Genomic DNA, 57,671 nt, shown 5'->3' with positions numbered 1-57,671 from the left:
TGATCGGATCGGCAACCAGGCCTTTCCAGCCCGATAAATCCTGAGCGTTAAATACCTTTACAAAACCTTCACCTGCCTTCATTTCTGAAATGTATTTACGCATGCCTTCCTTTTGATAACCCGCATCGCCACCAGTAATTACAGCGATGGTTTTGTTCAGCAGGTTTTTCACAATATCGCCATTGTAGGTACCAGCCATGGTGATATTCATTACCGCATTTGCCGCAGCCTGTTGTAAAGCTGTATTGTCTAAATACTGACCACCGAATACAATTGCGTTAAAACATTTGGCCTGTTCAGTATCTTTAAGAATCTGCTGCTGCTGCGCCGGGGTTTTAGCCACGACCATTGCAGCACGCAATAACAATAAGCGCTGCTCTGCGGGATAGCTGTTTTTTCTTATCAGACTAAGGTAACCTGTAATGGCCTGGTTTAAAAAATCTGCATTGGTTGTGGTGCGTGCAATGGTGATTAATGCATCGGTTGAGCCTGCATCAGACCATGATGAAAGTGCTTCTATTGCCGCTTTCTTTGTCGCGTCATCACCTGAGGCATAAGCTTCGGAAACCGCTTTTAATGATTTCTGTCCGCCTAAACTAGCTAATACTTTATAAAACAATAATTTCTTATCGGCAGCTGTATTGCCCATTTGTGCTAAGATGGCATCCGTTTGTGTAGCGTTATCTGTACTTCCTTTTACCGAAGCAATGATGGCATCCTGAACGGCAACCAGTTCGGCCTGATCAGTTGTTTTATTCAAAAGGTCAAATAATTGCGCCTTGTTTTCTGCCGTAGAAACTTGTTTTAAAGATAGAAATGCTGCTTTCCTTACTTCAGGATTTTTACTGTTTAACGAAGTATAAATAACAGAGGTTTGATTTGTTGCTGCACGGGCGGCTAAGATATTGATCAAGGCTACCTGAACTTCTGGTTTGGCTTTAGGAACATAAGCAGCCACTTTTGTAGCTACGGTTTCTCCTTTAATCCTCAAAATTCCATTCGAAATAGCAGTAATATCTGCAGCGTCGCCTTTACCCATTAATTTTAGCAAATCATCTAACACCGCCTCCTGACCAAGTTTTACGGCTGCGTTAATGGCTGCCAGTTTTACCTGTTGATTTTCACTTTTAACCAGTTTTAATACATCAGGCAGTACAGATTTTGCCTTACTATTGGCCAGCATATCCAAAATAGCCACCTGCGTTGGTGCATCAACCTTTTTCAGTTGACTCATCCAGGCGGCGCTATTGCTATAATTTACACCAGCAGCAGCAAATTTAACTGCAGCTGCTCGGTACTCAAATTGCTGATCGGCCATGGCCGATAACAGAACCTGTTGATCAGTTTGTGTATCAGCAAGTAATTTTAAGGCTGCAATACGCTCATTTACCTGATCAGCAGCCGTTGCTTTTTGTAAAATCGTTTTGGCTATACTTTCAACCTCAACTTTGTTATTCGTTACATTTTTTTGAGCATAAACCAATAATGCGGCTACAGCATTGGTTTGATCGTATTTATAACCTGCCTGTTCAGCAGCTTTTATTAAAATTTCTTTAGATGAAGCATCGCCGATGTTGGCCAGCGCATATAAACCCACTTTAGTTAATTCTTTGTCGGTACCCGCAGCCAAAGGTGCAATGGCGGTAGCGGCAGCTTTGGTATTGCTGTGCCCTAAAGCTTCTACAATGGCCATTTTTGCTTTGCCGCTTGCTTTATTTAGGCCATTAATTAATGCTGTTGTAGCTGAGGCAGTACCAATTTTAGATAAAGCCCTGGATGCCTCATCGGCCAACAGCTCATCGGTAAGGTAACTTTCTAAACAGCTTACGGCAGCATCATTCCCTACGAGGTCGAACTGACTAATGATAAAAGCTTTATTTTGTTTATCGGTTAATTTAGGCAAAGCTTTACAATAAGCTTTAACAGCCATATCTCTTGCCGCCTGCTGATCTTTTTTAGTTGCAAAAGCAGTAAAACCGCCAACAGCATATTCGATTAAAACATTATTTCCCTTTCCAGAGGAAGTTAAACCGCTGATTAAGGTTACATATCCATCTTCGCCCAAATCGGCAACTTCTTTCATATTGCGTGTTAACTGAGCGGCATCCCGGGCAGGCAACTGCGCCAGCAGATCGGCAATACGTGTGGTTGTAGTCCTTTCGTCTTTTTTATCCTGGGCAAAAACAGTTGAGGTAAATAATGCATTCGAAAGCATTACAATGGCCAACAGCGCCAATATTATTTTTTTATTCATGATGATTGGTATGAAGGAAGGTTTTAAATGGAAAATGGTGCACGCATTACGGGATTAATCAACCTGTTTGCGGCCTCATCATCAATAAACTCTTGCTTAACCGGATCGAATTTTAACGATCTACCCAGTCGCAAGGCAGCCAAACCGATATTTACAATATTACACGAACGGTGCCCGTTCTCTTCATTCAGGGCAAACTTCTTCCTTGTTCTTACCGATTCCGAAAATTCTACAATTTCAGGATCCGGATCAGGAAATTGAGCCAGTTTGCGTTCCAGATCAGGAATATCAGATTTGAAGCCCGGATACAATTTGCCCTTTGGTCCTTCTATATAAGGTACATTGGCATCTTTACCCTCGCCATCCAATATAATCTGACAGCCATCGGCATAGGTATAAGTAATGCGGCGCCATATACCCACAGCATCGGTATGTTGCTGTGGCGCATCTACTTCAACCGAAATCGGGTTGGTATCATCTTTCCCCAGGAAGTATTGTATAGGATCGATGTAATGCTGACCCATATCGCTTAATCCGCCACCATCATAATCCCAATAACCTCTAAAAGTTTGGTGCACACGGTGAGCATTATATGGCTTATAAGGTGCAGGACCTAACCATGCATTATAATCCAGCTCTGGTGGCACAGGCTGAGGCTCTAAATGATCTTTACCCACCCAATAAAATTTCCAATCGTAACCCGTGTGTTTACTTACGGTTACTTTTAAAGGCCAGCCCAACATACCACTATCAACCAGTTTTTTAATCGGTTTTACGGTAGTGCCCATCCCATAAAAAGTATCTTTAAACCTGAACCAGGTATTTAACCTGAACATCCTGCCGTGTTGTTTTACGGCTTCTACCACCCTTTTACCTTCACCAATGGTATGGGTCATCGGTTTTTCGCACCAGATATCCTTACCTGCATTTGCAGCATCAACTGCCATAATACCATGCCAGTGCGGCGGTGTGGCAATATGTACAATATCTACTTCGGGTAACTGGATCAGTTCTCTATAATCACTAAATGTTTTTACCCCTTTATCCAGCATGGCTGCTGCCTGTTTGAGATGGTTCTGGTCAACATCGCAAATGGCCACTACCTGTGTACCTTCATATTCGAAATGTCCTCTTCCCATCCCGCCAACGCCAATTACGGCTTTGGTCAGTTTATCGCTTGGGGCAAGATAACCTTGTCCGCCCATTACATAACGTGGAACAATGGTAAAAGTGGCCAGACCGATTGCCGATTTTTTGATAAAATCCCTTCTGGAGTTGGATTGTTTTTGTGGTTTTTCTTTAGTTTTCATTTTGGTTAGGGTGTTGTATACAATAAGCTGTAACGGGTGGTTATTCCGTGTGGTTTACAGTCTATTATTTAGTTTAATGTTAGCAAGAATTTATTGTATTGGCAAAACAACGATGATTTCTTTACGCATTAAAAAAACTTTAATAAAATTTTAATAGAAGTTATCTATATTTATCAAAATACTATCATTAACCTCATGAATCTTACCCTATTAAATCACTTAATATCAGAACGCAGCGATAAACAGGCCGTGCATAAACACCAGCTCATTAAACATCTTTTTAATTTGAGCGCGGCTTCAGTTTCTTCCTTATGCGAAGTGATGGATATGAGTACCCCCAGTATATTGAAACTATTAACCGCACTGATAGAGGAGGGATGGGTTGAGAAGAAGGGTTATGGTGTATCGATAGGCGGACGAAAACCAGACCTTTACCGTTTGAAAGACAAAAAAATCCTCATATTGTGCATCGATATTGAGTTATTTCATACTAAAATTGCCATTATCGACAACAATTATAACCTGGTGACAGAAGTCAAAACCTTCCTGCTCCCCATTTCAAAAAGCCGGACCGATTTTTTCCATATTTTAAACACAGAATTGCAGGGTTTCTTAAAATCTTCAGCAATTGATCACAAACAGTTAATTGGATGTAGCGTGGGCATGCCCGGCTTAATCGACGCAGAAAAGGGTGAGAATTACAGTTACTTTTTAAACGACGTAGAAAACACTTCTTTAACGGAGGCTTTTGAAAAGATATTAAATTTACCTGTGGTAATCCAGAACGACGTAAATGGTTCATCAATGGCCGAATTTACACATGGAATGGCTAAAGGCAAGAAAAATGTACTCGTACTATTAATGGATTGGGGCGTTGGTTTGGGCATTATCATGGACGGCAAGCTGAGGCGCGGCAACTGCGGTTTTTCAGGCGAACTCGGTCACATCCCTTTTGTTGAAAATGGGGTATTGTGCTATTGTGGCAAACATGGCTGTTTAGAAACCGTTGCTTCGGGAAATGCTTTATCGGAAATGGCTAAAGAAGGTATTTTATCAGGAAAAAACTCGATGCTTAACAAACTCACCAACGAGGAGCTAGAAAGAATTGAACCTGCCGTAATCATCAAAGCGGCCAACAAAGGCGATCAGTACGCCATCCAGTTATTATCGAATGTGGGTACCTATATGGGCAAAGGGATCTCGATGCTGATCCAGTTGTTTAACCCGGAACTGATTGTTTTAAGCGGCAAAATTGCCGAAGCAAAGCAGTATATTACTTTACCCATGCAACAGGCCATCAATATGTATTGCATGACGCAGATTCGGGAAAAAACCACCATTGCCTCTTCGGAGCTTGGCGAAAACTCAAGGTTGTTGGGTTATACTGCATCGGGTATTGATCAATTTCTGGAAGCCTGCATCAAAAAAGCCAAAAAGTTAAAGAAATAAGGCTTTAAAATGGCGCAATAACCCCTAAACTTGTCTGTTATGGGTGCCTTATTTTCAGCCATCTTACTTAGCTTTGTTTAGTAACATTCAAATTTTCTAAACCAATGGAAACTTATCATAAAGCCGGACATGAGCAGGTAAATGGCATTAACATGTATTATGAAGTTTATGGCGAAGGAGAAATCCCTCTCGTATTAATCCATGGCGGCGGCTCCACCATTCAATCAACATTCGGCAGGTTTATTCCTTATTTGGCCAAATGCGGCAAGGTAATAGCAGTTGAACTTCAGGCCCATGGACGAACCAGCGACCGCGACCAGCCAGAATCTTTTGCCCAGGATGCAAAAGATGTGACCACTTTATTAAATCAACTCAAAATAGCAAAGGCTAATTTTTTGGGTTTTAGTAATGGAGGAACAACTGCGCTACACATTGCTGCCCATTATCCCGATGTAGTAAATAAAATCATTGTGATATCTGCTAATTACCAACGGGAAGGTTTAATTGAAGGTTTTTATAATGGCTTTGGAGATGCTACTATCGACCACATGCCTGAACCACTGAAAGCAGCTTTCTTAGCTGTAAATCCAGATCAAATGGCATTGCAAACCATGTTTGAGAAAGACAAACAGCGGATGCTCGATTTTGTTGACCTTCGTGATGACGATATTAGGGGAATCAAATCCCAGGCCTTATTAATGGTAGCAGACCGTGATGTAATCAGAGCTGAACATGTGGTAAAAATGTCGAAATTGATTTCAAATGCACAGTTGGTTATATTGCCTGGCGTGCATGGTGCCATGATTGGCGAAAACCTGAACCCGGATGTAAGCGATAAAACGATCGGGATTACGGCGCACTTTGTACAGACTTTTTTGAATCAATAATACCACAGAGATAATCTATACGGTTAAAATTTACCCTCGCGTGATTTAGCTTTTAATATCTTTGCCGGATGGAATACGTATTGGATAATCCCATTTATCATGCCTTAAATTCTGGCCATGCTCACCTGGCAAAAGGTGTTGATACGGTAAAATATTATATCGAAGATATTACGGCCTTTGCCGGGTTAAAAGATAATTCGCAGGAGGATTTAGATACGCTTTATCAGATCAGTCCTCCTGAAAGCCTTTTTGTTTTTTTCGCAAAAACACCAGTCAAAATTCCTGAACAGTGGAAATTATTGACGCATATTGATATGTTCCAGTTTATTTTTCGGGGCACAAAAGTTCCCGATACAGATGGAGCCGAACTCACAGATCTTGATTTTGAACATGTTGCCGAAATGATTGATCTTGTGGAATTGACTAAACCAGGGCCTTTCCTTGCTAAAACGATCGAATTGAACAATTATACCGGCGTATTTGTTAACGGTAAACTCGCATCTATGGCTGGTCACCGCTTTTTCCCCAGCCCCTACCGCGAGGTAAGCGCGGTTTGTACCCATCCCGATCATTTGGGGAAAGGCTATTCCTTTAAGATCCTGCAGGAACAGATTAAGCGCATATTGCTCCGCAACGAAATCCCTTTTCTGCATGTAAGGAACGATAATGAGGCTGCCATCAAACTCTATCAGAAACTGGGTTTCGAAATCAGGACCGATATGATTGCTTATGTGATCAAAAAAGAGGCTTTATAGATTCAAGGGAGAATGTTTCTAAATAGAAATCAGCAAAAAAATTGCGGTTTTTATGGCTTAGTTTTGCTGAACAAATAACAAAACATGTCTAAAACAAAACTTACCATTAACAATAACGGCTCTGTTAAAATTGAGGGCGATTTCGAAATTGTAGATAGAAACGGAAACGTTTATGGCTTACAGGGCAGAGAAGTACTTTCTATCTGCCGTTGCGGTTTATCTAAAAACAAACCTTTTTGCGATGGTGCACACAATGGCCATTTCGAACATGAGGCAATCGCATTCGATCTTCCTCCTAAAAAAGTTTAAAATCGATCGTCATCTCGACTGAAGCGCAGCGAAATGGAGAGATCTATCAAAGTAGATTTAACTTCGCTGAACCCCGGGTCTCGACCTTGTTGCACTTCGCTCGAAATGATGGTAATTCGATTGAACTATAAGTAAAAATTAATTGAAAATAAGATATTCATTCTTTTTTGGAAGTGAGAAGTCTAATTCCCTGAAGTGGCCTGCAGCCCCGCTTTCCCTCCTGCCGTTTTTAAACCCTAGAAAAAGAAAATATTCCGATAAAACGGCATCTGTACAATCGGGCTTAGGTTCGAAAGGTCTGTTTTTTGCACCGGCCTTGCTCAAATAAACCTGATCCGATAGCTATCGGATGGATGAAAGATGATGCAGTTTCTTTGAATAAGCAAGCCACTAAAGTTGTAAGGAAAGCAGGACTGATTTAACCGATGAGCAGTGATTCTGCTTTCCTAAAAACACTTTCTTTTTTTTGGAAGTGAAAAGTCCGGTTCCCTGTGGCGGCCTGCAGCCCCGCTTTCCCTCCTGCCGTTTTTAAACCTTAGAAAAAGAAAATATTCCGATAAAACGGCATCCGTACAATCGGGCTTAGGTTCGAAAGGTTTGTTTGCACCGCCCTTACCCAAATAAACCTGATCCGATAGCTATCGGATGGATGAAAGCTGATGCAGTTTCTTTGAATGAGCAATGCCATTGAAGCTGTAAGGAAAGCAGGACTGATGTAACCGATGAGCAGTGATTCTGCTTTCCCCAAAAAAACACCATTTATCTTTTACTTACATGGTGGTCTGTAATCCACTATCCCTCCAGTAAACTTCATTTATAGAAAAAACTGAACAAACGTTTGTCTTTTTAACCATACAGCCAAACTTCCTCTCTTTTTCAGAGCAATGACCAAGCTTTAGCGGAAAAACGGTCTTAAAAAGCAACTTTTTTATATTAAATAAGCTGTTTTTCACACTTTAAAGTCTGATTTTCAAAAAAAATCATCAAACGTTTGCGTTGAGTTTCTTTCGCTGCCAGTTACCAATTGTGTTTATCTTGATTTAAACAATAAACAAATCTAACACAATCACTTATGATTTCAATTCTACTAAAAAAGCATTGTCATTCTCCTCTTCAGTATCTATTCCTTTGTTATTTCCCCCTTTTCCCCCAACACTGAAATCTAAAATCCCATTTATACCTAACCAATATTAAACAACCTAAACCTCTAAAAAACTATGAAAAAAATTGCCTTTTATGCCTGCATATTGCTTGCAGCGCTTAGCACGGCCTGTCGGAAAAACCAGATCGCAGAAAATCAGGAAATTTCGCCGACGTTAAAGAACAAATCCTCATTGGTAAACCCTAATCTGATTACACAAACACACAACCTTAACCTGATCTATTTTGTGCCTAACGACCTGGATACACTGGCAGGTTTCAGAAAAAGATTAGGTGATTTAATGATCTGGGGCCAAAATTGGTACAAAAGTGAAATGCAGCGCAATGGATATGGTGCCAAATCTTTTGGTTTATTGCCTGATACCAGTAACGGTTTAGTGAAAATTATCCTGATAAGGGGGAGCCTGCCAAAAAGCAGTTATCCTTATTCGGGCGGAAGCGGTGCAGTAGCCAGCGAGATCAACGCTTATTTTGCTGCCCACCCTACTGAAAAAACCAGCGAACATACTTTAGTTATCATTCCAAGATACAGTTTCCAGGCCGATGGCACACCAAGCGGCGGTCCTTTTTATGGAACAGGCAGATGGTGTTATGCACTCGATTATGAAGGTATGGACATTAAGAACCTTGGAAAAACGGATACAGAAGGTAACCGTTTTAGCGTATGGTTTGGTGGCATGATGCACGAACTGGGGCATGGTTTAAACTTACCACACAATTGCCAAAAAGTATCAGAAAATTCAACACTCGGTATGGCTTTAATGTGGGCAGGTAACGGAACGCTTGGTAAATCTCCAACCTTTTTAACCGCTACCGATGCTGCAATTTTAAATGTGAACCAGATTTTCAATAATGATAATAAAACCTACTATGGTGCAGTTACTGCATCTGTTGATAAAATACATGCGAGTTATTCATCAACCAAAGGTGCCATAGTTGTTTCAGGAAAATATTCTGCCAGTGTAAAGGTAAACAGCATTGTATACTATAACGATCCGAACGTAAATAATGAAGGTACCGGCGTAAATCACGATTATAATGCTACTACCTGGGAATCTAAATCAATAGGTTTGGATAGCTTTTATGTCGAAATGCCTATTTCTGATCTGCAATACAAATCTGACGGCATTCCTTACGAATTAAAGGTAAAACTGGTGCACGAAAATGGAACAGTAACCGAAACCGTATATAATTATACTTTCGCCAGCGGAATACCTGTTTTAACTTTTAGCACCCAGAACGAATTAAGCAAAACCGGCTGGTCTATTGCCTCTTTCAGCTCTGAAGAAACCAGTGGCGAGGGCACGGTAAACGGAAGGGCGAGTAAATTAATTGATGGCAGCTCTGCAACCTACTGGCATTCGAGGTGGAGCAGTTCTGCAACCAGCTATCCACATACCATTGTGGTGGATCTCGGCTCACTTAAAACAGCAAATGGGTTAAGTTTAACCCAGCGCAGTGGCTTATCAAGGGCAGTTAAAAATTTCCAGGTATTAACCAGTACCGATGGTATTAATTTTACTTCGGTAAACAATTATGTAGCCGCCAATACGAATGGCGCGCAATATTTTAGCTTTGGTACGCCAAAATCGTTAAGATATTTTAAAATCATTGCTAATTCAGCTTACGATGGACTGCAGTTTGCAGCGCTTGCTGAGCTGGGATTATATTAAAAATACAGATTGGATTTTAGATCTAAAAGAATCCCGGTTAACCGGGATTCTTTTTTAAATGCCCACCCGCGATGGCGCCATTCCAAAGGCTTTTTTAAAAGCAAATGAAAAATGAGAAAGGTCTTTAAAACCCACTTCCAGATATACATCCGACGATTTCCAGCCTTTTTCTGTAATCAGGTAATAAGCATCGTTCAACCGCTTTTTCTGTAACCAGCGGTTAGGTGAAAGGTTAAAAGTTTTCTCAAAATCTCTTTTAAATGTAGCTAAACTTCTCCCCGTTAAATAAGCAAAACGGTTAATATCTACGTTGAATTTGTAATTGGCATTCATGTATGCTTCCAGATCAATTTTTCCGGGTTCCGAGAAATCGAAAAGCACATCTTTTAGTATGGGGTTGGTCTGCAACAGGATCATTACAGCCTCTTTAATTTTTAAATCAACCAAAGCCTGGTTGGATGCATTATTTCCGTCGAGATAAGGCCATATCGAATCGATGTAGTTTTTTAATAAACTGTTACTTTCGAGTGCCAAACCTTTAAGGTTATGGTTGGGCTTTTCCATTTGCAGGTTATATTCGCTGCTGATGCTGTGCAGAATCTCCTGATCAATGGTGATACTGATGGATTTAAACTCCCCACCTGCTGGCGGATATTTGGTATATCTTGCTAACTGGTTACGCCTGAAAAACCTGAAATCGCCATCCGAAAATGTAAATTTCTCTCCGCCTATAAATATCTCCGAAGTACCCGCAATCACCAATCCTAACGAATGGCTGGGGATAAACTGTTCACCTTCGCTGCTTTTTTGGGCATAACAGGAAAACATGATATCTGGACGTTTGACTTGATTTGGCATGCTGATCAAATTTAAGGTTTTTAAGGAGATTTGGTGTACTTTTTAACCACGGTTACCCCACTTGCCTGGCTTACTATTTTTTACCACAGGTGCAAACAGATAAACACAGATCTTAGTCATGCAATACGTCATCTGTGTTCATCCTTTTTATCTGTGGGTAATATTATTTATAATTGCCACGGAGGCACGGAAAACACAGATCTTAATATTACTATGTGTTACCCCACTTGCCTGGCTTACTATTTTTACCACAGGTGCACACAGATAAACACAGATCTTAGTCATGCAATACGTCATCTGAGTTCATTCTTTTTATCTGTGGTTAATATTATTTATAATTGCCACGGAGGCACGGAAAACACAGAGAAATTTATCTCCGTGCAAATCTGAGCCTCCGTGGCGACATAATTGTCTGATCTTAACTGGAGCAAGGATCCTTCGACTCCGCTCAGGATGACAAAACGAGCGAAAGAACTATTCTATAAATCCTCCGTGCAAATCTGGGCCTCCGTGGCTGAAACTTACTTCTTTATAAAAGATTTTCCCAGATCAGTGGCTAAAAAATTCTCTGCTTCATCATGATCGGTTGATAAACTCACTTCCATCCATTTTTCCATTTCGGCAGTTCTTGCAGCATCGGCTTGTTTCAGTAAGCCAATGGCCTCGCTTCCCAATACCAAATGTACGGGTGGCTCAGGGCTTTCTACCAGATCAATCATAACTTTTGCAGCCTTTTCCGGATCGCCCATTGGCACAAAATTGCCGCTTTTAAAGAAATCAGAACGTTTTTCGACCGAATTTTCATAACCTTCCACCGCAGGTGCATAAGTCATTGAATCGCCAGCCCAATCGGTACGGAAACCACCTGGCTCTACACTGGTAACATAAATACCTAAATCTACCACCTCTTTTGCCAAAGCTTCGGTAAAGCCACCTAAACCAAATTTTGCGGCCTGATACATGCTCAATCCTGCATTGCCCACACGGCCACCTACCGAACTGATCTGCAAAATCCTGCCCGAAAGTTGTTTGCGCATAAATGGCAATACAGCACGGGTAATCTCAATCGGCGCATATAAATTAGTCTCCAATTGACTGCGCACCTGTTTTTCAGTAAAAGCTTCGGCAGCACCTATAATTCCAAAACCCGCATTATTTACCAATACATCTATTTTACCAAAATGTTCTATGGCAGCCTCTACCGCTAAATTAACCTGATTGTAATCGGTAACATCTAAAGTGATTGGCAAAACCTGATCACGATATTTTTCTACCAAATCTTTTAAGGCTTCGGTATTTCTTGCTGTTGCAGCAACCATATCTCCTTTTGCCAATACCTGTGCGGTTAGGCTACGTCCCAATCCACGGGAGCTACCTGTTATAAACCAAACTTTTTTCATTTTTTCTATCATTTAGTAAATCAAAGGTAGGTTGAACTGCATGGCAAAGCTTTGTTAAAAGGCTCAATTTACTTTGTTAAAAAGCTCATAAAATTTTATCGGAACCTTTTTAGATGAAGTGATGTTAAATAATGGTAATCAGTTAAATATATTATGACGAAGGCAAAGAAAAAAAGCAAGAAAAAAAAGGACAAAAAGAAAGGCAAGAAAAACAAACTAGGCGTTAAAAATTCGCTGGTGAATAACATCAATGCCAGAAAGAAAAAAGGTAAATCTCGATCGAAAAAGAAATCTAAGATCAGCAAAAAGGCTTATAAGAAAATGCAGAAGGGCTGGAAAAAGTAGTCCATTTGTAAATGCTCTGTCTATTTTTTTAATAACATAGTTTCTTAAAAAAAAATAGCTTTATATTTGTAAGGTAAACTTATAAGTTTTACTTACAATAATGAGTACGAAAAATAGTCATAATATCGCTGCACAACTTCGCCCTGTTTTAACCAGGCTGGTGCGAAAGATGCGAAAACTTTCGCCCATCGATACCCCGTTATCGCAAACCGAAAGAGCAGTGTTGGTCTCCTTAGAAAACCAAAGCCTTTTATCGGCAGAGCTTGCTGTGATCGAAAAAATAACGCCGCAATCAATGGGACAGGTGATTACACATTTAAATTCACTTGGCCTGATTGAAAAAACCCCATCAGCAACCGATAAACGTAAGGTGTATCTTTCCATTTCAACATTAGGAAAGGAAATGATCCAGCAGGTGCGGAATGAGCGCGATGAATGGCTAAGCAAGGCTATTTCTGAGGTTTGCACTGCCCAGGAACAGGAAATTTTAAAAGCAGCAATTGGTCCGATGGCTAAACTTGTTGAATTTTAAGAAAATGAAAATCAGCACATTTAATGCCTTTAAAAGCCGGAACTACAGGTTATATTTCGGCGGCCAGTCTATTTCGCTAATCGGCACCTGGATGCAGAAAACTGCCGTAAGCTGGGTAATTTATTCCGAAACGCATTCTAAATTTATGTTGGGCTTAACGCTTTTTGCCAGCCTGTTCCCTTCATTTATCTTTTCTTTTTTGGGCGGCGTGGCTTCCGACCGTTATAATCGCTACAAATTATTGTTGATCACGCAAATCGCCTCAATGATACAGGCGGTATTGTTAACCTTGTTGATTTTTTTCAGGCACTACTCCGTATGGGAAATTATTGCTTTAAGTGCTTTATTAGGGCTGATCAATGCTTTTGACGTTCCGGCAAGGCAATCGCTGGTTTACGAAATGGTTGATGATAAAGCCGATCTGCCCAATGCCCTGGCACTAAACTCATCGATGGTAAATTTATCAAGGTTAATTGGCCCGGGTTTAGCAGGACTAGCGTTAGAAAAATTTGGCGACGACATCTGTTTTGGGTTAAATGCGGTAAGTTTTATCGCAGTTATCGGTTCGTTATTAATGATGAAACTGCCAAAATACATGGCCAAGCCGGGCACTAAAAATGTAGTGGAAGAACTGAAAGAAGGTTTTGCCTATATCAAAAAAACACCTTCCATCAGCATTATTTTGATGATGCTGGCGCTGATCAGTTTAACCGTTTTACCCTTCAGTACGTTAATTCCGGTTTATGCAAAAGATATATTTAAAGGCACCGCTTCCACTTTCGGCGTAATTGACAGTGTAATCGGTTTAGGTGCCTTTTCGGGTGCAATTTTTCTGGCTTCGCTAAAACCAGGAAGAAATCTTCGAAAAATACTGGCCATCAATACGCTGATTTTCGGTTTGAGCCTTATTTTATTTTCACACACCACCTACTACCCCATCGCATTGGTTTTTGCGACCATTTCTGGCTTCGGCATGATGTCGCAGATTACCATTAGCAATACCCTGATCCAAACGACTGTTGATCCATCAATGCGTGGCCGGGTAATCAGTTTTTATGCCATGGCCTTTTTTGGTATGCAACCACTGGGCGGATTGCTCGTTGGCGGCATCTCACAATGGATCGGCACACCTGATACCGTTTTATTGGAAGGTGCAATTGCCCTCATCATTGGCGCATTTTTATACCGGAGACTCCGGAAAGAAGAAATCAAAAACACGTCCATCAAACCAGAAATTAACCAGCTCGAATTAGAAAAAGTTTAATTTAAATCAATACAAAAATGATTACTTCAATAGATAAAAAACAGCTTTAGTGCTCATCGATCTTCAGAAAGGGATTTTACAGTTTCCAGTCGCAAAACCTGTTAACGAAATTTTGGAAAAGGCCGCAGCATTAGTTTCGGCATTTCGCAAGGCAAATCTGCCTGTTGTAGTGGTAAATGTTGATCCTACAAAATCTCTGCTCAATAATTTACGCACTGATGCCAATGCAAAATTCACCAGTTTTCCATCGGAATGGTTCGAAATTGCTCCAGAAATTAAAACCATTGAAGGTGATATTTTCATCACCAAAAATGCATGGAACGCTTTTACAAACCCCAATCTGGATATTGAATTAAAAAAAAGAGGCATTACAGGAATTGTTTTGGCCGGTATTTCTACCAGTGTGGGTGTTGAAGGAACCGCAAGGGCAGCCAGTGAGCATGGATATAACATTACTTTCGCCGAGGACGCCATAGCAGATACCAATATCGATGCGCACGAACATAGCGTAAAACGTATTTTCCCGAGGTTGGGAGAAGTTGGTGAAACGGATAAGATTATTGAAGTATTGGCGGCCCACGTGTAAAATGGCCATGCAGGCAGCTGCGGTAGGTCGTCATTCCCAACTTGATTGGGAATCTTAATGCAAAATGATTGTTATTTCATAAGCATTAAGATTTCCGCAAACGCGAGAATGACGACAAATCTAAATATAATTAATTCTTTCCATCCGTGTCTCACCGACCGAAACCTTATCGCTTCGGCAGCACGTGGTTTTCCTTCGCCAAGGCCTGCCATTTTGCAGTCAGCTCTTTTACCTTATCAGGATGTTGGGCGGCTACATCATTCAGCTCCGTTCTATCACTTTTAATATTGTAAAGATGCCAGGTAGAATCATCAGATAAATTCACCATTTTCCAATCTCCGGCACGTACGAAACTTGCATTAAAATGCTCATTAAATAAAATTTCGTGGCCATTTGAAACTTTTCCTTTTAAGGCAGGCACCAGGCTCAGGCCTTGCATCGGTTTAATACTGTTGCCCTTATACTTCTCTGGATATTTGGCATTGGCTAATTCGACAAAAGTAGTCATGAAATCCATTACATGTCCTACCTGATCTGTATAACTTCCTCTTTTTGCAGTTATTCCTTTTGGCCAGAAAGCAATCATTGGTGTATGTACACCACCTTCATAAGATTGCGCTTTTGCCAGTTGATAAGGAGTATTGGCTACATTTGCCCAGATCGGTCCGATGGAAGTATAACTCGTCTGCGGACCCGGCATTACCTTTTTATATATCGGATAGACTATTTTATCGCCTGCCCTGGTTTCACTAGGGCGATCAAAACCTGGCCCGTACCGCATGGCATCTTCGGGGCTTGCACCATTGTCACTTAAAAAGATGATCAGTGTATTATCCAGTTGATTGGTTTCTTTCAAGGTTTTAATGATCCGGCCAACGCCCTGGTCCATACGATCGATCATGGCTGCATGTACGGCCATCGCCATTTCATCAAAAGCTTTTGTTGGGTTATCTTCCCATTTCATGGTTGATTTCCGTAGAGATAATGGAGCTGTTTTAGGGTCAATCAATCCCATCGATACCATCTTTTTGTATCTCGCTTCCCGGATGGCATCCCAGCCCACTTTGTAAGTATCTTTATATTTAGCAATGTCTTCGGGTTTTGCCTGTAATGGCCAATGAGGGGCGTTTTCGGCAACATAAAGGAAAAAAGGTTTATTACCTTTACTAAATTCGCGGATGTAGGTGGCAGCCGTATCATTAATCGCATCGGTATGGTAATAATCTTTGGGCACGTCTTTAATGGGGGTGGTACCACTTACCAGACTAAAAGGATCAAAAAAATCGACTACACCCCAGAGTGTGCCGAAGAATTTTTCAAAACCCCTGCTGGTTGGATATTGATCTATCGGAGAAAATAACGGGAAAGAAGTTTTATGATTCAGCCAATCCAACTGTGCCTGTGGTGTGGGCTGCTCGATGGTATTGGAAACATGCCATTTGCCCGACATTGCTGTTCTGTAGCCAGCATCTTTTAACACCTCGGCCAACGTTACCGTATTTTTGGTGATGGCGCCGCGATATCCTTCTATATTCCGGTCGGTTGTCATTTCGCCGATGCCGGCATTATGGTTGTAAAGCCCTGTTAATAATGCGGCACGGGTAGGGCAACAGCGAGAGGTATTGTAAAAGTTTTTAAACCGTACCCCTTCGCTGGCGAGGTAATCAATATTGGGTGTTTTAATTTCTCCTCCATAACAACCGATATCAGAAAAACCCAGATCGTCGGCCAGGATTACAATGATATTTGGCCTTTTATCCACCACTTTTTTAGGTTTAGGTGTATTGGTAAAAGCGGTTAAAATGCCAATCGAAACGATTAAAAACAGGGCTGAATATTTGGTAAATGTGCGCATCATAACCCAAATTAAGATAAAATTCGGAAAGAGCGTATTTCATCAATTAATTTGTTGCAAATACAGCTAAATCGTTTTATACATTATCATTTTGAAGGCAGTGAAGAACCGCGAAGTAATCACGGATATGATTAAAACATAGATGGAATAATATGAAGCTATGAGATAATAACTTTAAGTTTTCGGTTATTGCGGATATCCAATAATTATGTAATATTACTATCAAAAAGATACTAGTATCCAAAAGGATAGCAGTATCCTTTATGAAAGCATATACCTTTGTATTATGGGACCAGCAAAAGAACACCGTAGTAAAGAGGCTTGTACAGCCAGCTTAAATGCTGTAAAAGATGCACTTTATGTATTAAATGGTAAGTGGAAACTGCCTTTAATCATCTCTTTACAGGAAGGGCCGAAACGGTTTAATGAAATCCAGAAGTCGGTGGGAGAAATTACACCAAAAATTTTATCAAAAGAACTAAAGGATTTAGAATTGAATGAGTTTGTAGTGCGCAAGGTATTTTCTACTACACCAGTTACGGTAACTTATGAACTAACGCCTTACAGCGAATCGCTGGATAAGGTAATTAATGAGTTGAGGGAATGGGGCTTAAAACACCGCGAAAGATTGGTAAAAAACAGGAAAACTGAGCCCATTTTAGAGGCGATGAGTGCTTAATCAGTCCTGTAATTGCCAGAAAAAGCAAAAAACTGATAATGATAAAATTCGGCTATCTTTGTACAAAATAAAATCGATGGCGGTATTACATAAAAAAGAAGAAAAAATTCAGGCAGTGCTGGGTAGGTTACCTAAAAAATATACAGATGAACAGTTTGTAGAGATGTTCATCAGACTTTACTCTAAAGATTGGGGTAAAATTAAATCGGCTTATATTAAACAATCTCAGGATAAAGAGCCTGGAACAATCATTAATATGCCTAAACCAGAGGTGTATTTAAGGCAGATTTTAGCCAATTACCTGCAACAAGATCATGCTCCTAAAGCAGAAGAAGTGAAAGAAGAGGTTGTTGAAGCACCAGTTGTTGAGGCTAAAAAAGCAAAAGCACCGGCCAAGAAAAAAGAAGCAGTAGCGGAAGAAGTTCCTGCCGAGGTTAAAAAAGCTAAAGCGCCTGCAAAAAAGAAAGTTGAAGTAGCGGAAGAGCCTGTTGCAGAGGTAAAGAAAGCAAAAGCGCCAGCCAAGAAAAAAGCCGAAGCTACAGAAGAAACTCCGGCGGTTGAAAAGAAAGCAAAAACCGCAGCGAAAAAGCCTGCACCAAAAAAATAAAAAATATTTTATATCGAATATAATAAATCGCCTTTTTGGTTGTTTATATATATGAGAGCGTTAATTTAGATGACGGGGATAGGTCGGTATGATCGATCCCCGTTTTTTTGTGTGTCATTCTGAATGCAATGAAGAATCTCTAGCCAATAAAACACTGTTCTAATTCAAACCACCACAACTCCGCTCGGGATGACAAATTTTATAGAATTTTCCGTGTTTTCAGTGCCTCCGTGGCAAAAAAGATTTCAATCTGGTCTGTGGGAGACAGACCACGGAACAGCACAAAAAAAGCCGCTGAATCCTCAGCGACTTCACAATCAAACTAACGTATCTTATTTATCGATCATTTTGTAATAACGGACATAATCTACTTCCATTTTTTGTGGCCAGATCTTATCATCAATACCGTTTGCTCCGCCCCAATCGCCACCAACAGCAACATTTAACAACAGGTGGAAACGTTTATCAAAAGGCCAAACCTTGTAACCCGTTCCTTCATTGGTAAATTCAAATACCTTTACATCATCGTAATAACCCCGGATGGCAAAAGGTGTCCAATCTACACGGTACAAATGGAAAGCTGTACTTGCCCCATCAATTTTTTTTGTAATGGTTTTCTGGGTATTAATTTTGAAATAATAAGCTTCGCTATGGGTACTAAAATGTACCATATCCTGATCGTAGCCCACATGTTCCATAATGTCTATTTCTCCTGATTTAGGCCAATCGCCATAAGCACGGTCGGTTGGTAACATCCATATTGCAGGCCATGTACCTTTTCCTGTCGGAAGTTTCGCCTTAATTTCGAAACGTCCATATAAAGCATCAAGTTTATTACGGGTTACCATACGGGATGAGGTGTAGGCCATGCCGCCCATATTCTCTTTTTTAGCGGTAATGGTTAATATTCCGTTAGCCACATTGGCATTATTGGTGGTATTGGTGTAATACTCCAGCTCGTTATTTCCCCAGCCACCACCTCCGGTATCGTAATCCCAATTGCTCGAAAGCGGCGCACCGTTATTGGTAAATTCATCGGCCCATGTGGGGGTAGTTTCAAAAGCCCAGCCTTTATCAACAGGTGGTCCAACTACAGGCGGTACATAAACCAAGCCTTCATCTCCCCCTTTTTTCGAACAGGAACTCAATGCCATTGCACCAATTGCAAAAGCAAAAACCACACTTTTAAAATGCTTTACTGAATGTATCATGTTATAAATTTTTAAAACAGGCAGTTTGCTATTTACAAACTGCCTGTGAATCAGGCTTTACTTAAACTCAAAATCATCGATGTAAAATATGCCCGGAGCAGGATGACCTTCGCCACCCAACTGAACCACAATTTTATCATATAACGTTTGGGCAGCCGAGCCTGAATAATCGAACTCTAACTGTATCCACTTATTGTAATCGGCAGCAGCAATTGTTTTAACAATCTCGATCTGTGTCGTATAAGCGTTGCCACCCAACAGCGAGTTTTGCAGCTTAACCGAAACTTTTGGCTGTAATTTGGTAAAATCGTTACCCCCGGGAATGAAAACTTTTAAACGGACTTTGTTTTTTGCCGCAAGGTCAAAACGGTATGGTAAGGTTACATTGAGGTTTCCATACTGACCGTCATCGCCTGTTCTTTTTTCATAATAACCCACTTTTGCGGATGTATTAACAGGAAATTTGCCTGGATTATCGTAAGGACTTGTAAAATTGATGTTCTCCGCCGTCCAGGTGAAGTTCGATGTACCCTGGAAATCATCAGCAAGGTTTGCGGCCTGAATCGGCTTTTGCACAATTGGCCTTACATAACCTTTTCTAACCAGTTTTAAATACCAGGCATTGCCACTGTTGGCTTTATCCAAACAGCGCAGCCACATTTCGTTTTCATTTAACGATAAGATCTGATATTGCGAAACGCCAAGATAATAACCTATAAAACCTCCACCAGAAATGGTAATGTATTTCGCACCATTGGTTTCGGTAACCAGCCAGGTTAAATTGGTGGGTGGCGTATAATTTACCGTTGGATCATTTGAACCTGTTGGTCCACCAATACCCGGCGCGTTAGATGCATTGGCAAAGGTTGTGCCTTTATTGTCGTATGTATATTTTAAGGCATTCATGTTGAAAGTCATCTCATCATCGTAAAAGCCTAGTCCGACTTTCTCATCAGGACCAGCCTGATACCAGTCTGGCGTTTGAGAAGTTACAGGACCAACACCCAAATGTCCGGCAGATTTCTGATCGATCACCCAGGTAAAACCTGTAGCGTTTGACAAACCACCTGAAAGGGTGGTAAAAGCTGGGTCAGTTAACATGGCAGGGTTTGTAGCTGCAATAACCACCGATTTGGTACTCGAAACCGAACCACCATCAGTAACAATGGTTAATTTAACGGTATAGGTTCCTGCAAGTGGATAAGAAGCGGTAACCGTATTGCCATCAGCAGTTGCGCCGTTACCAAAATCCCATAGGGCCTTGAAACCTGGCGACTGATTAACCAAAGTAACAATATTGGCATTGGTGGCAGTAGGCGTTACGCTAAACTTAACCTGATCGGCCGTGGGTGCAGCACCCAAATCTTTATGTGTATTTCCTTTTTTGCAGGCACTAAAGCTCAGCAAAAGCAGCAAGGCCATAAACCCGGCTGTTTGTTTAATGATATAATTTAATTTCATGATATATTTAATTAATTATAGCCTGGATTTTGTTTAATTACCCCTTTTGTAAGATCGATTTCCTGCTGTGGGATCGGTATAAATTCACTTTTACCTGCTTTATAACCCACCGGACCTAAAACGGTAACGGCCCTGCCACTGCGAACAAGATCAAAGAAACGGTGCCCTTCAAAAGCAAGTTCTAACCTGCGCTCGTTGAAGATATTATCTAAAGTTGCAGGAACCGCAGGCAAGCCTACCCTTGCCCTTACAGCAGTAAGTAATGATAATGCACGAGTTGGATCGCTGTTTAACCTCACCAAAGCCTCAGCTTCCATTAAATAAGTATCGGCCAAACGCATTTCAATTTCATCAATCGGCCAGTTTAATTCGGCAGTACCACTGTTTGAACGGTATGCTTTTAATGGCGCATATTTTTTGATAAAATAATCGGTGTTCTGGTACCTTCCGTTATAAGTTGCGCCTGCAGCTTTTAATGCAGCACCATCTATGATAGAAGTGGCAAATCGTGGGTCAGTTTTCATGGCATTTACCAGGCTCAGCGTTACCGGACAGAAGCCCCAACCTGCAGAATATGTATCGCCATTGTAACTGTCCATACCCACAAACTGCGTACCTACGTTACCTTCTCCACCGTTAACCCAGCCCCAGTCGCCCCAGGCTGCCAAATTAGAATGTGGAATTTCGAGGATTACTTCAGCATTGAATTTATTATCCGGCCTAAAAATATCGGCATAATTTGGTAATAAGGAATATCCATAAGGATTTCCAACCTTGTTGATATCGTTAAACAATGTAGCCGCTTCCTGAAGTTTGGCATTATCATTTTGATATAACAATACCTTTGCCAGCAATGCTTTTGCAGCCCCCATCGAAATCCGGCCTTTTTCGTTCGTAGCAATGGTGGTAGGCAATGAAGGGTATGCTTCGCGGAGGTCTTTTTCTACCTGTGCATAAATTGCTGCCGGTGCAGATTGTGTTTGGGTATACAACTCTCCTGTAGGGATGGTAGCTGTAATTAACGGAACGTTTCCAAAAAACCTTACCAGGTCGAAATAGAAATACGCCCTTAAAAATTTAGCTTCTGCCGTAACCCTGGTTTTAAAACCCGCACTTAGCGTTGTTGCTTTTGCAATTTTCTCTAAAATAATATTGGCGCGGTTAACTCCCGTAAAGTTTTTACTCCATAAACCCACCTGTGGTCCTAACCTCGAATCCATATTGAAGTTATCGTAAGCCACCCAGCCCGGCTGATCGGAAGCATTACTGCCACCCGCAAAACAATCGTCGGAGGCGGCACTAAGCAGTGGCTGTTTCATGGTATAACCACCCGTTGTACCCCATTGCATTACATCATAAACCGATATCAGGCCCTGATAAACCTCGGTTTCATTACGGTAAAAATTTTCTTCTGTTGCAGTTCCTTTGGGTACAAGTTCTAAAAAGTCTTTTTTGCAAGAAACTGTTAATTGCATGATCACCAAAATGGCAATCGAATATTTTATATGTCTAATTTTCATATCGCTCTAATTAAAATCCAACATTTACGCCTACAAAAAATGATCTGGCCTGAGGATAAAAACCACGGTCTACACCTAAGCTTCCGCCTCCGATTTCCGGATCATAACCGGTGTATTTCGTCAGCGTAAATAGGTTGTTACCCATTACATAAACTTTTAACTTATCCAAACCAACCTTATTTACCAGTTGCTTAGGCAAGGTGTAGCCCAATTGAACATTCTTTAACCTGAAATATGCACCGCTTTCTAAAAACAGGCTCGATACCCGGCTATAGTTTTTGTTATCATCCTGTAGGGTTACCCTTGGTATGGTATTGCTTGTTCCCTCACCTGTCCACCTGTTTAAAATATTGGTGGTGTAGTTTGATGGAGTTAAATCGAACCTTCTTAATCCATTGAAGATCATATTTCCTGAAACACCCTGTCCAAACAACGAAATATCAAAGCCTTTATATTTTGCAGAAAATGTTAAACCATAAGTAAAATTCGGATTCGATCGGCCTAAGAAGGTTCTGTCAGCATCGCTGATTACACCATCACCATTCAGATCCAAAAATTTAATATCACCTGGTTTTGCATTGGGCTGAATTAAAGCACCTGCACCATTTTTATAATTGTTGATTTCTGCCTGGTTCTGGAAAAGGCCTGCAGTCTGGTATCCGAAAAACGAATCAACCGGCTGGCCAACAGCTACACGCGTTACCTCTAAACCTTGCGGCGTAATGGTTTGTCTGCTTGGGATATAATCTTTATCTGCACCTAATAAGGTTACCTGGTTTTTGATAAATGAAGCATTACCGGCAACATGGAAGCTCACTTCACCAATTTTTTTGTTCCATCCCAGTTCAATTTCGAAACCTCTGTTGTATAAATCGGCAGTATTGGCATAAGGACCACTATTACCCACGTATGATGGCACTACCTGTTGCAATAACATTCCATACGTTTTTTTATTAAAATAGCTGGTACTTAAAGTAATGCCTTCAAATAAGGTAGCATCAAAACCTAAATCAACTGAAGAGGTTTCTTCCCATTTTAAATCAGGATTGGAAAGCGCATTCGGACTCACGCCATTAATAAGCGTTTGGCCTGACGCTGTTCCCAATGAGTAATTCCGGCCGCCGCTAACCGTTGCCAGGTAGCTGAAATCGGGAATATTATCATTACCGTTAATACCATACGATCCTCTAAACTTTAAAAAGGTGATGATATCATTTTTAGGCCAGAAATCTTCACGAGAGGCTACCCAACCTGCCGATGCAGAAGGGAAATAACCGTATTTATTATTAGGGCCAAAACGTGAGGAACCATCTCTACGGATGATACCCGTAAAAAGGTATTTTTCATCGTAATTATAAATTACACGACCAAATATGGAGTTTAAAGTGTTCAGGTATTCGCCCCCATAAAAATCAGAATTTGTTCTAGCCACCGGAAACTGTAAGGAGGCATCTTTAATGTTATCAACCGGAATACCTTCTTTAATTCCGCCCTGAGTTTCGCCTTTGTTTTTCTGTGCCGAATAACCTAATAAAGCCGTAAATACATGTTTACCAATGGTTTTATCATAGCTTAAGGTATTTTCTAAAGACCAGAATAAACCTCTGTTATTATCTCTGGTATAAGCGGTTAGGGTTGATTGATTAATCGAATTCAGGTAATAAATCGGGCGAAAAGTCTGCCCGCCCCAAAAAGCAAGATCCACACCTCCGGTACTTCTAAATTTTAAACCTTTTATAAATTCTACCTCTGCAAAAGCATTACCCACTATTTTATCGCTCCAGCTATTGCCCTGGGCAACCTTTAGTGCTGCAACCGGGTTTAGAACCTCCGATTGGGCATAATCAGAAATACCATAAGGGAAACCAGCATCATTTCTCACTACCGGATTATTAAGGTACTTTGAAGCACCATATTTAGCCGGATCGGTTTCCACAACAGGTGTTATCGGATCCATATTAATGGCCCTGCTTAATGGCGAACCATATTCGGTATTGGTACTTACGCCAACCGAATTGATCCTGGTATAACCGATCGAATTACCAAACTTGATGTTCTTTGTAATTTTATGTTCGAAGTTAAACCTGGCAGTAAATCTTTTAAAATTCGAATTGGATGTAGCCACAATACCATCCTGATCGAAATAACTGAACGAGCCATAATATATAGACTTATCATTTCCTCCACTCATGTTTAAATCGTGGTTTTGGATTTTGGCGCTGTTATTAAAAACTGCCGCCTGCCAATCAGTTCCTTCACCATATTGTGCCGGATTAGGGAAACGCACCGCGGTAATTCCATCGGCCAATTGCGATTCGTTGTAAATGGTAGCATATTGCGTAGCATTTAACAAATTAAGTTTTGTAGAAGGTGCCTGTGTACCGATATAATTATTATACTCCAATCTGATCCTCCCTGTATTGGCGCCTTTTTTGGTTGTCACAATAATTACCCCGTTTGCAGCGCGTGTACCATAAATTGCGGCAGATGCGGCATCTTTTAACACCTCAATTGATTCGATATCTGATTGATTCAAATATTCGATACCTCCACCGATTACCACACCATCCACAACAAATAATGGATTTGCATTATTGATATTGGCTGTACCGCGGATCCTGATGGTACCTCCATCGCCCGGCTGACCAGAACTCGTCATTACGTTTACACCTGATGCCCTACCTTGTAGCGATTGCTCCAAACGTACCACCGGTGCATTTTCCAGATCGGCAGCTTTAACCGAAGCTATGGCGCCCGTTACCACACTTTTCTTTTGTGTACCATAACCAATTACCACTGCATCGGCCAATAAACCTGCCTGCGGTTCTAGTTTTACGGTCAGGCCATTGGTTGCCGTTACTTCTTTATTTTCGTAACCGATATAAGAAATCACCAGCGTTGCGCCTTCGCTTACATCTTTTAAAATAAATGTACCCGTTTCATCAGTTACCGAACCTTGATTGGTACCTTTTACCTTCACACTGGCTCCTGCCATGGGTTGGCCTTTCTCATCAACTACCTTACCCCTGATATCAACAAAAGAACGTATCATTAAAGGCGTACCTTCTGCCGATTTACGGTGGATAATAATGGTATTGTTTTTTATGGTGTAGCCAAGCGGCTGATCACTAAAAATACGTTTGAGCGCTTCTTTAATATCAGTATTACGGATATCGATGGTTACTGGTTTAGCTTCCTTTAAAAGATCTAAATCGTACAGAAAACTATAACCCACGCTTTTGTTCAGCTTGCGAAAAACTTTAAGTAGTGTGGTATTTTTTTCTGATAATGTTACGTTTTGTGCATTTGCAGCCCCGTAACTGAGCTGTAAAAATGTAGTGATTAGCAAGACAAAAGTCAATTTCATAATCAACAAAATTTTAAACAGGCGTCCCTTTGGTTTGGGCAACCATTCAGTATAAAAATTCATATATTTGGTTATTAGGTTTAGAATAGTTGTATCTCACAATTTTACGATTAGAATAAAGCCTTAATTATGGCCGGGAGCGTTGCCGCGCTTCCGGTTTTTTAGTCAGGCATATTCTAAAAATCATCATCGTTTTGATGAAAAAGTATAGGTTATGGCATAACTAAAATCCTCCTCTCCTCAATTCTAAAATGTACGGCCCCGGTGGTCTGAAGCATATCTAACACCTCGTTTACACTATTGAAACGCGAAATGCGCCCACCAAAGGTTTTATTGATTTTATTACCGCGGTAATCTATTTCTACATTGTACCAACGGGCAATTTTATTCATAATGGTTTCTAAATTCTCTTCATTAAAACTGAAATAACCATCTTTCCAGGTTATTGATTCTTCTGCATCTACGGTTTCAACTTTCACTGATGGTGATGAAGAGGTGATGATTGATTGCTGGCCCGGTTTTAATAGTTGCGAAAGGTTCGACTGTAAATTTTTAATCCTTACACTACCTTCAAGCAAGGTGGTTTTATTGCTGGGTTCGTTGTTATAGGCATTAATGTTAAAATGCGTACCCAAAACTTCCACTTCCTGACTTCTGCCTGTACCGATGTCGCTTTTTACTTTGAATGGAAGCCTTGCACCATTTTTACCGGTTAACTTAGCTACTTCGAAATAGGCTTCACCTTTCAGTTCTACTTTTCTTTCTTCGCCATTAAAAGCAGCCGGATATTTTAAAACCGATTCGGCATTGAGCCAAACTTTAGTCCCATCAGGAAGGTTGATCTGGTATTGTCCGCCACGCGGTGTTTCAATCGTATTATAAACAGCATTTTTAACATTCGATGCCGATTGTGCAGCAACGGTATAAATCAGCTCCCCTTTATTGGTTTTGGTAATGTTAATGCCTGCTTGTTTAGCAATTATACCATCAGTAGCATCTGTTAACGATATTTTAGAACCATCGGCCAATGTCAAAGTTGCTTTATTTCCACCAGGCCTTATTATTTTTTCTGCCGTTTTAGTAATTTGTTGAGGATTTGAGAATTGTTTTTTCAGCTGGTTATTAATCACGAAACCAATAAAAAAGAGCACCACTGCCGCAGACGCCAGTTTTGTCCAAAGCATTCGTTTACGTGCAGGTTTCAGCGCTGTTTCTTCTTCAATTGCATTCCAGATTTGGTTTTTGGCATTAATTAACTCGGAGTGATCCAGATCGGATACCCTTTTAGACAGTTCGGATAAGTGCCACGATTCTACTAAAGCTTTTTCGTCTTCAGTACACAATCCATTTCTGTATCGTTCTAAAAGTTTTTCAACTTCGGCTGTATTCATTACTTCAAAATATTTGGCTAATTAAATACATGTAGGTTAACCAAAGCCCAGGTAGTAGATGAAAAGAAAATATTTTTATTTTTTTCTGAATGATAAATTTTCACCTGCGCAAACTTGTATTATCCAGTTGCCCTAAAATGACTTAGGTGGTTAGTATTATTTAGAAAAACGGGGTTTGGTGTACTTCGGTTACGAAAGTCCTGCTATCCCTCCAAGTCCTCACTCGTGCCTCGCTCCGGGCTTTCCGTCCTATCAGGTTTAGTTAACAAAGCCTGCTTTTTAAAAGGACTGATAATTTTAGACCTTAGGGGTTTTTAAACGGCGCAGCCTTCAATGAGGCCATTAAAACAATATTAACATCGAATTAAACCTGCGAGGTTTAAACCGGTGGGTTTTGCGTTAGGGATTGTAAGGGTTCAGTACCGATCCTTCATCGGTACCGGAGCGCAGCGTAGCCCTGAAAAGCCCGCCCCTTTCCCGTATTTCACGGGATTGGGTAACGCCCAAATCAATCAATTTATAATTTTTGGGTTAGAATAAAAATCAACGGATCATTAAAATTATGGCCAGCAATAAAAACGAAGTGAGTTTTAGCCTCAAAACCTTAAGTGCATTGCTCATTTGTTTTTTTACCGTTTTATCTGATAAATGCAAAATATCGGCAATTTCTTTCTGGCTAAGGTGCTGCTGGCGGCTCATTTCGAAGATGAGGCGCATTTTAGGCGGTAGTAACGATACTTCCTTTTCAATAATTGAAGCAAATTCGCGTTCACGGATATAGTTATCGGTAACATAATCGCCCTGATCGGCAAAATTTTCCAATGATTGTAAATAATTGGAACGCGATTTATTTTTATCCAGCCAATCGAAAACTTTATACCTCACTGCAGTATAAAGATAGCCTGATAACTGTGATTTGATTTTAATATTAGGGTTGCTCCAGAGGTATACAAAAATTTCCTGCACAATATCCCTTGCATCTTCCCTATCGGGTACCATTTTGCAGGCATAGATATATAACAAACCGTTAAACCGTTCGTAAATTTCTTCGAACGCATACTTATCCCCATCCTGCATCAGGACGAAAAGTTCGTGATCGCTTAATGTTTGATATGATGACACCTGGTTAGAATGATTAAACGAATGTAAGAAATTGTTTGATGTAAATCCTAACATTATTTTAATTGTACAGAGAGTTTAAAACGTTTTAATAACGTTTATATCAACTTTTTACACACAATTGTAAAGTTTGATTCTTTAATTGGCATATCGGGAAATTCCGATATACCTTTGTGTTATGGATCAGGTAGAAATATTTAAAGCCCTTTCGAACAAAACACGTTTACAGATTTTAGGCTGGCTAAAAGAGCCCGAGCTTAATTTTCCGGAACAGCCAAATGCCGATTTTGAAAACGTTGGTGTTTGTGTTGGGCAGATCCAGATTAAAAGTGGTTTATCACAAAGTACCATCTCCGAATACCTTTCTATTTTACAGCGTGCGGAATTAATCAGCTCCACCCGTGTTGGGCAATGGACTTATTACAAACGCAATAAAGAAGGTTTGGAAAAATTAAGCGAAATCATCCATAAAGCATTATAAATAGTTAAAATAATATGAACACAGATAGTTTATTCAGGCCTTTTAGCCTTAAAACATTAAATACAAAAAACAGAATAGTAATGGCTCCAATGACGAGATCTTTCTCTCCAGGTGGAGTGCCAACACCCGAAGTTGCAGCTTATTATGCAAAAAGAGCTGCTGGCGAAGTAGGTTTAATTTTATCAGAAGGTACGGTAATTAACCGCCCATCTTCTTCGGCAGATCCAAACATTCCACATTTTTATGGCAACGAAGCTTTGGCAGGATGGCAGCAGGTAATTAATGATGTTCACCAGGCTGGCGGGCAAATGGGTCCACAGATCTGGCACCAGGGAATTATGGAAAACCATGCATCAGGCTGGTTGCCAAGAACACCTTTCGAAGGTCCGTCAAGCTTTAACAAACCAGGTTTCGAAAACGGTGTGCCTATGACAGATGCTGCTATTGCCGATACCATTGCCGCTTTTGGCCAGGCTGCTGCTGATGCAAAAGCTTTAGGTTTCGATACCGTTGAAATACATGGTGCCCACCAATATTTAATCGATCAGTTTTTCTGGGAAGGTACAAATAACCGTACCGACATTTACGGCGGTAAAACTTTGGCCGAACGTACCCGTTTTGGTGTGGAAGTAATTAAAGAAGTACGCAAAAGAGTTGGCGAAGATTTCGCGGTAATTATCCGTTTGTCGCAATTTAAACCTGCTGCTTACGACTTTAAACTGGCTAAAAATGAGCAGGAAATGGAGCAGTGGTTAACACCATTGGCCGATGCCGGTATTGATATTTTCCATTGCTCGCAACGCCGTTTCTGGGAGCCCGAGTTTGAAGGTTCTGATTTGAACTTTGCAGGCTGGGCGAAAAAAGTAACCGGAAAAGCAACCATTTCAGTAGGATCTGTTGGTTTGGATGGCGATTTCTTTGGTGCATTTGCTGGCCAGAGTTCTCAACCAAGCTCATTAGATGAATTGGTGCGCAGAATGGACCGTGGCGATTTTGATTTGGTTGCCGTTGGCCGTCCGCTTTTAGCAGATCCGAACTGGGTAGAAAAAATTAAACATAACCGCACTGAGGAATTGAAAGGCTTTAGCAAAGAGGCTTTAATGCAGTTAGTATAAAAAAAATCCCTATTTTTCTTTTTAAGTTTAAAAGCATCTCGAAAGGGATGCTTTTTTTGTTTGTGATGTCTGATGTTACCTGACATTAGCATTTTTTGCCACGGAAAACACAGAAATCACGGAGTTAGTTGGTTTTTCAAGGAAGAAGCCTTACCGTCGCCCTCCCATGGCGTCATTTCGAGCGGAGTGCAACGCAGTCGAGAAATCTATCTAGATAGATCTCTCCACTCCGCGATGCTCCGGTCGAGATGACGTGATGAAGAAAATTTCAACCTAAATCCCGCCCTTTTTCCTTAAATTCACCTCATTAAAACAGATCACCACATGTCGAATATTAAACTGATTATCGAGGAAAGGCCAGCAAACATTGGCAATTTTATGGTTGGCAGGCTTTTGCCTTTCAGAGAGAAACGCATGGTTGGTCCTTTTTCTTTTATCGACCACATGGGGCCCGCAGCGATGAGCGATCACGAAAATCTCGATGTTCCGCCACATCCACATATCGGACTTTCTACCTTAACCTTTTTGTTCGAAGGAGAAATTACCCATAAAGATAGCCTGGGGTCTGATGTAGTCATCAAACCAGGCCAGGTAAACTGGATGACATCAGGCAGTGGCATCGTACACTCTGAAAGAACGCCAGAATACCTTCGTCATACCGATAAAATGCTGCATGGTTTACAAATCTGGGTAGCTTTGCCCAAAGCACTGGAGCAAATGGAACCGGAATTTTTTCATGTAGAGGGTGCCGATATCCCCGCATGGGAACAAGATGGCGTTGCCATTAAATTAATTGCTGGTGAAGCTTTCGGACAAAAATCACCCGTGCCCGTTTATAGTCCGCTGTATTTTTTAGAGTTAAAAAGCACTGACCGCCAGAAAGTAAATATTGGCGATTATCTTTTCGGAGAAAGTGCCCTGTATATTTTGGAAGGTGCTATAGAAAGCGACGGACATATTTTCGAGCCCCGCCAGATTTTAATTGCCAACGATGCCAAACTCTGCGAATTTACCATGCACGCCAATACCACGGTTTACATTTTCGGCGGCGAGCCTTTTCCTGAAGAGCGCTTTATTTACTGGAATTTTGTAGCTTCGGATAGAGAACTTATCGAGAAGGCAAAGCAAAAGTGGCTGGAACAAAGCTTTAAACCTGTGCCTGGAGAAACAGGTTTTGTGCCTTTACCCGACCCAATTAAGAATATTAAACATTAATTTTTCTTAAATAAATTCATATTTACCGAAACCGCTACACCTGTTGAGGATAGCTTTGAATTGCCATAACCAATGTCGGTTAAAGGGATTTTCATAAAAGGTTTGGCGCTGATGCTTAAATTATTGTTTATCTTATGCTGAAACTCTACCCCAACATTCGCTATGCCTAAATAATGTTGATTTTGACCCTTAATTTCAAAATCTTGAGGGCCTTTATAATCTCCTGTATAAGAATAGCTGTATTTTTCCTTTAACATCAGGTAACTCGAAAGCCCGGTACTCACCGAAATCGAATTTCTGCTATTGCCAAAAACCTTATAATTTACATTTAAAGGAATATCAATTACATCGCAATTGGCGTGGATATTTGATGGGGCTATTTTAAAAATATAACTCGTATTGGGATTGTATAAACTAAAATCCGAATCGTAAATTTTCTTGGCATAGGATGCTCCTGTGGTTATGCTCAACTTTTTGGTTATCATATAAGTGGCCTCTACTCCAAAACCGCCGCTTAAATTGCTTGTACCTGATTTTTGAACACCTGTTAAATCTGGTGCGGCTAAAATACTCAGTACAAACCGTGATTTTTGTTTCAAAACCGGTGGTTTAATCCGCTCGGACTTACCTACGGCAACATGAGCAGCCAATTTTTGATCTTTAAGCTCAACAGGATCGATTTTAGAACTTAAATCTGGCTTAAACTGCACATTGGCTAACAAATTGGAATTATTACCTGCAGTTTCGATGGCTTTTTGACCAATTTCTACATTTACATCAGTAATACGCTTTTGAACTGATTTACCTGTTTCAATATTTTGTTGGTTTACAGCCAATGAATTTGAATCCGTATTTACAACAGGATCAATCTGTTTTGTTGGTAACCCGGTTAAATTTCCTGAATTATTTTGTTTATTATTATGCTGATTCTCCCTATCGGTTTTTAGCACCGCCTTAACGTCTGTTTTATTATTTGATGGCTTTACCAATAAAAATACGATCAGTAACATTGCTGCTATTCCGGCTGCAGCGGTTAGCCAAAACAAAGGCACAACCCTCCTTTTCGGAGTTGGATGCAATCTTTCCTCCAGATTATCCCATTCTAAATCATTAAAAGGCAGGTCGGGGTTTCCCAATCCATCCTTAAATAATTTATCTATATCTTTTCCCTCTTTCATTGCATGTTTGTGTTTAACCTTATATGTAAAAGGTTTTTTTCTACGCCCGAACTCCTCACCTGGTAAGTTTTCGAATCAGTAGCTTTTAACATTTCCTGTAATTTTTGCCTGGCCTTAAACAGGTTAGACTTTGATGTTCCGATAGATATACCCAACATTTCGGCAATTTCCTCATGGTTATAACCATCTATAGCAAAAAGGTTAAAAACCGTTCGGTAGGCAGGACTTAGCGCCTGTACCAATGCCAGCAGATCGTTATAGGCCAATTTATCGTACACCGAACTCACCTGAGCAATATTTTCGTGCTCCTGGATATCCAGATGATCAGCAAATTTTAGATTGGCCCGGTAATAATCGATAGCGGTATTGGTTATAATCCGTCCGAGCCAGGGCATAAATGCCTTAGAATTTTCATATTTGGCTATATTTTTAAAGGCTTTAAAAAATCCATCGTTCAGTATCCCTGCAGCATCTAACCGGTCGTGTGCATAACGTAAACATATACCCATAGCAAAGCTATAGAAATGCTTGTATAGCGCTTTTTGACTATCTCTTTCATTTCTAATGCAGCCCTGGATATACTTTTGTATAATTTCTTCACTATCGCGGTTAGCGGTCACAAGTTCTCCTTTCAACAAACATTACGGCAAGGGATAACAAAAGGTTGCCTTAAAAATTTATTTTTTTTAAAAAATTTTATTTCGTTCGTTTTGGTCAAAAATATCCATTCTACAAGCAACCATTTACAACTTGGCGGCGTAATAGCGGCATATCAATTTTTATTAAAGTTAAACTAAAACAAAAATCTTATGCTAATCTACTTAAAAAAGAATCTATTGGCGCTAATATGTTTAGCCATGGTATTTACAGGCTGCAAGAAAAATAGTTCGGAAGATCCCACAACTCCGCCTGTCGTTAATAATAACAAAGGAATCCAACTGGCAACTGATGCTAAATTTGGATCAGTATTAACTGATAAAGACGGTAAAACTTTGTACTTTTTCTCATCTGATGCTGCTGGTACGCCAACCTGTATCAATGGTTGCGAAACCACCTGGCCACTTTATTATTCTGCCGATGCCAGTACAGATTTAAACCTGAACAAAGCCGAAGTTGGTGAAGTTACCCGCGCCGATGGCAGTAAACAAAGTACTTATCGTGGTTACCCACTTTACTACTTTGCGGGCGATGTTGCGAAAGGCGATACCAAGGGCGATGGCGTTGGTGGAATCTGGTTTGTGGCCAAACCCGATTATTCGTTAATGCTGGCTAATGCACAGCTAACTGGAAACAGCATCAATTACACCAGCACTTATGCTGTTGGAGATGGCAAAACCATTTACTTAACTGATAATAGAGGGCGTACTTTATATGCTTTCGCACCAGATAAAAATGGGGTTAATACCTATACAAAAGGTACAGCTCAGGAAGGGATATGGCCGGTTTATGAATCTGAAATACTTAATGTGCCTTCGGCTGTAACAAAAACCGATATCGGGGTAATTACTGTAGCAACAATTAGCAAAAAACAGTTAACCTATAAAGGATGGCCTTTGTATTATTATGCACCAGATACAAACAGGGGTGATAATAAAGGTTTCCTGGTTGGAAAAACGCCAGGATCGGTTTGGCCGGTATTGCAGCTAAATGCGACAGTTGCTCCGGCACAATAAAAATACTTGGGTTAGGCGGGTAGAATGGTCGGCTGATGGTATCAGCCGGCCTTTTTTTATACTGCTAATAAGGCTTGCTTAATTTTCTCAGCAGCCTCTGCCAACTCCTCGGTTGTTGGCTTTAATTTTTCTTTACTAAAGTTCATATCGCTTACACTATTCATTGGTATTAAATGAATGTGTGCATGCGGAACTTCCAATCCGATTACCGAAACACCAACTTTTTTACAAGGAAAAGCAATTTTTACACCTTTGGCTACAATTTTAGCAAACATCCAGAGACCAACATACAGATCTTCGTCCATATCGAAGATATAGTCGGTTTCAATTTTAGGGATTACCAGAACATGCCCTGCCGTTAAAGGCTGAACATCTAAAAAAGCTAAATATTCTACAGTTTCGGCTACAACATGCGCAGGGATTTCGCCTGCAACGATTTTTGAAAAGATAGTCATAAGGTGGAAGGTTAAAAGGTGGAAGGTGATTTGCGCAAAGCGTTTGGTGATAAGCGATCAATTTACACTAATCGCCAAACGCTATTCGCTTATCTCGAAATCTCTAAAACTTCAAACTGCATTTTACCTGCAGGCACTTCAATTTCGGCAAACTCGCCTACCGATTTTCCCAATAAACCTTGCGCAATTGGCGATTTAACAGAAATTTTTCCGGTTTTTAAATCGGCTTCTGTTTCTGCCACCAATTGGTAAGTCATGGTTGCACCGTTTTTAACATTTTTTATTTTCACGATAGACAATGCCAATACTTTTGATAAATCCAATTTCGACTCATCAATTAAACGTGCATTTGCCAACGTATTCTTTAATTTTGAAATTTTAGCTTCATGCAAACCCTGCGCCTCTTTTGCGGCATCGTATTCTGCATTCTCCGATAAATCACCTTTATCCCTTGCTTCTGCAATTGCTTTAGATATAAGCTGACGACCGGTGGTAGTTAGATAATGTACCTCCTCTTTCAATTTATCCAACCCCTCTTGGGTGTAGTATGTTACCTCTGTCATTGCTCTATTAATTTTATTCAAACGCTATAAAAAACAAACAAGACTATATAGTTGGTTTGCTACATAGTCTTGCTTCAATTATAACGAAGATAAAATGTGGAAATTACAAAAGCAAATAAAAGATTAAGATTTAACGGATTTTTAGATTTCAGGATCTCTTTTTTACATCAATCGGTTTATATGACAGGTAAGAATCACCAAAAACGTAACATTCAATCATAAACTCATTCAAAAATCTATCATTCAATCATTTTCTAATTCAATCATTAGTTTTAATTTAGCTTAAATTATTCTTAAAAAATGAAAAAGTTATTTTCTATCACCCTGCTTCTTAGTTTGGGTGGGTATATGGCTTCGGCCCAGGAGCTCTACATGCCCCGGAATATCAAAGCTGCTTATGCTAAAGGCACACGTGCTATGAGTGGGAAACCCGGGCCCAATTACTGGCAGAACCATGGCAAGTACAACATGGATATCAAGGTAGATGCCGACACCAAAGTGGTAAGCGGTAAGGAAGAAATTTTGTACAGCAACAACAGTTCCGATACCTTAAGAAACCTGGCCATCCGATTCGTAAATAACCTGCATAAACCAACTTCTCCAAGAAATGGCGCAGTGAGCGAAGATTTTTTAAGCACCGGGTTAAACATTAGTTCTTTTTCGATAGATGGAGAAACCTACAAGGTTGACAGCAAAAACTGGGGAACAGTTGGCAATGTAAAATTGAAAAAACCGTTAGGTCCAAAATCGAAAATTACGGTTAAAATTGAATGGGATTACCCTTTATCAAAAGAAAGTGGCCGCGAAGGGCAGATTGATCAAAACTCTTTCTTTGTGGCTTACAGTTATCCCCGCATTTCAGTTTACGACGATTATAACGGCTGGGACCGCATTCCACATACCGATAGAGCTGAGTTTTATAACGATTTTAACGATTACGAATTCTCGGTTAAAGCACCTAAAAACTATGTGGTCTATGCCACAGGCGATTTCTTAAATCCAGATGAGGTTTTACAGCCAGAAATTTCTGCCCGTTTAAAAAAATCGTATAATGGTGATGAGGTGATCCACATTGCTACCGAGCAGGAAATGAAGGATGGTAAAGTAACCCAGCAAAAAGACTGGAACACCTGGAAATTTGCCGTAAACCACATTACCGATGTTACTTTTGCCCTAAGCAACCACTATGTTTGGGATGGCGCAAGTGTAATTGTAGATAAAAAAACCAACAGAAGATCAAGCGCCCAGGCGGCATATAATCCAACAACCGGAAAAGATTTTGTGAACTCGGTTAAATACAATTTGAATGCTTTAGACTGGTTCTCGAACAATTGGCCTGGCATCCCCTACCCTTATGTAAAAACAATTGCTTTTCAGGGTTTTGCCGATATGGAATACCCGATGATGGTAAACGATTCTCAGTTTGGTGACCCTGTTTTTGCACAGTTGGTTCAGGATCATGAAGTGGCACATACTTACTTTCCCTTCTACATGGGTATTAACGAAACCCGTTACGCCTATATGGACGAAGGTTGGGCCACTACATTCGAATATTTAATTGGCATTGCCGAGCATGGCAAACAGGCTGCTGATGATTTTTACAAGAAATTTAGAGTTGATCAATACATTAACGATAAATCTGCGGAAGAAGACCAACCAGTGATTTCAATGTCTGATCAGGTTTCGGGTGCTGGTTATGGAAATAACTCTTATGGTAAGGCTTCGTTGTCTTATCTGGCATTAAAAGATATGTTGGGAGATGACTTATTCAAGAAAGCATTACATACTTATATGACCAACTGGAATGGTAAACATCCTATTCCATGGGATTATTTTAACTCAATGAATGCCGGTGCCGGACAGAACCTGAACTGGTTTTTCCAAAACTGGTTCTTTACCAACAACTATCTTGATTTATCGATTACCAAAGTAACGCCTGCAAAAGGAAAATCGACAGTAGCTGTTAAAAATGTTGGTGGTTTTGCTATTCCGTTTGATGTGGTAGTCACTTATACTGATGGAAAAGCTGATACCATCCACCAAACTCCAGCGGTGTGGAAAGCAAACCAGAAAGAAGTTAATATTACGGTTAACACCACAAAAAAAATAACTTCAATTAGTTTGGACAACGGCATTTATGTAGATGCTACGCCGAAAGACAATGTTTGGGAAGCGAAATAATTAACATTTTGCAATTTTCAGTTGGCAGTTTGTATAACTGCCAACTGAAAACTGTTAACTGAAACTGAGTACCGGTTCGTGTTTAACCGGAAAATTCAATGAATTGGCAATAAAACACATTTTATTGGCTTCATGATGTAGTGACGAAGCAAGTTCATAATGTGCTTTATCAGCAATTAAAACCTGTGGATGAAGGGTAACTTCTCTAAACCTACCACTTCCATCAGCCAATTCTTCCATTGTACCCACCGCCTCATCTTTATAATCGATTACTACGATTTCGTTTTTAGAGCATAAATGCAAATACCAGAGCATGTGGCAACTGGAAATTGATGCCAGCAAAAGATCCTCAGGGTTATATTTAGATTTATCGCCCAAAAAGGCAGAATCTGATGAACCGGAAATATCGGCCTTGCCTTTTACTGAAATAACATAATCGCGATCGTACGAACGGTAATCCATAGTGCCCGAGCCTTTATTGCCCGTCCAGGTAACTGTAGTAGAATATAAGTGATCTTTCGGCATGATAAAATTGGTTAGATTGTATTGCCAATTTAAGAAAATAAAATGGAGATTTTCGTATTTTTCGCCCCTACTTTCAGACCTCGCAGGTTTTTGAAACCTCATAGGTCATGATATAAGCGCTTATCACATAGATGTTCTAAGATGGCTTAGGTGGTTAATATTAATAGGAAAAACAGGGTTTGGTGTGCTTCGGTTCCGAAAGTCCTGCTTTCCGTTTTATTCCGATGAAAAATCGGAATGTTCACTTCAATCAGGTTTATTTAACATAGCTAGTAGCACAATCGGAGTATCCAGACCTCGCAGGTTTTTAAAACCTGCGAGGTCTGATTTAATGTGAATTTTGGGTCTTTCTATCAGTTTATTACAAAATATTTAGTCATTGAGAGGCTGGATATCTGCGAGCCGAAGCAATTTATCATCTATTTATTATCCAAAAAGATTGCTTCACTCCTACGCAAAACCCTTCTTCAGTTCGCAATGACTAAATTAAGACCCAAACTCACGTTAATTTAACTTAAAAACTAAGTCCGCTTAACTTCTCAGCTAAAACTTCAGAGATTTTCCGGTACGAATCAAAAGTCCAGCCACCAACATGTGGTGTTAAAATTACCTGATCATTATTCTTTAATTCATCATACCAGGGCTGTTCTCCTAATGCCGGGAATTTCTCAGTCTGCAAAACATCCAACCCGGCACCTAAAATTTTTCCGGTTTTTATAGCATTTAGCACTGCAGGTGTATTTACAATTTCGCCGCGGGCCGTATTGATAAAGAAGATTGGTTTTTTAAAGTGGAAAAAGTATTCATCATTTACCATTTGTTTGGTTTCAGCTGTTAGTGGAATATGCAAACTGAGCACATCACTGTGTTTTACAATTTCTTCCATGCTTACTTCACGGGCAAAAGCATCGCTAAAACCCGTTTTATATTTATCGTAAGCCATTACGTCCACCTCAAAACCTGCCAGTTTTTTAGCAAAGCTCTGCCCCATAAAACCATAACCGATAATGCCAACCTTTTTCCCTTTCAGTTCATAACCACGGTTACCTTCACGGTTCCAAACACCGTTCCTGATTTCCATATCTGCCCTGCGGAAGTTATTCATCAAAGATAACAGCAAGCCCGTAGCATGTTCGCCAACTGCATCACAATTACCCTCCGGAGCATTAATCAACTCTATATTTCTTTCAAAAGCGATTTTATCATCAATATTATCCAAACCTGCCCCTGCCCTGGCCACAAACTTTAAATTGGGGGCGGCAGCAAAAATTTCGGCATCAATTCTAAACTTCGTCCGAACGGCAATACCGGTATAATCTTTTATTTTATCTAATGTTTGCTGACGGGTAATCTGCGGTTCATCATCAACGTGGTAGCCCATGGCAATGGCCTGTTCTTTAAATACAGGATGCAGGTCATCAACAATTAATATCTTATTCATAATGAACAAAAGTAACATTTTGCACATTGTTCAATTGTAATATTCCATCATTGTTTTTACAAAAGGGAGAACTGCCGATTATTAACCGCTAACGATAAGCTAACCCACAAAAATATTACTATAAAATGGCTGTAATAAAATAGTTACGGCCCATTTATTAAACTTACTTGCCGTTACTTTGTCTCCCTTTATAAAAACACACAAATTTTATTTTTTAATGAGACTTTTTCAATACAGAACAATACAGATTACCCTCCTTCTTCTTACCTTATCATTTAGTCTTTTCGCACAAACAGGTGGAAAAGCAAAAATTACCGGAGTACTTAAAGATGCCAAAACACAAGAAACCATTCCTTTTGCAACAGCAGTTTTAATTAATAAAGCCACGGCAAAAAATGCCAAAATAGTTCAAACAGATGTGAACGGCGCATTTGTAATGACTGATCTCCCTACCGGGACTTTTACCTTTAAAATCAGCTTTGTTGGTTACCAAACCATGGTTAGGGACAATGTAACGATTACGGCCTCTACAGGTACATTAAATTTTGGCGACATTAAAATGAATGCTGCAAAAGGCAATGTATTAAGCGAAATTACCGTAACCGGCCAAAAGCAAGGCATGCAAATGGGAATCGATAAAAAGATTTTCGCGGTAGATCAGAGTGTAATAAGCGAAGGCGGTTCTGCTGGCGATTTATTGCAAAATGTTCCTTCAGTTTCTACCGATATGGACGGTAATGTAAGCCTTCGTGGATCAACCGGTGTAAAAGTTTTAATTGATGGCAAACCATCTTTAATTGCTGGTGGTAACGTGGCGCAGATCTTGCAATCTATACCGGCCAGTTCAATCGAAAGTGTTGAGGTGATTACCAATCCCTCTGCTAAATACGATGCCGAAGGTCAGTCAGGGATCATCAACATTGTATTAAAGAAAAATACCAAATTGGGTTTTAACGGTTCTGCTGCAGTAACTGCAGGTAACCGCGATAACTATAACGCCAACACCAATTTAAGCTTTCAAAATAGTAAAGTAAACATTTATGGTAACTACAGCTACCGTTATGGTAACCGTAGGGGTGGCGGTTTTCAGGACATCACCTATAAAACAGCAGCACCAGGTTCAACAGCTTTTGCAAACCAGAATACAGTTTCAAACTCTTTAGATAAAGGCCACAATGCTAAAGCGGGTATCGATTATTATTTAGCGCCGAAAAGTGTGATCAGTTTATCAGGAGGTTTTAACTCGAGAGAAAACGACCGCAACGACCTTTTGAACATCAGACAGCTAAATTCAAACAATGCTCCGGTTTTACTGAGCAACAGAACCAATACCACTGATGGTTATGGCAACAGCTATGATGCAAACCTGGATTATGTACAGAAGTTTAAAAAGCCTAAAGAAGAATTAACTTTTAACTTCGGTTACTCTTATGGTACTAACAACAACGATCAGGCTTACAGCACCAATACCACTAACCGCAATGGTGTACCCATTGATGAAACCTTAAGTTTACAACGTGTGTTTAACACGGGTAATAACACCAATTACAATATCCAGACGGATTATGCCCTACCTATAGGTAAAGCGGGTAAAATTGAATTGGGCTACCGCAGCCAGATTCGCTTGGGAAATAATGATCAGTATGCAGATTCAATCCCAACCAATACCAATATCTTTATAAGCAACAACAAGTTGATCAATGGTTTTGATAGTAAAGATCAGGTACACGCGCTTTATTTCAACTATCAGAACCAGATTAAGGATTTTGGCTATCAGGTAGGTTTAAGGGCTGAAGATGCACGTTTAGATACCCATTTAGAAGGTTATACCAATAACGTATTAACTACAGCTGAAGGAAATATTCATTATAAAAGGTTATACCCAAGTATATTCTTAACGCAGAAATTAAAAGGCGATAATCAGCTTCAATTGAGCTATACCCGCCGTGTAAACCGTCCACGTCCATGGGATACCAATCCGTTTTTGGATGTTTCAGATCCTTTAAACTATAGAGGTGGTAACCCGAATTTATTACCGGAGGATGTTCACTCGTTCGAATTGGGTTATAGCAAATACTGGAAAAAAGTAACCTTAACATCGAGTTTATACTTCCGTCAAACCAACGACGTAATTCAGCGTGTAAGAAGTACGCCTGTTAACGGTATCATCACTTCAACTCCTCAAAACTTGTCGAACCAGATTAATAGCGGTGTAGAATTGATTGGCCGTTTTGATCTGATTAAAGCTTTAAATTTCACCACCAACGTAAACTTATACCAGGCCAAGTTTGCTGGCGACGAGCGCTTTGATATTGCACCAAGCAGCGGATTTAGCTGGAATGCAAACGTAACCGGAAATTTAACGGTAGTTAAAAATTTATCGCTGCAGGTACGTGGCGATTACAGGGCAGCAGAAGTAATGGCACAGGGAAAACGTAACGCGATGTACGGAATTGATGGCGGAGCCAAATATGATTTCCCGAACAAAAAAGCATCTTTAAGCTTCAATGTTAGGGATGTATTTAATACCCGCAGATGGAGTATGACAACTGAAGACAACTTTACAATAGTTGATTTCCAACGTCAGATGCAGGGAACCATGGGCAGCTTAACCTTCTCATACCGTTTCGGAAAAACCACCTTTACTGGTGCTAATAAAAAGAAAAAAGACGATCAGCAGGATAACCGTCCTGATGAAGGATCATTCTAATTTAAACCAAAGGTGCTTAGAAAAAAATCTAAGCACTTTTTTTTGTCCTACATTTCTTCTTCCTTAAAAACCACGGTAAGTTATTATCTTGCACCATGGAAGAGATCAACCCCTGGAAAACGCTGGAGAGCGAGGTAAAATACGATAACAACTGGATCCGCTTAACCGAACACCAGGTCATTAACCCATCTGGCGGAAAGGGGATTTATGGCACCGTTAATTTTAAAAATCTGGCCATTGGGATCCTTCCTTTAGACGAAAATTACAACACCTGGCTGGTTGGCCAGTACCGATATGCGCTGGATGCCTACAGCTGGGAAATTCCTGAAGGCGGCGGCCCGCTCAACGAAGATCCTTTAGAAAGTGCCCGCAGAGAATTATTGGAAGAAACCGGTATGAGTGCCAGAAACTGGAAGGAAATTCAAAGGATGCACCTCTCCAATTCAGTGAGTGATGAATTGAGCATTATTTATATCGCTACCGATTTAATTCAAGGAATCGCCATGCCAGAAGAAACGGAAGAGCTTGTGGTAAAAAAATTACCCTTTGAAGAGGCTTATCAAATGGTCTTAAACGGAAAAATTACGGATTCAATGAGCGTTGCCGCCATCCTGAAAGCAAAGCTGATGATATTGAATCGGGAATTGTAGTGCCAGCGAACAAAGCAGAATAATTTATTATTATCTTTGCCATCTATTAAATCAAGCAGATGAGTAAGCTTTTTGGATATATTTTAAGCCCTATTTTTTATATTTTCTTTGGATTAATGCTTTGCATTTTTCACCCTGTACAATGGGTATGTTTTAAGTTTTTTGGCTATAAAGCACATAAAGTTTCGGTCGATATGCTCAATTTTTTCCTCACCTATTGCCAGATTTTTCTATTCAACTCCATCAGCTTTAAAAACGAATACGATCTGCCAACCGATAGACCGATCATTTTTGCATCCAACCACCAAAGTATGTATGATATACCATCATTAATTTGGTTTTTGAGGAAACACAGCGCAAAGTTCATCTCAAAGATCGAGCTTACCAAAGGAATCCCTTCAATCTCTATTAATCTGCGTTTGGGCGGTGGGGCCAATATCAACCGTAAAGACAACAAACAGGCCATTTCCGAAATCATCAAACTTGGCCGTAGGATGAAAGAAAACAACTGGAGTACCGTTATTTTCCCAGAGGGAACACGGGCGAAAGATGGCCAGTTAAAAACATTCCAGTTTGGCGGTATTGCCACCATTTTAAAAGTGGTACCCAATGCATTGGTTGTTCCTGTAGCTATAGAAAATTCGTGGAAAATTGTACGCTTTGGTATGTTCCCGTTAACCACAGGCAATGCCCTAAAATGGACGGTTTTAAAGCCAATAGAATCAGGCGTAAAAACACCAAATGACATCACACTTGAGGTAGAAAACGAAATCAGGAAAGTTTTAGGTCAGCCAATGGAGCAACCAGCTACTTTGTAATTTTTATTAACCTCCTTAAAGATCCTTTGACTACGCTATCATATACAGAATCCATTAATACGCCCGTCATCCGATAGCTATCGGGTTGGGAATGATGATCTCTCGCAGCCTATCATTTGCCAAAAAGATCTGTTATTCATATTGACTTTTATACAAGAAACTACCTCTCAGGATGACAGATTTTTAGATCGCTATCATTTTTAAAAGTAAATGGAATGGAAAAATCCTCATGCTAATAAATTAAAAGATTTCTCCACTGCGGTCGAAATGAAGATATATCTCGTAAAATATTCCGTATTTCTGTGAATCCGTGGCAACAAAGTAGTTATTGGTTAATAAACGCTAAACGCCCATTTGCCATTTTCCATTCCACCTCTTACATCTAGATATTCTTGTTCCCAATCACCCTGAAAAATTCATCGCGGTAAGTATCGCCTACAGGGATAATTTTCTGGTTAATCGTAATCCGGCTGCGCTCAATACTTTCAATTTTATCAACCGCAACAATATACGATTTGTGCACCCTGATAAACTGGCTTTGAGGTAAGGCTTCTTCCATTTTCTTCATACTCTGCAGCGTAATTACGCGTTCATCTTTGGTGAAAATCGAAATATAATCTTTTAAACCCTCTATAAACAAGATATCATGGAGATAGATTTTTTGGATCTTATGTTCCGTTTTTACAAAAATATAGTCCTGAACCGGGTTGGATGGTGCTGAAAAAGGAGCAGGTGTAATAATGGGTTGTGCTACGCTGGCTGGTGTTTCAACGGGCTTAACCTGATTGTGTACTTTTTCCACCGCTTTATAAAAACGATCGAAGGCAATAGGCTTTAATAAATAATCTGAAACATTGAGGTCGTAACTTTCTAAAGCATATTCAGGGTAAGCAGTGGTTAAAATATAATGGCATTTATTACCTGCTATCTTTAAAAACTGGATTCCTGTTAATTCAGGCATCTGGATATCCAAAAACACAAGATCAATGCCCCCGCCCTGTACAATCTGCAAAGCTTCAATTGGGTTTTCGCACCTTTTAACCATCGTTAAAAAAGGTACTTTCGATATATAATCCTGTAAAATATCAAGCGCTAAAGGCTCATCATCAACAACAATACAGTTTAAGTTCATTTTGGTTAATCTATTTAATTCATGATTTACTTATAATCCGCTTAGTTTAATGCCGGATTATATGTCAATCATCAGTTCGCAGGTATAATGGGTAGCCGAATTTACAACATTTAATTTATATCTGTCGGGATAAACCAATTGTAATCTACGCTCTACATTTGTTAAACCCACGCCACCCTGAGCATCTTTATTCTGCTGGTTCTTTTTATTGATGACACTAAAATGCAAAATTTTCTGGTTGGCTATGATATTGATCTTTACCGGTTCGGTGGGATCGGTTACCACGCCATGTTTAAATGCATTTTCTACAAACGAAATCAGCATAAGCGGAACAATTTTTTGATTGTCTATCTCGCCGTTTAAAGTAAGTTCGATATAAGCACCATCTTTAAACCTTATTTTCTGGAGTTCAATATAACTGGTTAAATAATCTACCTCTTTGCTTAAAGCTACGGTTGGCGTGTTGCTTTCATAAATCATATAACGCATAATTTCCGAAAGCTTCATAATGGCATCAGCAGTTTTATCCGATTTTTGATAAGCCAATGAGTAGATATTATTAAGCGAGTTGAAAAGAAAATGCGGATTTAACTGCGACTTTAAAAACTGAAGTTCCATTTCGCGGCGTTCGCTCTCTAAATTGCGCTGAATCCTTTCGCTTGCAAACCAATCAATAGTGAATTTGATAATACAGCTCGAAACCAGGAAAAAACCAATTATAAAAACCGTGTTGATAGCAAAATTATTAACAGACATATTATGGCTTTTGCCATCGAATGTATAACGAAGCATCTCTTCGGGGTTTAAAACAGCGATAACAGTTTTAACAAATGTTGCAACAACAATTAAAAGAACAAACGACAGGACATATAACCAGTACTTTTTTCTCTTCTTGATCAGTGATGGGATCAGGAAAATATAATTGATGTAGAATACAGAAACATTAACGATACCAAAAACAAAATACGACAGAAAGTAATCTTTCATGGTATGCTTTTCACTCCCCATCATAGATATAACTATAATAAAAAGGCATATAAATCCCCAAAAAATAGCATTTAGTATTAAAGGGCCCCTACTTTGTTTCATTTGAAATGTATTAAATAGTAATGAATACTGATATACGTTTAATAACGCCTATCGTTCAAGCCACAAAATAAATAAAGTTTTATCGATTTACTTACACAATCTACCAACGGGCATTTTTTTTCTACCAACGGCCCAATGGGCAATTTTTATCGACCAACGCCAAAAACGGCTGTTGATCTAGAATCTTGAACACTTGGTATAATAGATTTTAGCAGGTTGTTTTTCTTGAGTTTCTTTGAATCATCAAAACGATAACAATATGAAAACTACATCAGCAATCAACTTAAAAAATCAAACAGTAATGGCTGATGTTATTTTCGCAGCCGCTCAAATAAAACAAACCATCATGAAAAAGTTAGGAAACACATCGCCATTTTTACTTTTATTATTACCAGTATTTATGATGATCATTTTAACACTTACAGTAAGCACCAACCAAAATGATGCTGAAATAGTAGTTAAACCTGCTAAAACTTCAGAAACGATCGTAAAACAGGCTACAGCTATTTTTAAATAATAGTAATGAGTAATTACGCTATCGAAACTGTAGGCTTAAACTTTAACTTTGGTAATCAAACCATTGTAAAAGACCTTTCATTACAAGTACCAAAAGGCAGTATTTATGGCTTTTTGGGACCAAACGGAGCCGGAAAAACAACTACTATAAAAATTTTGCTCAACCTGCTGAAGTCTCCCGCTGATCAGGTTTTTATATTTGGCAAAGAAATAAACAGCAACCGTATAGCCATCCTTAAGCGGGTGGGTGCGTTGGTAGAACAACCGGCCATCTATGGTCATTTAACAGGCAAAGAAAACCTGATCAACCGTTGCATCCTGCTCGGCATAAAAAAAACCAAAGCCGACGAAATGTTGGCTTTAGTAGGCCTTACAGAGGCAGCAAATAAAAAAGCAAGTAAATATTCTCTAGGAATGAAACAACGTCTCGGTATTGCCCAGGCGCTCATCTCAGATCCCGAACTCTTGCTTTTGGATGAACCTACCAATGGTTTAGACCCCAACGGTATTATCGAGGTACGTAACCTCATGATCGAATTAGCAACCAAACACCAAAAAACGATATTGGTTTCGAGCCATTTACTGGCCGAAATTGAAAGAACAGCTACACATGTTGGCATTATCAATAAAGGACAGCTCTTATTTCAGGGTACCATCGACGAACTGCACCTGCTGAGCAAACCTATGCTCGAAATTGAAGTGAACAACATCGAAAATGCGAGCGCGTTTATAGCAAAAACAGGTTATGAAATTATAACCCAAACCGATAAAAAAATCATCGTTCCATTTACTTCAGCACAAAAAAGCGGCGAATTAAATACACTACTTATTCAAAATGGATTTACGGTAAGCAGCCTTTACCAACAGAAAAAGGATTTAGAAAATCTTTTTCTGGACATTACAAAAACCAACTAATATGCGCACGCTCTACATATCTTTAATATCAGAATTTTATAAATCTCGGAAAACACTGGCTTTTTGGGCAGCGATATTATTGCCTGTTATTATATGCGGTTTAATCACTTTTGGTTTTTATTCCGGTTCTGAAAAAATCCTTGCCTTCCATTACCCTCCCATGGTATTATGGGCACAGTATAGCGGTGCGGCACTTGGAGTAATGGGCTTATTAATTATGCCTTTTTATGTGATATTTATGGCTTTTTCGGTCAATAATATTGAACATAAAAACGATACCTGGAAAATGCTTTTTGCGCAGCCTTTGAATAAATTTTCCATTTATGCTGCTAAATACCTTTATGCCGTATTTTTAATCTTTACCTGTTTATTCCTTTTTGCCTCTTTAACCTTTGCCTTCGGTCATTTATTACAGGTTTTAGTTCCAAAATATAATTTCGACCACTATAATCCATTAAATTTACTCATCAATGCTTATGTTAAACTATTCCTGTCTTCATTAGGCATATTATCGTTACAGTTTATCCTGAGTTTATTGTGGGCCGATTTCCTTAAACCAATGGGAATAGGTTTTGTGGGCACCATCATGGGCATCATCACAGCAAATGTAGGCTGGAAATATGCTTATCTAATCCCTTATTCTTTACCTACACTCGCTTTAAGGATTGCTAAAGTAAAAAAAGGAACTGATCCTCTGGATTTTCCGATTTTTACCCAGGAAATATGGACAAGTTTAATTTATGCGGCCATTCTTTTCATCATAGGCTATTTCATTGTTACCAAAAAGAGCATAAAATAGGTTAAAACTACCATCTACCTATGATTAACCTGAAAATCATGTAAAAATATCATTAGAAAATAATTTGAAGGGGTTTAAAACGTATTTTAGATCAAAATCAACCAACTAATTATTCAAAAATGATCAAAAGATTTACCCTCACGGCATTGGCTTTCGGCTTTTGCCTCTCCGCTTTTGCACAAGATACCCCTGATGCAGCTGTAGTGCAAAAAATAAGAAAGGAAGGTTTAGAAAACTCAAAGGCAATGAACATTGCTTTTAACCTAACCGATGTGAGCGGACCACGCTTATCAAATTCGCCAGGCTTAAAAAAAGCACAGGAATGGGCTGTAAAACAACTTACCGATTGGGGATTAAAAAATGCGCACCTCGAAGCCTGGGGAACTTTCGGTAAAGGATGGCAGATCGATAAATACTATGCCGCTACTACGCTACCTTATTATCGCGCCATTATTGCTTCACCAAAAGCATGGACACCAGGCACAAACGGGCCGATAAAATCGGAAGTAATCCTGATCAAGGCAGATAGCGTAGCTGATTTGGCAAAATACAAAGGCAAATTGGCCGGAAAAATCATTATGATGGATCAGGGCACTCCTTTAACCAGTGGCATTAAACCTGATTTTTCGCGCTATGCAGACACAACACTGGCACAAATGGCTGCTGCAAAACCACAAGCTGCCGGCGCAAGGCAGCGTCCGGCTGGTGGACCAATGGCTGATAGAATGGCACAAATGATGAAAATGCGCGAGGTTCGTGCAGCCATCAGTGCCATGTTGGTTGAAGAAAAAGTTGGCTTAATTTTAACTTATGCCCGCGGCGGACAGGGTACATTTTTCACCAGCAATGGAGCATCTTATGCTTTAGATGCCAAACCCGTATCGCCAGAGCTGGAAGTAGCAGCAGAAGATTTCTTGCATATATTACGCCTTTTGCGTGCTGGTAAACCAGTGGAAGTTGAGGCCGATATCAAAACTTCATTTTACGATCAGGATCCGCAGGGTTACAATGTAATTGCTGAAATTCCGGGAACTGATAAAAAATTGAAAGACGAAGTGGTAATGATTGGCGGTCATTTCGATTCGTGGCATGCCGCAACCGGAGCAACTGATAATGCAGCCGGCTCTACTGTAATGATGGAAGCCATGCGCATTTTAAAAGCGATTGATTTTAAACCAAAACGTACTATCCGTATCGCCTTATGGAGTTCAGAAGAGCAGGGTTTATTTGGTTCGAGGGGTTATGTTGCAAAACATTTCGGCGATCCAAAAACGATGGTATTAACGCCTGATCAGAAAAAAATATCAGCCTATTATAACCTTGATAATGGAACTGGAAAAATACGTGGTGTTTATTTACAGGGCAATGCAGCCGCCGGACCAATTTTTCAAAGCTGGTTAACGCCGTTTGCCGATCTTGGTGCAACAACCATTACCATTAATAATACCGGTGGTACTGATCATCAGGCTTTTGATGCGGTGGGCATTCCGGGTTTCCAGTTTATCCAGGACCCTGCTGATTACAATACCCGCACCCACCATAGCAATATGGATACCTACGACAGGCTTGTTGAAGATGATTTAAAACAGGCAGCAACGATTATTGCATCCTTTGTTTACAATACCTCGCAACGTGAAGCACAGATTCCCAGAAAAGAATTGCCTGCTCCGCAACCTGCCAGACCATAAACCCAGAAAAGACAAAAGCCTGCTGATTTGACTTTAGAAAATCAAATAGCAGGCTTTGCTGTTTAGAATGAGAGGTTATAATATATCTTTAAGCCCTTAAAAGGACAATATTCTTTCTTTAAAGGCCCAAACGATCAATTGGTATGAGTTTTTCAGGTCGAGCTTTCTCACCATATTTCTACGGTGCGTATTAACGGTATGTTCGCTAATAAAAAGCATTTCGCCGATTTCTTTACTGTTGTAACCCATTGATAAAAGGTGTACAATCTCAACCTCCCTTTCGCTGATCGAACCATGATTTTCCTGTAGTAGGATATTGTTTATCATTTTTGAAAGAATTTAAATTTTAATTATAAGATTAATCGGCTTCGTCATCAAATAGACTTATTTTTAAATAAGTCCAAAAATTGTGTTTATTAAGGATAGATTGAGTTTGTTTTTCGCAGTGCAAATTTTTGATCTGCTACTGTATACCAAAAGTAGTGCTACGCCATAGTTCGCCGATATCGCAAAACACCTTAAATAAAAGGGTATTTTTACGGTATTTTAAATGCAAATACTTCTTGATAGATCATTTATTATTATCGATTTTTAGGCTTTTTACAAACAAACAAACTCTATAACTTTTATGAGCAAAAAATTAAATATGGAACCTATCGATCCGAAGGTTGCAAAGGCTATGGTTGTTGCCTACGCCAAAGATGGGATGACCTCTACAGAATCTTACACAAAGGCAGTATGGTTTCCGGCTGAACAGATTTTAGCAATCGCAAAATCAATGAGCGAAGGCAAATATGATGGGTTAAGAATTTATTTCGCACAATATTTAGAGGGAGCAATCGAAGGTGTTCCTAAATCTTACGAAGGCAGAAATACTTTATTGCTGGTACCAACTACACCATGTGTAGGTAGTGGAAACGACGAAGAAGAACACAAAGATGATTTAGACAATATTGAAAACAGGGGTACTGCATGCCCGGATATGTGTGAAGGAACAAGCTTATAAAAAATGCGTTACGTATCACCCATAGTTATAGCGGAAATCATCTGTTTAATCAGCGCAATTTTGTTGGTTTGGAAAGACGGTAAGGTTTTTTGGAAGGTAATCACTTGCTACATTGCCATTGCTTTGGGGACAGAACTTTATGCCATTTATCTTGCTTCGAAACACATACACAACTTATGGCTTTTCAATATTTTTTTAATATTCGAAAGCAGCACCATTTTGTATGGCCTTTATTGTTGTTTAAAAGAATATACCAACCCGAAACCTATTTTTTTAATAGGCTCGGGTGTGGTTTACCTTACCTATTTTATTTTTCTCTTTACACATCCTTTTACCGATTCAAATACGCTTACCATTAGTGTAATGTCGGTATTTTTCACCCTTTATTGCCTCTACTATTATTACCTGTTGTTAAAGGATGAAAATTTTATCAATATCAAAACCCATCCTGAATTTTGGTGGGTAACAGGTGTATTGTTTTATTACTTCGGAAGTACCATGTCGAATATTTTTGACGGCCTATTCTCGGTAAAAATTATCGGTGTTGCAACATTAAGATATTGTATTTACGTATTGTTAAACCTTATTTTATATAGCCTTTGGGTATATTCGTTTATATGCAGAATGAAACAACGAAAATTGCGCTCTTAGTTGCCGTTTCTACATTGGTATTCTTACTGATGCCGGTATTCCTGATTTTATATATCAGGTCTTACAACCGGCACAAAAAGAACCATTTCCTCGAAAAGCAGAATATGCAGCAAAGGTTCGAATCCGAAATCCTTCAAACCCGTATAGAAGTACAGGACCAGACCATGCAAAGCATCGCAACAGAGCTGCACGATAACGTTGGTCAATTACTTAGCCTTACCACACTTACCTTAAATTCGGTAAATTTAAACGATGCCGAAAAGGCAAAAAAAAAGATCGAAAATTCCCTCTCGCTTGTAAATAAATCCATCAAAGAACTACGGGAGCTGGCCAAACTTCTGCACGGCGAGCAATTGGTAGAAAATGGCATCGGGCATGCCATAGATCAGGAAATTAGCTGGCTTAATAAAGCTGGCACCTACGAGTTAAAAACCAAAAACCAGCTGATCGATTCAACCTTGATATCGCCTGATAAGGACCTGATTATACTGCGTTTATTGCAGGAAATTATTAATAACGTGATCAAACATGCCCAGGCTACTCACATCCAGATCGATTCTTACCTGGAAAATGATGCCCTGCACTTAAAGGTGATTGAAAACGGTATTGGTTTTGACCCTGATGAAATTAACGCTAAAAAAGCAGGAATGGGACTTAATTCTATTTATAAAAGAATTGAGATGATCAATGGAAAATTAGCATTAAATTCGGCCCCGGGCAAAGGTACGTCCATTACGATCGAAATCCCATATCCTTAATTTATGCAGAACCAGAGTATCGCCATAGCAATTGTTGATGACCACACGCTTTTCCGTTCAGGATTAGCAAGTCTGTTAGAAGAATTTGATGAAATCGAAATCGCATTCGAAGCCATTAATGGTGTCGATCTTCAAACAAAGATTGCGCGCCACTCAGAAATTCAACTGGTACTGATGGACATTAATATGCCCGTTATGGATGGCTTTGCGGCTACTAAATGGGTTAAAACCAACTACCCGAATGTTCATGTACTAGCTTTGAGTATGCTCGAAGATGAAAAAGCAATTATCGGGATGCTAAAAGCAGGTGCCGGAGGTTATATGCTTAAAGAATCTACCCCATCCGATCTGTTAACCGCAATAAAAGTAATTGTAGATAAAGGTTTCTTCGTAAACGAACTCGTATCGGGCAGGCTTTTGGTGGCTCTAAAGGATACTGATACCAAGCCCGTATTCTCTGGCAGAGAGCTTACATTTTTACAATATTGCAGTACCGAACTTACTTATAAAGAAATTGCTGACCTGATGAACGTGAGTCCCCGCACGGTTGACAACTATAGGGAATCTCTTTTTGCAAAGCTAAATATTAAGTCACGCACAGGTTTAGTGGTGTATGGTATAAAAAATAACCTCATCACTATTTAGCATCTCCAAGTAATAAAAAAATAACTTATTCATTATCAGCCACTAATAAAACCACTCTTAGCAATTCTCAGCGAAAAACAGGCTACGCCATCCGCAAAAAATAAACCCTATTTTTTTGTGAAATAATTTTCAAATAAAATTTGGATAACTAACGAATTAGTTTTAACTTTAGCTAAGGCAAATAAATTTGCCGTTATCCTTATTATTATTAACTATTATGGAAATTAAAGATTTAACCAAAGCTGAAGAACAGATTATGCAGGTTTTATGGCAATTGGAAAAAGCATTCGTCAAAGAAGTAATCGACGAGCTTCCGCTCCCCAAACCTGCTTACAACACCGTTTCAACAATTATTAGAATTCTGGAAACAAAGGGCTTTATTGGTCACGAGGCATTTGGTAAAGCACATCAGTACCATCCTTTGGTGAGCAGGGAAGAATATAAGCGCCATGCAACAGAAAAGCTCCTGGGCAATTATTTCGAAAACTCTGTAGAGAGTATGTTTTCTTTCTTTGTTAAAGAAGAAAAGCTTGATTTAAGTGATGTTGATGAAATTTTAAAAATGATCAATAAAATTAAACATAAGCCAAAATGAGTTTTGCGCACTACTTATTACAGGTACACTTATACTTAATTGTTTTTTACTGCTTCTACAAGCTACTGTTAGATAAGGAAACCTATTTTACACTCAACCGCATTTATCTTATATCTTCGGGAGTATTGTCGCTGTGCATACCATTTATCCGCTTAGAGTGGTTAACGGAACAGAAAGCGGCAAAACAGGTTTACACATCGGTTAACTGGGATGCAGTATTGGCACAGGCCACAATAGTAACAGAACGTAATTCAGGTTTTAACTGGGCAAACGCGTTTGTATATATTTATTGTGCAGGTATTTTGTTTTTCCTGGGTAGGTTGGTGTTTAACCTCTTAATGGTTAAAAAACTCATCGCATCAAACAAAGCGGGCTCAGCATTTGCTTTTTTTGGTAAGAAAATAATTGATCGTGAACTGCCGCAAATGGACGTGATCGACATCCATGAAGAAGCGCACATTAAACAGTGGCATACTGTTGATGTGCTCTTCTTCGAAATTATCGGCATTATTACCTGGCTAAACCCGGTGATTTACCTCTATAAAAAAACAATCAAAAACATTCATGAATTTTTAGCCGATGAACAGGCGGCCGAATTTCAAGGTGATAAGGCCGAATACGCCATGTTGTTATTGAGTAAATCGTTCGGCATTTCGCCAAATAGTTTAACCAATGGTTTCCTTGAAAAATCACTGATCAAAAAAAGAATTTTCATGCTTCATAAAGAGCGGTCAAAAAAGACTGCTATTATGAAGTATGGAATTTTTATTCCGCTTTTTGCTTTACTGATTGTGTTCTCATCCGCAACAGTACGTAAAAACGAAAAATTGATTTCCATTACCGATCAGATTCCTTTGGACAAACCAATAGAAATGGTGCAGGCAATTGTTGTAGACGAGCCAGGCAGAGAAGCCTCTACAAAGGCATCTGTTGATGGCAAAACAGAAGGAAACTGGAAAGGATTTTATCAGTTTTTGTCGAAAACCATTAAATATCCAACTGCAGCAAATAATGATGAAGTACAAGGCAACACGCAGATAAAATTTAGCTTAAAAGACGGTAAAATAAATAATATCTCTACAAATGCAGTGCTTGGTGCTGGTTGTGAAGAAGAAGTTAAGCAAGCTATTTTAGCTTATAAAGGTTTTAAAAATACGGCAGATGGCAAATATGCTTTAACCGTTAGCTTTAGTTTGCCTGAATCTTCTGAAAAATTTAAAAACAAATATGTACCTGCATCTTTAGGCTATGTAAACCTGAACAAGGTCAACATTATTTCTTACAACAAAAAATCTGGTGAGGCATCAAATAGTGAAAACATCCAACAAGACGATGCAGATAAAAAAATCTACGATTTTGTTTCCATCGATAAACAACCAGAATTTCCGGGAGGTATTGCTAAATTCTATAAATATTTAAGCGGTAGCATTAAGTATCCAAAAATGGCAATTGAAAATAATGTGCAGGGAAAAGTTTTTTTAAGTTTTATTGTTGAAAAAGATGGCTCACTAAGCGATCTACAGATTACACGGGGTTTAGGTAGCGGAACGGATGAAGAGGCTATCAGGGTTTTAAAAGAATCGCCAAAATGGAATCCTGGAAATTCGAACGGCATGGCCGTGAGAGTGAAGTATAACATCAATGTAAACTTCACACTGAATGATGAGCCGGCCAAGCAGCTTAAATTAAGCAATGTACCTGCAAACCGGGTAATCTTTAAAGAAGGTGCAAACTTAGATGCATTGATCATTTTAGATGGTGTTAAACTTCCAGATAACAGCCAGTTGAATACGATAAATGCAAATAATATAGAATCTATTTCCATTTTAAAAGACCAGACCGCGGTGAACCTTTATGGATCAAGGGCTAAAAATGGCGCTATCATTATTACGAGTAAAACAAAAAACAGTGTTTTCCGAAATCTTGAAACAAAAGATTTAGCTGTCGACAAAAACACTAATTTCTTAGATTTTAAAAGAAAATTCTAACCGATATGAGAACTTTATTCACCTTTAGCCTGGTTATAGGCATAAGTTTAGCCTGTTTTGCCCAAAAGGCCGATAGCACAAAAACGACCAAGATTACGCTTCGAGGTTTACCAACGGCAGGTACCGAACCTTTAATTGTGATTGATGGAAACAAACAATATGCTAGGGGTGCATCATTGCTATCAGAAATGGAGAGCAATATCGAATCGATAACCATATTGAAAGATAGCTCAGCAATAGCTAAATATGGACCGGATGGTTTTGCAGGTGTAATTGAAGTAAAAACAAAAACCAAGCAAGTTTGGAACCACGACTTTAAAACTACTCCAAAACAAATTGGCGATGTACCACTAACAGGTAAAGTAACCGGATTTAGCGTTCGGCCTCTAAGTTCAACAGCGACAGGTGGCAATTCTAATTTCTCTGTAACTAAAAAAGGCATCAAATTAAAAAACGGAGAAACCGCACCTTTATATATCATTGATGGCGAAGAAGCTTCAGGAATCGAAACCCTTGACAATGAAAGTATCGAGAGCGTTGAAATTATAAAAAATGCTTCGGGTACCACCAGATATGGAGTAAAGGCTAAAAATGGTGTTATTATCATCACGACCAAAAAAGCTAAAACCACCCCCAAGAAAAACTAACTAATAAGTTCACTTAATAAAAAAACAATGAGAAAGCTAATGTTTTTAGCCCTAACGGGCATTGCCATGTTCTTTAATTCTGCTAAAGCGCAGGATAATCAGAACAAAATTTATGATTTTACTTCACTAGAAAAGGCTCCAGAATATCCGGGGGGCATTTCAAAGTTTTATGCGTACTTAGGCCGTGAAATTAAATACCCGGCGATAGCTAAGAAAGATAAAACCCAGGGGAAAGTATTTGCTTCTTTCGTGGTAGAGAAAAACGGAACCTTAACTGATGTACAAATTACCAAGGGCTTATCCAAAGAAACCGATGATGAAGCCTTAAGGGTATTAAGCAAATCGCCAAGATGGAACCCTGGCTTAATTGATGGTAGGCCAGTGCGCGTAAAGTATAATATCAATGTTAACTTTAAGATGGACTAAACTCTATTCTATCCATCCGCTTAAAAACACAAAACCCCAGCAAAAATTGCCGGGGTTTTATGTTTTCTCTCCTGTCTCGGAAGACTAAATTTAGAAAATTTTTAATGTATATGCAAATAATACAGAATAAAATTTCTATTTAGGTAAAATTTTAATATGCCAACATAAGATTATTGCAACTTTCGCAAACTTTTATTTCGCTTTATATCATTCTGTATTTCTTTCAATTGAAAGCATTACTGTTTCGTATGTTTTCAAAACAGGTAAATTTCTATTAAAAAGCTAATGATGAAATTCAAACATGATTAAAGATTAATCAAAAAATCGAAGCGAAATTTATGTCACATAAAAAAGCCCCAAACCAGGTTTGAGGCTCAAGAATTCCGATGAATCGGAACGCACAGTATATTTTTAAACCGTTTCTTCTGAAACGAATTTTGCCGAAGCGAAATCACGGTTCATGCGGGCAATGTTCTCTAAAGAGATACCTTTAGGACATTCTGCTTCGCAAGCTCCTGTATTGGTACAGTTACCAAAGCCTTCAGCATCCATTTGCGCTACCATGCTCTGTACACGACGGTAACGCTCTGGCTGACCTTGAGGCAACAATGCCAATTGAGAGATCTTAGCCGATACGAAAAGCATCGCTGAAGCATTTTTACAGGTAGCCACACAAGCACCACAACCAATACATGCAGCAGCTTCGAAAGCAGCGTCAGCCTGCATTTTAGGAATTGGCAAATTGTTTGCATCCTGGGCATTACCAGTATTTACCGAAATAAAACCACCAGCGGCAATCACCCTGTCAAATGCAGAACGATCAACCGTTAAATCTTTTACAACGGGAAACGCAGCCGCTCTCCAGGGCTCAACCACAATGGTATCGCCATCTTTGAAAGAACGCATGTGCAACTGGCAGGTAGTTACCAAATCTTTTGGTCCATGCGGACGACCGTTGATGAACATCGAACACATTCCGCAGATACCCTCGCGGCAATCGTGATCAAATACAACCGGCTCATCGCCTTTATTGATTAATTGTTCGTTTAATACATCGAACATCTCTAAGAAAGACATATCCGGTGAAATATCGGCCAATTTATAATCTACCAAAGCACCTTTGGTTTTGTTATTTTTTTGACGCCAAACTTTTAGCGTTAAGTTCATATTTCCTGTACTCATTGTATCTCAGATTTGAGATTTGAGACATTAGATATGAGAATTGAGAATTTTCATCTCACGTCTCACATCTCACATCTCACATCTTATTTATAACTTCTTTGTGCTACTTTAATATTTTCAAACTTCAATTCTTCTTTATGAAGCTCAAAGTTTACACCTTCTTTAAATTCCCAGGCGGCTACGTATGCGTAATTTACATCATCACGTAAAGCCTCACCCTCTTCGGTCTGATACTCTTCACGGAAGTGACCACCGCAGCTTTCGTTACGGTTTAAAGCATCAATACACATCAACTCGCCAAGTTCGATAAAATCGGCTACACGGCCAGCTTTTTCCAGTTCAGTGTTCAACTCATCGGCGGTTCCCGGTACACGAACATCACTCCAGAATTCATGACGTAAAGCCCTTATTTCTTCAATCGCTTCTTTTAAGCCTTTTTCGTTACGTGCCATTCCACATTTCTCCCACATGATGTGGCCTAAACGTTTATGGAAATGATCTACCGATTTGGTTCCTTTGATGTTGATTAGAGTATTTAAAATACCTACGGCTCTTTGTTCAGCCTCCACAAACGCAGGGTGATCAGTCGGGATTGCTTTTACAGAAATCTCTTTTGATAAATAAGCACCAATAGTA

The 57,671-nt window shown here is 39.6% G+C and carries 53 protein-coding genes (2 of these 53 running past the window's edge); 31 read left to right on the top strand and 22 right to left on the bottom strand.

Features of this window, described 5'->3' with window-relative positions; translation table 11 throughout:
* On the bottom strand, positions 1-2,254 hold the 5' portion of the coding sequence (locus tag H9L23_RS24345; protein WP_187592729.1) for a family 16 glycoside hydrolase. Its footprint begins 1,193 nt before the window's first position; only the first 2,254 of its 3,447 coding nucleotides appear in the window; its start codon is at positions 2,252-2,254; its stop codon lies off the left edge, out of view.
* Positions 2,255-2,277: 23 nt separating this feature from the next.
* Complete coding sequence (locus H9L23_RS24340; protein WP_187592728.1) at positions 2,278-3,564, bottom strand: Gfo/Idh/MocA family oxidoreductase; 1,287 nt, start codon at positions 3,562-3,564, stop codon at positions 2,278-2,280.
* 195 nt (positions 3,565-3,759) lie between these two features.
* Here H9L23_RS24340 and H9L23_RS24335 point away from each other — a divergent pair, with 195 nt between their 5' ends.
* From H9L23_RS24335 to H9L23_RS24315, 5 genes are all read left to right on the top strand, one after another.
* Positions 3,760-5,013, top strand: a complete 1,254-nt coding sequence (locus H9L23_RS24335) for an ROK family protein (protein ID WP_187592727.1) — start codon at positions 3,760-3,762, stop codon at positions 5,011-5,013.
* A gap of 104 nt (positions 5,014-5,117) precedes the next feature.
* Complete coding sequence (locus H9L23_RS24330) at positions 5,118-5,900, top strand: alpha/beta fold hydrolase (RefSeq protein WP_187592726.1); 783 nt, start codon at positions 5,118-5,120, stop codon at positions 5,898-5,900.
* A gap of 68 nt (positions 5,901-5,968) precedes the next feature.
* Entirely contained in the window at positions 5,969-6,655 is a 687-nt protein-coding gene (locus H9L23_RS24325) for a GNAT family N-acetyltransferase (RefSeq protein ID WP_187592725.1), read from the top strand.
* A gap of 84 nt (positions 6,656-6,739) precedes the next feature.
* Positions 6,740-6,964, top strand: a complete 225-nt coding sequence (locus tag H9L23_RS24320; RefSeq protein WP_010600649.1) for a CDGSH iron-sulfur domain-containing protein — start codon at positions 6,740-6,742, stop codon at positions 6,962-6,964.
* A 1,217-nt stretch (positions 6,965-8,181) separates the two neighbouring features.
* Positions 8,182-9,798, top strand: a complete 1,617-nt coding sequence (locus tag H9L23_RS24315; RefSeq protein ID WP_187592724.1) for a discoidin domain-containing protein — start codon at positions 8,182-8,184, stop codon at positions 9,796-9,798.
* Positions 9,799-9,852: 54 nt separating this feature from the next.
* Here the strand turns inward: H9L23_RS24315 and H9L23_RS24310 are convergent, their stop codons facing one another.
* Positions 9,853-10,656, bottom strand: coding sequence for a helix-turn-helix domain-containing protein (locus H9L23_RS24310; protein WP_187592723.1), 804 nt, complete (start codon positions 10,654-10,656; stop codon positions 9,853-9,855).
* A gap of 521 nt (positions 10,657-11,177) precedes the next feature.
* Positions 11,178-12,056 (bottom strand): oxidoreductase, encoded by an 879-nt coding sequence (locus tag H9L23_RS24305; protein ID WP_187592722.1) that lies wholly within the window; start codon positions 12,054-12,056, stop codon positions 11,178-11,180.
* 153 nt (positions 12,057-12,209) lie between these two features.
* Here H9L23_RS24305 and H9L23_RS24300 point away from each other — a divergent pair, with 153 nt between their 5' ends.
* The 4 genes from H9L23_RS24300 to H9L23_RS24285 all read left to right on the top strand — a co-directional run bounded on the left by H9L23_RS24300 (position 12,210) and on the right by H9L23_RS24285 (position 14,783).
* Positions 12,210-12,401, top strand: a complete 192-nt coding sequence (locus H9L23_RS24300) for a hypothetical protein (RefSeq protein ID WP_187592721.1) — start codon at positions 12,210-12,212, stop codon at positions 12,399-12,401.
* Positions 12,402-12,501: 100 nt separating this feature from the next.
* Positions 12,502-12,933, top strand: a complete 432-nt coding sequence (locus tag H9L23_RS24295) for a MarR family winged helix-turn-helix transcriptional regulator (RefSeq protein WP_187592720.1) — start codon at positions 12,502-12,504, stop codon at positions 12,931-12,933.
* Positions 12,934-12,937: 4 nt separating this feature from the next.
* Entirely contained in the window at positions 12,938-14,197 is a 1,260-nt protein-coding gene (locus tag H9L23_RS24290; protein WP_187592719.1) for an MFS transporter, read from the top strand.
* Positions 14,198-14,246: 49 nt separating this feature from the next.
* On the top strand, positions 14,247-14,783 hold the full coding sequence (locus H9L23_RS24285) for an isochorismatase family protein (RefSeq protein WP_187592718.1): 537 nt from the start codon (positions 14,247-14,249) through the stop codon (positions 14,781-14,783).
* A 166-nt stretch (positions 14,784-14,949) separates the two neighbouring features.
* Here H9L23_RS24285 and H9L23_RS24280 read toward each other — a convergent pair whose 3' ends face one another.
* Positions 14,950-16,641 carry an arylsulfatase gene (locus tag H9L23_RS24280; RefSeq protein WP_187592717.1) on the bottom strand — a complete coding sequence of 564 codons (1,692 nt, stop codon included), beginning with the start codon at positions 16,639-16,641 and terminating at the stop codon, positions 14,950-14,952.
* 283 nt (positions 16,642-16,924) lie between these two features.
* Here H9L23_RS24280 and H9L23_RS24275 point away from each other — a divergent pair, with 283 nt between their 5' ends.
* Together H9L23_RS24275 and H9L23_RS24270 are read left to right on the top strand one after the other, a co-directional pair.
* The gene (locus H9L23_RS24275) at positions 16,925-17,317 is read left to right on the top strand and encodes a winged helix-turn-helix transcriptional regulator (RefSeq protein ID WP_025146382.1); all 393 of its coding nucleotides are present in this window, start codon (positions 16,925-16,927) and stop codon (positions 17,315-17,317) included.
* Positions 17,318-17,393: 76 nt separating this feature from the next.
* On the top strand, positions 17,394-17,924 hold the full coding sequence (locus H9L23_RS24270) for a hypothetical protein (protein WP_187592716.1): 531 nt from the start codon (positions 17,394-17,396) through the stop codon (positions 17,922-17,924).
* A 332-nt stretch (positions 17,925-18,256) separates the two neighbouring features.
* On the opposite strand, the gene H9L23_RS24265 is transcribed toward H9L23_RS24270, so the two are convergent.
* From H9L23_RS24265 to H9L23_RS24240, 6 genes are all read right to left on the bottom strand, one after another.
* Positions 18,257-19,135, bottom strand: a complete 879-nt coding sequence (locus tag H9L23_RS24265) for a glycoside hydrolase family 16 protein (RefSeq protein ID WP_223191013.1) — start codon at positions 19,133-19,135, stop codon at positions 18,257-18,259.
* A 57-nt stretch (positions 19,136-19,192) separates the two neighbouring features.
* Positions 19,193-20,596, bottom strand: coding sequence for a PKD domain-containing protein (locus H9L23_RS24260; protein WP_187592715.1), 1,404 nt, complete (start codon positions 20,594-20,596; stop codon positions 19,193-19,195).
* Between the two features lie 11 nt (positions 20,597-20,607).
* Entirely contained in the window at positions 20,608-22,116 is a 1,509-nt protein-coding gene (locus H9L23_RS24255) for a RagB/SusD family nutrient uptake outer membrane protein (protein ID WP_187592714.1), read from the bottom strand.
* 10 nt (positions 22,117-22,126) lie between these two features.
* Positions 22,127-25,546, bottom strand: coding sequence for a TonB-dependent receptor (locus H9L23_RS24250; protein ID WP_187592713.1), 3,420 nt, complete (start codon positions 25,544-25,546; stop codon positions 22,127-22,129).
* Between the two features lie 149 nt (positions 25,547-25,695).
* Complete coding sequence (locus H9L23_RS24245) at positions 25,696-26,874, bottom strand: FecR family protein (RefSeq protein WP_187592712.1); 1,179 nt, start codon at positions 26,872-26,874, stop codon at positions 25,696-25,698.
* Between the two features lie 543 nt (positions 26,875-27,417).
* The gene (locus tag H9L23_RS24240) at positions 27,418-27,996 is read right to left on the bottom strand and encodes an RNA polymerase sigma factor (protein ID WP_187592711.1); all 579 of its coding nucleotides are present in this window, start codon (positions 27,994-27,996) and stop codon (positions 27,418-27,420) included.
* A gap of 175 nt (positions 27,997-28,171) precedes the next feature.
* Here H9L23_RS24240 and H9L23_RS24235 point away from each other — a divergent pair, with 175 nt between their 5' ends.
* The 3 genes from H9L23_RS24235 (at position 28,172) to H9L23_RS24225 (ending at position 30,804) form a co-directional block, all read left to right on the top strand.
* Complete coding sequence (locus H9L23_RS24235) at positions 28,172-28,474, top strand: ArsR/SmtB family transcription factor (RefSeq protein ID WP_187592710.1); 303 nt, start codon at positions 28,172-28,174, stop codon at positions 28,472-28,474.
* A gap of 14 nt (positions 28,475-28,488) precedes the next feature.
* A complete protein-coding gene (locus H9L23_RS24230; protein ID WP_187592709.1) occupies positions 28,489-29,589 on the top strand; it encodes an NADH:flavin oxidoreductase in 1,101 nt (366 codons plus the stop codon).
* 324 nt (positions 29,590-29,913) lie between these two features.
* On the top strand, positions 29,914-30,804 hold the full coding sequence (locus H9L23_RS24225) for a pirin family protein (protein ID WP_187592708.1): 891 nt from the start codon (positions 29,914-29,916) through the stop codon (positions 30,802-30,804).
* Here H9L23_RS24225 and H9L23_RS24220 read toward each other — a convergent pair.
* Positions 30,801-31,982, bottom strand: coding sequence for a porin family protein (locus H9L23_RS24220; protein ID WP_187592707.1), 1,182 nt, complete (start codon positions 31,980-31,982; stop codon positions 30,801-30,803). The two genes, H9L23_RS24225 and H9L23_RS24220, sit on opposite strands and share 4 nt — an antisense overlap.
* Entirely contained in the window at positions 31,979-32,620 is a 642-nt protein-coding gene (locus H9L23_RS24215) for an RNA polymerase sigma factor (protein WP_187592706.1), read from the bottom strand. The genes H9L23_RS24220 and H9L23_RS24215 overlap by 4 nt, the downstream gene beginning before the upstream one ends.
* Positions 32,621-32,791: 171 nt before the next feature.
* On the opposite strand from H9L23_RS24215, the gene H9L23_RS24210 reads away from it, so the two are divergent.
* Positions 32,792-33,655: a hypothetical protein gene (locus H9L23_RS24210; protein ID WP_187592705.1), complete on the top strand. Its 864-nt coding sequence runs from the start codon at positions 32,792-32,794 to the stop codon at positions 33,653-33,655.
* Between the two features lie 56 nt (positions 33,656-33,711).
* On the opposite strand, the gene H9L23_RS24205 is transcribed toward H9L23_RS24210, so the two are convergent.
* Positions 33,712-34,110 (bottom strand): HIT family protein, encoded by a 399-nt coding sequence (locus H9L23_RS24205; protein ID WP_187592704.1) that lies wholly within the window; start codon positions 34,108-34,110, stop codon positions 33,712-33,714.
* Positions 34,111-34,199: 89 nt separating this feature from the next.
* Entirely contained in the window at positions 34,200-34,673 is a 474-nt protein-coding gene (greA, locus tag H9L23_RS24200; RefSeq protein WP_029276724.1) for a transcription elongation factor GreA, read from the bottom strand.
* Between the two features lie 300 nt (positions 34,674-34,973).
* On the opposite strand from greA, the gene H9L23_RS24195 reads away from it, so the two are divergent.
* Positions 34,974-36,854: a M1 family metallopeptidase gene (locus H9L23_RS24195; RefSeq protein WP_187592703.1), complete on the top strand. Its 1,881-nt coding sequence runs from the start codon at positions 34,974-34,976 to the stop codon at positions 36,852-36,854.
* Positions 36,855-36,908: 54 nt separating this feature from the next.
* Here the strand turns inward: H9L23_RS24195 and H9L23_RS24190 are convergent, their stop codons facing one another.
* Positions 36,909-37,481 (bottom strand): OsmC family protein, encoded by a 573-nt coding sequence (locus tag H9L23_RS24190; protein WP_317175274.1) that lies wholly within the window; start codon positions 37,479-37,481, stop codon positions 36,909-36,911.
* A gap of 412 nt (positions 37,482-37,893) precedes the next feature.
* Positions 37,894-38,820: an NAD(P)-dependent oxidoreductase gene (locus H9L23_RS24185; RefSeq protein ID WP_187592702.1), complete on the bottom strand. Its 927-nt coding sequence runs from the start codon at positions 38,818-38,820 to the stop codon at positions 37,894-37,896.
* Positions 38,821-39,037: 217 nt separating this feature from the next.
* On the opposite strand from H9L23_RS24185, the gene H9L23_RS24180 reads away from it, so the two are divergent.
* From H9L23_RS24180 to H9L23_RS24170, 3 genes are all read left to right on the top strand, one after another.
* Positions 39,038-41,530, top strand: coding sequence for a TonB-dependent receptor domain-containing protein (locus H9L23_RS24180; protein ID WP_187592701.1), 2,493 nt, complete (start codon positions 39,038-39,040; stop codon positions 41,528-41,530).
* A 95-nt stretch (positions 41,531-41,625) separates the two neighbouring features.
* A complete protein-coding gene (locus H9L23_RS24175) occupies positions 41,626-42,180 on the top strand; it encodes an NUDIX domain-containing protein (protein ID WP_187592700.1) in 555 nt (184 codons plus the stop codon).
* Positions 42,181-42,239: 59 nt separating this feature from the next.
* Positions 42,240-42,998 (top strand): lysophospholipid acyltransferase family protein, encoded by a 759-nt coding sequence (locus H9L23_RS24170; RefSeq protein WP_187592699.1) that lies wholly within the window; start codon positions 42,240-42,242, stop codon positions 42,996-42,998.
* A gap of 382 nt (positions 42,999-43,380) precedes the next feature.
* Here the strand turns inward: H9L23_RS24170 and H9L23_RS24165 are convergent, their stop codons facing one another.
* Both H9L23_RS24165 and H9L23_RS24160 read right to left on the bottom strand, forming a co-directional pair.
* A complete protein-coding gene (locus H9L23_RS24165) occupies positions 43,381-44,130 on the bottom strand; it encodes a LytR/AlgR family response regulator transcription factor (protein WP_187592698.1) in 750 nt (249 codons plus the stop codon).
* Positions 44,131-44,187: 57 nt separating this feature from the next.
* Positions 44,188-45,117 carry a sensor histidine kinase gene (locus H9L23_RS24160; RefSeq protein WP_246474773.1) on the bottom strand — a complete coding sequence of 310 codons (930 nt, stop codon included), beginning with the start codon at positions 45,115-45,117 and terminating at the stop codon, positions 44,188-44,190.
* Between the two features lie 361 nt (positions 45,118-45,478).
* Between H9L23_RS24160 and H9L23_RS24155 the strand changes: the two genes are divergently transcribed.
* From H9L23_RS24155 to H9L23_RS24140, 4 genes are all read left to right on the top strand, one after another.
* Positions 45,479-45,736 carry a hypothetical protein gene (locus H9L23_RS24155; RefSeq protein ID WP_187592696.1) on the top strand — a complete coding sequence of 86 codons (258 nt, stop codon included), beginning with the start codon at positions 45,479-45,481 and terminating at the stop codon, positions 45,734-45,736.
* 5 nt (positions 45,737-45,741) lie between these two features.
* On the top strand, positions 45,742-46,650 hold the full coding sequence (locus tag H9L23_RS24150) for an ABC transporter ATP-binding protein (RefSeq protein ID WP_187592695.1): 909 nt from the start codon (positions 45,742-45,744) through the stop codon (positions 46,648-46,650).
* 1 nt (position 46,651) lies between these two features.
* The gene (locus H9L23_RS24145; protein ID WP_187592694.1) at positions 46,652-47,449 is read left to right on the top strand and encodes an ABC transporter permease; all 798 of its coding nucleotides are present in this window, start codon (positions 46,652-46,654) and stop codon (positions 47,447-47,449) included.
* A 119-nt stretch (positions 47,450-47,568) separates the two neighbouring features.
* Positions 47,569-49,137 carry a M28 family metallopeptidase gene (locus H9L23_RS24140; protein ID WP_187592693.1) on the top strand — a complete coding sequence of 523 codons (1,569 nt, stop codon included), beginning with the start codon at positions 47,569-47,571 and terminating at the stop codon, positions 49,135-49,137.
* 96 nt (positions 49,138-49,233) lie between these two features.
* Here the strand turns inward: H9L23_RS24140 and H9L23_RS24135 are convergent, their stop codons facing one another.
* Complete coding sequence (locus H9L23_RS24135; RefSeq protein WP_025143302.1) at positions 49,234-49,464, bottom strand: response regulator transcription factor; 231 nt, start codon at positions 49,462-49,464, stop codon at positions 49,234-49,236.
* A gap of 301 nt (positions 49,465-49,765) precedes the next feature.
* On the opposite strand from H9L23_RS24135, the gene H9L23_RS24130 reads away from it, so the two are divergent.
* From H9L23_RS24130 to H9L23_RS24095, 8 genes are all read left to right on the top strand, one after another.
* Positions 49,766-50,143 (top strand): hypothetical protein, encoded by a 378-nt coding sequence (locus H9L23_RS24130; protein WP_187592692.1) that lies wholly within the window; start codon positions 49,766-49,768, stop codon positions 50,141-50,143.
* A 3-nt stretch (positions 50,144-50,146) separates the two neighbouring features.
* Positions 50,147-50,794: a hypothetical protein gene (locus tag H9L23_RS24125; protein ID WP_187592691.1), complete on the top strand. Its 648-nt coding sequence runs from the start codon at positions 50,147-50,149 to the stop codon at positions 50,792-50,794.
* Complete coding sequence (locus tag H9L23_RS24120) at positions 50,761-51,552, top strand: sensor histidine kinase (RefSeq protein WP_187592690.1); 792 nt, start codon at positions 50,761-50,763, stop codon at positions 51,550-51,552. The genes H9L23_RS24125 and H9L23_RS24120 overlap by 34 nt, the downstream gene beginning before the upstream one ends.
* A gap of 3 nt (positions 51,553-51,555) precedes the next feature.
* Entirely contained in the window at positions 51,556-52,197 is a 642-nt protein-coding gene (locus H9L23_RS24115; RefSeq protein ID WP_187592689.1) for a response regulator transcription factor, read from the top strand.
* Positions 52,198-52,414: 217 nt separating this feature from the next.
* The gene (locus H9L23_RS24110; RefSeq protein WP_025143307.1) at positions 52,415-52,792 is read left to right on the top strand and encodes a BlaI/MecI/CopY family transcriptional regulator; all 378 of its coding nucleotides are present in this window, start codon (positions 52,415-52,417) and stop codon (positions 52,790-52,792) included.
* On the top strand, positions 52,789-54,780 hold the full coding sequence (locus H9L23_RS24105) for a M56 family metallopeptidase (RefSeq protein WP_187592688.1): 1,992 nt from the start codon (positions 52,789-52,791) through the stop codon (positions 54,778-54,780). The genes H9L23_RS24110 and H9L23_RS24105 overlap by 4 nt, the downstream gene beginning before the upstream one ends.
* A 5-nt stretch (positions 54,781-54,785) precedes the next feature.
* A complete protein-coding gene (locus H9L23_RS24100) occupies positions 54,786-55,427 on the top strand; it encodes a TonB-dependent receptor plug domain-containing protein (protein ID WP_187592687.1) in 642 nt (213 codons plus the stop codon).
* A 27-nt stretch (positions 55,428-55,454) separates the two neighbouring features.
* Positions 55,455-55,853, top strand: a complete 399-nt coding sequence (locus H9L23_RS24095) for an energy transducer TonB (RefSeq protein WP_187592686.1) — start codon at positions 55,455-55,457, stop codon at positions 55,851-55,853.
* Positions 55,854-56,264: 411 nt separating this feature from the next.
* Here H9L23_RS24095 and H9L23_RS24090 read toward each other — a convergent pair whose 3' ends face one another.
* Both H9L23_RS24090 and H9L23_RS24085 read right to left on the bottom strand, forming a co-directional pair.
* Positions 56,265-57,035: a succinate dehydrogenase/fumarate reductase iron-sulfur subunit gene (locus H9L23_RS24090; protein WP_187592685.1), complete on the bottom strand. Its 771-nt coding sequence runs from the start codon at positions 57,033-57,035 to the stop codon at positions 56,265-56,267.
* Positions 57,036-57,118: 83 nt separating this feature from the next.
* Positions 57,119-57,671 carry the final stretch of a fumarate reductase/succinate dehydrogenase flavoprotein subunit gene (locus H9L23_RS24085; protein ID WP_187592684.1) on the bottom strand. 1,427 nt of this gene lie beyond the right edge of the window, so the window shows 553 of its 1,980 coding nt (coding positions 1,428-1,980); its start codon lies beyond the right edge, outside the window; it ends in the stop codon at positions 57,119-57,121.

The sequence above is a fragment of the Pedobacter roseus genome, assembly GCF_014395225.1.
Taxonomy (GTDB): Bacteria; Bacteroidota; Bacteroidia; order Sphingobacteriales; family Sphingobacteriaceae; genus Pedobacter; species Pedobacter roseus.
Note: the sequence above shows the minus strand (reverse complement) of the source record. Positions and strands in the feature narration are given on the sequence as shown.

Excerpts from the sequence above, each read along its gene's own strand:
- H9L23_RS24185 (WP_187592702.1), bottom strand. The coding sequence starts at position 38,820 with ATGAATAAGATATTAATTGTTGATGACCTGCATCCTGTATTTAAAGAA.
- H9L23_RS24325 (WP_187592725.1), top strand. The coding sequence starts at position 5,969 with ATGGAATACGTATTGGATAATCCCATTTATCATGCCTTAAATTCTGGC.
- H9L23_RS24170 (WP_187592699.1), top strand. The coding sequence starts at position 42,240 with ATGAGTAAGCTTTTTGGATATATTTTAAGCCCTATTTTTTATATTTTC.
- H9L23_RS24290 (WP_187592719.1), top strand. The coding sequence starts at position 12,938 with ATGAAAATCAGCACATTTAATGCCTTTAAAAGCCGGAACTACAGGTTA.
- H9L23_RS24090 (WP_187592685.1), bottom strand. The coding sequence starts at position 57,035 with ATGAGTACAGGAAATATGAACTTAACGCTAAAAGTTTGGCGTCAAAAA.
- H9L23_RS24140 (WP_187592693.1), top strand. The coding sequence starts at position 47,569 with ATGATCAAAAGATTTACCCTCACGGCATTGGCTTTCGGCTTTTGCCTC.
- H9L23_RS24205 (WP_187592704.1), bottom strand. The coding sequence starts at position 34,110 with ATGACTATCTTTTCAAAAATCGTTGCAGGCGAAATCCCTGCGCATGTT.
- H9L23_RS24335 (WP_187592727.1), top strand. The coding sequence starts at position 3,760 with ATGAATCTTACCCTATTAAATCACTTAATATCAGAACGCAGCGATAAA.
- H9L23_RS24235 (WP_187592710.1), top strand. The coding sequence starts at position 28,172 with ATGGATCAGGTAGAAATATTTAAAGCCCTTTCGAACAAAACACGTTTA.
- H9L23_RS24105 (WP_187592688.1), top strand. The coding sequence starts at position 52,789 with ATGAGTTTTGCGCACTACTTATTACAGGTACACTTATACTTAATTGTT.
- H9L23_RS24230 (WP_187592709.1), top strand. The coding sequence starts at position 28,489 with ATGAACACAGATAGTTTATTCAGGCCTTTTAGCCTTAAAACATTAAAT.
- H9L23_RS24165 (WP_187592698.1), bottom strand. The coding sequence starts at position 44,130 with ATGAACTTAAACTGTATTGTTGTTGATGATGAGCCTTTAGCGCTTGAT.
- H9L23_RS24270 (WP_187592716.1), top strand. The coding sequence starts at position 17,394 with ATGGCGGTATTACATAAAAAAGAAGAAAAAATTCAGGCAGTGCTGGGT.
- H9L23_RS24155 (WP_187592696.1), top strand. The coding sequence starts at position 45,479 with ATGAAAACTACATCAGCAATCAACTTAAAAAATCAAACAGTAATGGCT.
- H9L23_RS24305 (WP_187592722.1), bottom strand. The coding sequence starts at position 12,056 with ATGAAAAAAGTTTGGTTTATAACAGGTAGCTCCCGTGGATTGGGACGT.
- H9L23_RS24210 (WP_187592705.1), top strand. The coding sequence starts at position 32,792 with ATGCTAATCTACTTAAAAAAGAATCTATTGGCGCTAATATGTTTAGCC.
- H9L23_RS24100 (WP_187592687.1), top strand. The coding sequence starts at position 54,786 with ATGAGAACTTTATTCACCTTTAGCCTGGTTATAGGCATAAGTTTAGCC.
- H9L23_RS24275 (WP_025146382.1), top strand. The coding sequence starts at position 16,925 with ATGGGACCAGCAAAAGAACACCGTAGTAAAGAGGCTTGTACAGCCAGC.
- H9L23_RS24330 (WP_187592726.1), top strand. The coding sequence starts at position 5,118 with ATGGAAACTTATCATAAAGCCGGACATGAGCAGGTAAATGGCATTAAC.
- H9L23_RS24265 (WP_223191013.1), bottom strand. The coding sequence starts at position 19,135 with ATGATACATTCAGTAAAGCATTTTAAAAGTGTGGTTTTTGCTTTTGCA.
- H9L23_RS24245 (WP_187592712.1), bottom strand. The coding sequence starts at position 26,874 with ATGAATACAGCCGAAGTTGAAAAACTTTTAGAACGATACAGAAATGGA.
- H9L23_RS24190 (WP_317175274.1), bottom strand. The coding sequence starts at position 37,481 with ATGAGGTTTCAAAAACCTGCGAGGTCTGAAAGTAGGGGCGAAAAATAC.
- H9L23_RS24300 (WP_187592721.1), top strand. The coding sequence starts at position 12,210 with ATGACGAAGGCAAAGAAAAAAAGCAAGAAAAAAAAGGACAAAAAGAAA.
- H9L23_RS24135 (WP_025143302.1), bottom strand. The coding sequence starts at position 49,464 with ATGATAAACAATATCCTACTACAGGAAAATCATGGTTCGATCAGCGAA.
- H9L23_RS24260 (WP_187592715.1), bottom strand. The coding sequence starts at position 20,596 with ATGAAATTAAATTATATCATTAAACAAACAGCCGGGTTTATGGCCTTG.
- H9L23_RS24195 (WP_187592703.1), top strand. The coding sequence starts at position 34,974 with ATGAAAAAGTTATTTTCTATCACCCTGCTTCTTAGTTTGGGTGGGTAT.
- H9L23_RS24280 (WP_187592717.1), bottom strand. The coding sequence starts at position 16,641 with ATGATGCGCACATTTACCAAATATTCAGCCCTGTTTTTAATCGTTTCG.
- H9L23_RS24255 (WP_187592714.1), bottom strand. The coding sequence starts at position 22,116 with ATGAAAATTAGACATATAAAATATTCGATTGCCATTTTGGTGATCATG.
- H9L23_RS24125 (WP_187592691.1), top strand. The coding sequence starts at position 50,147 with ATGCGTTACGTATCACCCATAGTTATAGCGGAAATCATCTGTTTAATC.
- greA (WP_029276724.1), bottom strand. The coding sequence starts at position 34,673 with ATGACAGAGGTAACATACTACACCCAAGAGGGGTTGGATAAATTGAAA.
- H9L23_RS24115 (WP_187592689.1), top strand. The coding sequence starts at position 51,556 with ATGCAGAACCAGAGTATCGCCATAGCAATTGTTGATGACCACACGCTT.
- H9L23_RS24295 (WP_187592720.1), top strand. The coding sequence starts at position 12,502 with ATGAGTACGAAAAATAGTCATAATATCGCTGCACAACTTCGCCCTGTT.
- H9L23_RS24160 (WP_246474773.1), bottom strand. The coding sequence starts at position 45,117 with ATGAAAGATTACTTTCTGTCGTATTTTGTTTTTGGTATCGTTAATGTT.
- H9L23_RS24130 (WP_187592692.1), top strand. The coding sequence starts at position 49,766 with ATGAGCAAAAAATTAAATATGGAACCTATCGATCCGAAGGTTGCAAAG.
- H9L23_RS24220 (WP_187592707.1), bottom strand. The coding sequence starts at position 31,982 with ATGAAAGAGGGAAAAGATATAGATAAATTATTTAAGGATGGATTGGGA.
- H9L23_RS24310 (WP_187592723.1), bottom strand. The coding sequence starts at position 10,656 with ATGCCAAATCAAGTCAAACGTCCAGATATCATGTTTTCCTGTTATGCC.
- H9L23_RS24315 (WP_187592724.1), top strand. The coding sequence starts at position 8,182 with ATGAAAAAAATTGCCTTTTATGCCTGCATATTGCTTGCAGCGCTTAGC.
- H9L23_RS24250 (WP_187592713.1), bottom strand. The coding sequence starts at position 25,546 with ATGAATTTTTATACTGAATGGTTGCCCAAACCAAAGGGACGCCTGTTT.
- H9L23_RS24145 (WP_187592694.1), top strand. The coding sequence starts at position 46,652 with ATGCGCACGCTCTACATATCTTTAATATCAGAATTTTATAAATCTCGG.
- H9L23_RS24320 (WP_010600649.1), top strand. The coding sequence starts at position 6,740 with ATGTCTAAAACAAAACTTACCATTAACAATAACGGCTCTGTTAAAATT.
- H9L23_RS24225 (WP_187592708.1), top strand. The coding sequence starts at position 29,914 with ATGTCGAATATTAAACTGATTATCGAGGAAAGGCCAGCAAACATTGGC.
- H9L23_RS24180 (WP_187592701.1), top strand. The coding sequence starts at position 39,038 with ATGAGACTTTTTCAATACAGAACAATACAGATTACCCTCCTTCTTCTT.
- H9L23_RS24150 (WP_187592695.1), top strand. The coding sequence starts at position 45,742 with ATGAGTAATTACGCTATCGAAACTGTAGGCTTAAACTTTAACTTTGGT.
- H9L23_RS24175 (WP_187592700.1), top strand. The coding sequence starts at position 41,626 with ATGGAAGAGATCAACCCCTGGAAAACGCTGGAGAGCGAGGTAAAATAC.
- H9L23_RS24340 (WP_187592728.1), bottom strand. The coding sequence starts at position 3,564 with ATGAAAACTAAAGAAAAACCACAAAAACAATCCAACTCCAGAAGGGAT.
- H9L23_RS24120 (WP_187592690.1), top strand. The coding sequence starts at position 50,761 with ATGCAGAATGAAACAACGAAAATTGCGCTCTTAGTTGCCGTTTCTACA.
- H9L23_RS24095 (WP_187592686.1), top strand. The coding sequence starts at position 55,455 with ATGAGAAAGCTAATGTTTTTAGCCCTAACGGGCATTGCCATGTTCTTT.
- H9L23_RS24110 (WP_025143307.1), top strand. The coding sequence starts at position 52,415 with ATGGAAATTAAAGATTTAACCAAAGCTGAAGAACAGATTATGCAGGTT.